The organism is Hominilimicola fabiformis, assembly GCF_020687385.1.
Taxonomy (GTDB): Bacteria; Bacillota; Clostridia; order UBA1381; family UBA1381; genus Hominilimicola; species Hominilimicola fabiformis.
Window position 1 is genome coordinate 1 of record NZ_JAJEQM010000007.1, and the last position, 57,671, is coordinate 57,671.

Consider the following 57,671-nt stretch of genomic DNA (forward strand, 5'->3'; position numbering starts at 1 on the left):
CTTGGCTGCATAAAAATAGCGTAGCAGTCGTTAAAACTACTACGCTATAAAAAGTCTAACTTTTGGGGGTCACATCAAATGGCACTGTTATTAATAAAGTACACTAAAAATAATTGTTGTACTATAGGTAAAAAACTGTATATTTAGGTAAGGAGTATCAGAAACTTTATGGGAAATAATAAAATAATATCAGATGAAGATGAAAAGAAAATCAGAGCAATGCGATTAGGAGATAAAAATGCGATACTATGGGGGTTAAAATGTACCGGATTACATTATAGAATAAATGCGATTGCTTGTGCGGTAATGTATAATATAACAGATGATGATATTATTGATTCAATAAAAGAATTAAAGTCCGAGACTTACACTTCTATTGGTACAAGTGCTTCGGGATGTGCGTATGCAGCTCTGGATATATTGGGAATTGAAAAATATGCAGGAGATTCTCGAGAGGTAAAAAGATATTTGAATTGTAAATTCGATTTTTATAAAGATTTTGTTGTTAAAGCACAAGAGATGAAAAATAAATCTTGATATTACACACTTTTATAATCAATATGGATATATATTATTGTAACAATAAAGTATATGTGATACAATAAAACCTATATGTAAATCAAAGGCAAAAACAATGGAGGGATACACAATGGGCAAAGAAAATTTACATATATTCAGAGGAGAATTGGCACTTGCGTTGGCGGTTATAATCAACAGTTTCGGCGTTGTGCTTATGTTATATTCAGGTGCGGGAATTTCGGCTATATCAAGTGTTCCGTATGCGTTTTCGGAGGTTATTCCGAAAGTATCGCTTGGAACATGGACATATATTTTTCAAGGATTGCTTGTTTTGAGTTTAATGATACTTAGGAAAAAGTTTGTTCCGCAATATTTGTTCAGCTTTGTGGTGGGTTTTATATTCAGTGAATTGCTTGACGTGCATAAAATGTGGATAGACGTTTTACCGACAGATTTGGGTTGGTGCGTGTTATACTTCGCCGTAAGTTATTTCTTGCTTTGTATAGGAATAGCTTTGTCGAACAGATGTAAATTACCGATAATACCGACAGACCTTTTCCCGAGAGAATTGTCAGAGATTATAAACGTTTCATATTCAAAAGTTAAAATAATTTTTGACGTAACGTGTTTGACTGTAACAGCCGGTATGACGCTTATATTTCTCGGACGTCTTGACGGATTGGGAATAGGAACTGTCCTTGCGGCGTTTACTATGGGTAAAACGGTCGGCATTATCGTCAATATGATGGATAAAAAGTTCAGATTTGTTTCGTTTTTATCTAAATAAATTATAAATAAGAACGCATATCAACGGTAAGTTCTTCTTCAATATTGATAAGCTTTTTAGCAATATCTTTTGACTTTTCGTCGGCGGCTTTGTACTTGTTAAGATATTTGTGCAATGTTTTAACACCCATATTACAGCCGTCGGTGATAAGGTCGGCAATCGTATTATCCGAAGAATCGGCAGAAATTTTTATATTCGTTTTAAACCACGACATACCTTTAGCCATAGGATTAGGATCTTTGCCGTCGTCGTGGTATTTGTCAAGAAGTATTTGAATTTCATCTTGAAGTTGTTGGTGGTCTGATTTTGCTTTTTCAAGCATTTGCTTGAAATTACCGTTGTTTACATCACCGAGAACTTCTTCTATTGAATACACGCCCATTTTTATACCGGCGTCACATTCTCTTAAAAGTTTTACAGTATCTTGTTCTATCATAATATCACTCCTTTTGGGTATAGTAATAACCTTAAAAATGTATTTTATTCGGTAAATTGAGATATGATACATATATATTTTGGTAATATATCAAAATAATTTTAACTATGATGTTGAAATCGGTATGTTTTTGATATATAATGTATTATTGGTAAAATATACGACTTGGAGGAAACATTCTATGAGGAAACATTCTATTATGAAAAAAATAATATCGTTAATATCGGCAGCAGTGATTTGTGCGACGGCATCTGCACCTGTTATGGCGGCAGGTTGGCAGAAACAGTATCCGTGGGCAAAGGAAAGCGTTGAATATTGCTTGGAAAACAATATAATTTCGGGTGACGAAACAGGTGACCTTATGCTCGGCGGAAATCTTACAAGAGAACAAATGGCGAAAATATTTACAGATACATTTAATTTACAATCGAATTCAGCAGTTCGATTTAATGATGTGGAAAAAAATAAGTGGTCATATAAATATGTACAGGCATTTCAAGATTATATGCCGAAAAAAGGCTCGTTATTTAACGGCGGTGAATATGTAACGCGTGAAGAATTTGCGGCGTCATTGGTAAAAGCAAGCGGTCAAAAGGCAGCTGACAGTTATACAATCACAAATTACAGCTTTAAAGACACTCAAAGCGTTGATGACGCATATAAAAATTTGCTTGAAACCGCGGTAACAAATTTGTATATGCTTGGTGACAGCGGTAATATACGTCCGAAAGATTTGCTTACAAGAGCGGAGGCTTGTACGTTCCTTTACAGAGTGGTAAATCCTGCGGCAGACAAAACTTCAATCACAGGTAACGCACAGGTGACGGTTGAACAGGCACAGGCTTGGGCAAAGGCAAAAGGGGCACACCAAAGATTTATTGATATAGCACCGATTTATTGGTATTACGGAGAAGTTTTCGGAATCAGACCGGAAGTGATGTATGCACAAGCCGGCAAAGAAACAGCATACGGAAATTACGGCGGCGCTGTATTGCCTGAAATGAATAACTGGGCAGGCATAAAAATTAAAAAACCGACAGGTGACAAAACAGAGGATCACGAAACTTTTGCAACACCTGAGGACGGTGTAAGAGCACATTATAATCATATGGCTGCGTATGTCGGTCTTGCACCCGTAGGAGAGCCACACGACAGATATTATGTTGTAAAGAGTATAGCTTGGGCAGGTACGGTAAAGTATGTCGAGCAACTTGGCGGACGTTGGTGTCCTGATATTAATTACGGATATGACATAATGACAATGGTTGAAAATATGTTGAAATACTAAAATACAAGGAGTAATTTATGATACTGCTTAATGGAAGTAATATAAAGAAAATGTTTCTTGATGAAACGCTTTTTGACAGTGTATCGTTTAATGTTGACAGTAACGATAAAATCGGTTTTATCGGTGTAAACGGTGCGGGAAAATCAACCCTTTTTAAGATAATCACAGGTGATATGGATTATGATGAGGGTGAAATTTTTAAGAATAAAGGCTTGCGTGTCGGTTACCTTGATCAGTATTCCGTAAACGGCAGTGAAAAGAGTATATGGGAAGAAACTCTTACGGTGTTTGCCGATGTAATCGAAATGGAAAATCAGCTTGATGAAATTCGTTTCGATATAGAAAATAATAACGGCAATATCGACGAGCTTGTAAAACGTCAAACTTCTTTGCAGGAAGCATTTGCCGAACGTGACGGATTTTATTATAAATCAAAAGTTAAAAGCACACTTACTGGACTGGGCTTTTCGGAAGATGAATTTGACTTGTGTGTAGACAAATTGTCGGGCGGTCAAAAAACTCGTGTCGCACTCGGTAAAATTCTTTTGTCCGATGCAAATTTGTTGCTTTTGGACGAGCCGACAAACCATCTTGATATAGAGTCGGTTGAATGGCTTGAGGATTTCCTAAGAAACTATAGCGGTGCATTTATTGTAATATCGCACGACAGATATTTTCTTGACAGAGTTACGAACAAGACTTTTGAACTTGAAAACGGTCGTTTCCGTTCGTATAACGGAAATTACAGTGCATATATGGCACAAAGGGAGATTGACAAAAAGACCGAACAGAGAAATTATGATAACACAATGCGTGAAATTCAGCGTCTTGAAAATGTTGTTGAACAGCAAAGACGTTGGGGCAGAGAGAAAAATATTAAAACCGCCGAAAGCAAAATGAAAGTTATCGAAAGACTTGAAAAAGATTTGAATGCACCTATGCAGTCGCCCGAAGAAATGGAGTTTACATTCAAGGCCTGTGCAGGCGGCGGACAAGATGTTGTTCAGACGGAAAGCTTGGGCATGGCATTTGATAATAACAGATTGTTTTCAAATGTTGATATGCTTATTAAAAAAGGTGAAAAGGTATTCCTTTTAGGCCCGAACGGCTGCGGTAAAACGACGTTGCTTAAAATTTTAATGGGCGATTATGAGCAGACGGAAGGCTCATATAAAATCGGTGCGAATATCCATATAGGATACTATGATCAAATTCAAGAAAATCTTAATATGGATAAAACAGTTATAGACGAGGTATGGGATGAATATCCTAACCTTACTCAAACTCAAATCAGAAATGCACTTGCAGTATTTTTGTTTAAAGGCGAAGATGTGTTTAAGGAAATACATAAGTTGTCCGGTGGCGAGAGAGCGAGAGTTGAACTTGTAAAACTTATGCTTAAGAGTGTTAATCTGCTTATAATGGACGAACCTACAAACCATCTTGACATTGAATCGAGAGAGGCTCTTGAAAATGCACTTTCCGATTATGACGGTACTATGATAATGGTATCGCACGACAGATATTTTATAAATAAACTTGCCGACAGAATTTTGTATTTGACACCGAACGGTGTTGAAAGTTACAGAGGTGATTACGACAGCTTTGTGGCTCGTGAAACGGTTAAGACAGAACAGAAAACAGAGTCGGCAGGTCATCTTGATTATAAGGAGCAAAAGCGTTTGGAGGCGGAAAAACGTAAAACGCTTAATCGCTTTGCAAAGGTTGAGGACGAAATATCAAATAAGGAATCGGAGGTTGAGGAACTTTCTAAAGAGCTTGAAAATTCCGATATTGCAACTGATTATGTCAAAGCAGGCGAGATAACCGATAAAATAACAGAATTGCAGGACAAAATCGAAAGCCTTATGGAAGAATGGGAACGCTTGCAGATGATAATAGAAGAAAGTGGGTATGACGTATGAGAGCGGTTGTACAGAGAGTAACGAATGCTGATGTTAAAATTGACGGCAGAGTGAACGGAAAAATAGATGACGGCTTGCTTGTTCTTCTCGGTGTCGGCAACGGTGATACAGAAGAAGATATGAAGTATATCGCAGACAAGATTATAAAGTTGCGTATTTTCAGTGACGAAAACGATAAAATGAATTTGAGTCTTGAAGATGTCGGCGGAAGCATGCTCGTTATATCGCAATTTACTTTATACGGCGATTGCTCGCATGGCAGACGACCGTATTTTGGCAACGCAATGGAGCCTGTCAGCGCAAATGAAATGTATGAAAAATTTGTTGCATATATCAGGGAACAAGGTATACATACCGAAACAGGCGAATTCGGTGCGGATATGAAAGTATCACTTACAAATGACGGTCCTGTTACAATAATTTTGGAGAGCAAGAACTGAGGTTGTAATGATGCGAAGAAAAGAACGTGAAGTTACGGATTACAATAAAATGATTGAAATGTTGAAATCGTGTGACTGCTGTCGTATAGGATTGGTGGACGATAAAGGTGCGTATATTGTTCCGATGAACTTCGGATATGAAGATAATAACGGCAAACTTACATTGTATTTTCACGGAGCGACAGAGGGGAAGAAGATTGATCTAATCAATAATCAACCCGAAATAAGTTTTGAAACAGATACGAAACATGAGCTTGTAACAAGTGATACTGCTTGCGGTCATTCGTATTTGTATCAAAGCATTATGGGTAGGGGACAGGTAAAAATAGTGGCAGACAGGGACACTAAAATTAAAGGACTTAATCAAATCATGCACCACTATACAGGTGAATCCGATTATGAATTTAACGAAAACGTGCTTGAACGCACGGCTGTCATAAAATTAGCTGTGACAGAATGGTCGTGCAAAGAACATTAAAACTTGTAAAAGCTATTGAAAACAGTGTCGATTAATGATATAATTAAAATAATATAATAAACGGAGGAAAGAAAATGCAGAATGAAACAGTAATTGTACTTGACTTCGGCGGTCAGTATAATCAGCTTATAGCCCGCAGAGTGCGTGAATGTAACGTATATTGCGAGGTTATGTCATACAAAAATTCTATCGAGAAGATTAAAGAAAAAAATCCGGTAGGTATCATTTTTACTGGCGGTCCGAACAGTGTGTATGACGAAAAATCACCACACTGCGATAAGGCAATTTTTGAACTTGGTATTCCTATTTTGGGTATTTGTTACGGCAGTCAGCTTATGGCATATACTCTTGGCGGTCACGTTGATACTGCTCCTGTAAGTGAGTACGGTAAGACGGAAATTACAACTTCTGAAAGTAAGTTGTTTGAAAATGTTGATAAAAATACAGTAGTTTGGATGAGCCATACGGATTATATCGATAAAATTCCGGAAGGTTTCAAGATTACTGCTTATTCTAACGATTGTCCGTGTGCGGCTTATGAAGATGAAGAAAAGAAATTGTATGCGGTACAGTATCACCCGGAAGTAAATCATTCTGTACAAGGTCAGCAGATGTTGAAGAATTTCTTGTTTAACGTTTGTGGTTGTAAGGGCGATTGGCTTATGTCCGATTTTGCCGAAAAATCAATTCAGGCTTTGCGTGAAAAGATTGGTGACGGTAAAGTTTTATGTGCTCTTTCAGGCGGTGTGGATTCATCTGTTGCGGCAGTTATGCTTCATAAAGCGGTAGGCAAGCAGCTTACTTGTGTGTTCGTTGATAACGGACTTCTTCGTAAAAATGAGGGCGATGAAGTTGAAAATCTTTTCAGAAATCAGTTTGATATTAACCTTATCAGAGCAAATGCACAGGATAGATTTTTAGGTAAGCTTGAGGGTGTAAAAGAACCCGAAAAGAAACGTAAGATTATAGGTGAGGAATTTATCCGTGTGTTCGAGGCGGAAGCTAAGAAAATCGGTAAGGTTGATTATCTTGTTCAAGGTACAATTTATCCGGACGTTATCGAAAGCGGTGCAGGTGATGCGGCTGTTATTAAGAGCCATCATAATGTAGGCGGACTTCCGGAACACGTTGATTTTAAAGAAATTGTTGAACCGCTTCGTGATTTGTTTAAGGATGAAGTGCGTCAGCTTGGTATCGAACTTGGTTTGCCTGAAAAATTCGTATGGCGTCAACCATTCCCGGGACCTGGACTGGCCGTAAGAGTTATAGGTGAAATTACAGAAGATAAACTTGAAATTTTGCGTGACGCAGACGCTATATTCAGAGAAGAAATCGCAAATGCAGGTCTTGAAAGAGATATAAACCAGTATTTTGCCGTTATTACAGATATGCGTAGCGTCGGTGTTATGGGTGACGGCAGAACATATGATTATACTCTTGCTTTAAGAGCCGTAACCACAACCGACTTTATGACAGCTGATTGGGCAAGAATACCTTTCGATGTCCTAGAAAAAGCATCAAATCGTATCGTAAACGAAGTAAAACACGTTAATAGACTTGTCTATGATATAACTTCAAAACCACCCGCAACTATTGAGTGGGAATAAAACGAAAAATCCCCGAAATCCTTGTAAATACAGGGTTTTCGGGGTTTCTTTTTGTCTTTTGAGTGCGTTTTGAGTACAAAAGTTAATTACTCTCCATGTTTTTGCTAGATTCGAAGTATTCTTTTGCATCACTTGGTTTTAAGTCCCAATACTTAATTAACAAGTCAATAATTTTTTTGTCATCTACATTTGCTTCCATCATTGCACAAATTGCTCTGTGGATTCCACAAAAAAATTCATCTTCAACTGCTTCATCAACATGTTGTTGATATTTGCGTCTGAAGTTGTCAATAATTTCAGGACCTAAGTCGGAAAACTCCTTTTTTAAAACATCAAGTGCATTTTTATCATTAATCTTCATAATAACCCTCCTTGTAGACTAAATATCTGATGAAATTTTAACGGTGATACCGTTTTTTGAACCGAGCATAACGTTTGAACGCTGCAGTTCTAATTCAATCGCTTCTTTTGTCTCTTTTAAGCTATCTAAGACATTTAATGTTTCTTTATCAGGTGTGTCGCTATATTTAGCGGCACATTTTTCATATCCGTAATTTATCTTTTCCCAACGAAGTATATCTTTCAAAAGGTTTTCTTGTTTTAATCTACATAAAACGTCATCTGCGTTATATTCTGTATCTCCGGCATTTGCTTTAAAAAATTTTGTTATAAGAGGATTTATCTTAAAAGAAACAGTTTCCGGTTTATATTCATCATCTTCTTCTCTTTCACCATCAATTAATACAATATTAGCCTTGATAAGCATAATCATCAATCCCATAAAATCGCCAATAGTTTCAAGTCTTATATTATTTTCAAATCCGGTTATCGCAAAAGAACTGACACCGAGGGCTTCAGCAATTTTATCGATCTGCTCTGTTTGAGGTGTCATTTTGTTTGTTTCATACTTTCGTATAGATACAGGGTGTATACCGGAAAGTTCTGCAAGTTTTGCCTGGGTAATGCCTATACGAGATCTAAAATATTTGATTTTTTCACCTATTGTCATATATTATCAATCCTTTTTATAGTTTTCTCGCTACAATTATAACATAAATATAATCAAAAGTCCATACCTTTTGAAAAAATGTAAATATAAATAAAATAAAAAAATTTAAAAAACCTCTTGACAAAACGTAGCGAATACGCTATAATGGTAAATGTAGCGAATAGGCTACAACGAATCTAACGAGGTGAGACTACGATGAATGAAAACAGAATCTACATTACAGCGCCTGAAATGGCAGAAATGCTTGGTATATCCATCGGACACGCTTATAAGATTATAAGAAGCCTGAATGATGAGCTGAAAAAAGATGGATATATTGTAATCGCAGGTAAAGTTCCAAAGGATTATTTTAAAAAGCGCTGGTTTGGATACAGCGCATAAGGAGGTATGAAATTATGAAAGCACAAAAAGATGCAAAAACAGGGAAGTGGCTCATTCAGTTCCGATATACAAATTGGCAGGGTGAGCGAAAAAAAACAACTAAGCGAGGCTTTAACACAAAAAGAGACGCAGAAGAATGGGTTAGAAATTTCTTGATGTCACAGCAAGCAGATTTTAATATGAATTTTGAGGAGTTCGTTAAAATTTACAGAAATGATATCAATAACAGAAATCGAAGCTCAACTACGGAAACAAAGGACAATATTATTGACACAAAAATTTTGCCGTATTTTGCAAAGAAAAGCATGAACAGCATAACAGCGGCTGATATTCGCAGTTGGCAAAATGAAGTAATTGCTCTTAGGAAAAAGGACGGAACGCCTTATGCTGAAACGTATCTTCATACGATTAACAATCAACTTAAAGCTATTTTCAATTATGCGGTAACTTATTATGATTTGCAGAACAATCCGTGTAAGAAGGTTAGCAGCATGGGTAAAAAGCAGGCTTCTGAAATGAGGTTTTTAACGGTTGATGAATTTTCAAAATTTCTTGACGGTATTATGGATAAACAAAAATCATATGTTACCTTTATGACTTTGTTTTGGACAGGTATGCGATTAGGCGAAATGCTTGCTCTGACACCGGCAGATATTGATTTTGAAGACAAGACAATAAGAATCAATAAGACTTATAACACCAAAGAAAAGAAAAACGGTCCTACAAAAACATATGCCAGCACAAGAACAATATCAGTTCCCGATTTTTTACTTGCTGATATTAAAGACTATATGAATTCTGTATACGGTCTGACTAAACATGACAGATTGTTCCAGGTTACAAAATATTATATGGAACATGAAAAAGAGCGAGCGTTGAAAAACAGTGGAATTGAGCATATTCGAATACACGATTTAAGGCATTCGCATTGCGCTTTGCTTTTTGAAATGGGCATAGCTCCGCTTGAGGTGAAAGAAAGGTTAGGACATAAAAATATTGAAACAACCTTAAATGTTTATGCTCATGTTTATCCGGATAAGCAAAGAAAACTTTCAGACAAACTTGATAAGGTGTATAAGGAGGGGTTGCACAATGGCGACGAAGAATAAAAACAGGGTTCGTAACAGGATAATCAATTTCCGCGTAACACCGTCAGAGTATGAAGAAATACAGGCAAGAATTAAAGTTTGCGGTATGCCTAAGGGTGAATATTTTATACAATCCCTGCTGCATCAGAACATTTGTATTTCGGTCGGAAAATATCAAAGCGATAGGTTAAGCCTTGAATTTAAAAAGCTCAGAGAAGTGCTTGAAACGGTATCTGATATTGATGAAATGGTTGATATAGCAAATGAATGTAAGGCTTTACTTAATCAGTTGATTATCATTACAAAGGATAATCAGAAACTATCACAAGATGATTTTATAACAAAGAAAAAGCCCTAACGTATCTGCAAATACATTAAGGCAAGGAATGTGGTAAGTACCACTCCAACAATGGCATTTTACCACATTCCTGTTAAAATTTCAAGAGGAACTGAGGTGAAAAATTTGAGTAAGTTAAAATTAATTAATATGCAAGACATTGAAGTTGAAGATATTGAATGGCTGATTTATCCTTTCATACCTTATGGAAAGATTACAATAATTCAAGGCGATCCCGGTGAGGGGAAAACAACACTTGTACTGCAAATTATAGCAAGACTGACGAAAGGTGAGGCTATTATAAATGAAAAAGCGAAACAGCCTATAAACGTTATTTATCAGACAGCAGAAGACGGACTGGGCGATACCATAAAGCCTCGCCTGTTATCCGCAGACGCAGACTGTTCAAAAGTGCTTGTAATTGATGATAAAGATACACCGCTTACAATGCGCGATGTAAGGCTTGAACAGGCTATTGTTGAAACAAAAGCTAAGCTTGTAGTTTTAGATCCGATTCAAGGATTTTTAGGGGCTGATGTCGATATGCACAGAGCAAATAAAATCAGGCCGGTTATGAAGCACATAGCAGAACTTGCCGATAAGTATAAATGTGCAATCATCTTAATAGGACACATGAACAAATGTAGCATGGGAAAATCAACATACAGAGGACTGGGATCGATTGATTTTCAGGCGGCAGCAAGAAGCGTTTTGATTGTAGGAAGAATTAAAGATGAACCGGAAATCAGAGTTGTATGTCAAACAAAAAGTTCACTTGCTCCAGAAGCGAAATCTATTGCTTTCAGATTAAGTAAAGAGAATGGATTTGAATGGATAGGTGAATATGATGTTACGGCTGATGACTTGTTATCAGGAACTGCTAAAGGAACAAAAAAGCAAGCTGCAATTGATTTTCTTGAGGAGTTTGTTTTAAATGGTGCGAAACCTCAAACTGAAATAATGAAGCTTGCAAAAGAAAAAGGCTTTTCGGAAAAGACAGTAAGAAACGCAAAAGATGAACTAAAAATAAAGTCAATGCGCAAAAACAACCAATGGTATTTGAGTTTAAATTAATTGCAAGATGGTAAGATGCCCTATTGTATAGAAAATGGCATCTTGCCACCTTAAAAGATAGGACGTGATAAGATGAAACAGCTGCAAATAAGCGAAGCTTTGTTTGTGAAAATGATTAAATATTTTTACAGCGAAGAAATCGGATTTGACAATGAGGAAATATTCGATCTGGAGCGTGAAATCAAAAAAGAACTTCAGATGAAGTTAGATAGAATTACCATGCGGAGTTATTACACAAAATACAAAACCGCAGAAACGGAGCAGGAGCGTGAGGAAGCACGCAAGAAATATCTCGATGAAAAAGGAGTGCCGAAAAGCTTCCGGTGGTGATTTTCCATAAGAGATATTTACAGGAATGTGGCACATTCCTGTTTCGGTAATAAGGAATGAAATGACGATTTACCGATAGGCAAAACATGAAATTTCCGGGCAGGAATTTTATTGGTTTGCCATCTATGACGCGATAAGCGGAATACATATCGGCGCAAGCCGATAAGCCCTCTGCAAGAGCGCAAACAGTCGCAGACTGCCGGCATTTTTGTTGGCTTGCTGACAAAAGTGCTTTTGCGTTACTCTTGACAAGAGTAACAGAACCGAAACAAGCCGAAAAGAGGTGAAATTTTATGAAAAGAACGATCAGTGCAATGGTCGGAAAAGGCTCTATTACCCATAACAATAGAGATTTTATTGCAGAAAATGTTGATGGTGAAAGAACGAAAAATAACATCACATACTGCAATGAAAAAATTCAAGACGTATATCATGAACTGTTTGATGAAGCTCTTCAAAAGTACAACGAAAAACAAACCCGAAGCGACAGAGTGATTGCCGATTACTATGAAAAAATCAGAACAGGCAAACAGGAAAAACCGTTCCATGAGATCATACTTCAGATAGGTGATAAAGATACCATGGGCGCTGAAACCGAAAACGGTGAACTGGCAAAAAAGATACTTGATAGGTATATGCACGATTTTGAAAAACGAAATCCGAATCTTCGGGTATTCTCTGCTCATCTTCACATGGATGAAGCAACGCCGCATCTGCATATTGATTTTATTCCGTTCACGACAAACAGCAAACGCGGACTTGAAACGAGAGTGTCTTTAAAGAAAGCGTTGGAAGCGCAAGGCTTCATCGGCGGCAGCCGTTCCGATACGGAATGGAATCAGTGGGTTGCTTCTGAAAAAGAAGTTTTATCACAAATTATGCTTGAGCATGGTATTGAATGGGATTAAAAAAACACACACGAAAAGCATAAAACTGTGAGTGAATTTAAAAAAGAAAAACTCGCCGAAGAAGTCGAGAAGTTGGAAAATAAAAAGGATGAGCTTAAGGATCAAATGAAAACTTACAAAAACGCTGAAGAATACGCACTGGTAACTGTCCGAAAGATAAAAGGCGATGAGGATTTTGTATTAAAAGATCCGTCACCTTTAATGTCTGCAAAAACATACAAAACCAAATATGTCGAGCCACTCATAAAAAAGCTTTTGGAGATTGTGAAAAACTTTGCACGAAGATGTTATCGGGCAGAAAGGGCTGAATCAAAATCGGCGGAAGTTATTGCGAACCTAACTAAAGAAAATGACAATTATAAATCAAGGCTGTGGCACTTGAATTTGGAAAACAGCAAATTAAAAACACAGCTAAGAGATTACGATAAGATAAAATCATTTCTCGGTGTGGATAGGATTAAAGAGATTTTAAAGATTGCAGGAAAATCAAAATCGCATAATCGTTCGGAATTTGTAAAATGAAACTTTCCCTTAATTGCCTATACAGGAATGTGCCACATTCCTGTTCAGGTAGTTAGGGGCAAAATGAAAAGGAGGATTTAACCATGAAAGAAAAAATTATTGAAAACGGAATTGAGTATGTAAGACGCGGAGATTATTACTATCCAAATGTGGAAGTACCAAAGAAGCACCGCCAGCTCGGAGCGTACGGCAGGCTTCATAAAGAATTTATAAAAAATCACCGCAAAGGATTCTATTCATCTTTGATTCTGCAAGGAAAACTGGATGAATATCTCTACGAACTTAATCGTGAAGCTTATAGGATGCTGAATGAACTGATAGATTACTTTGCAGAAAACGAAGGCGTAACAGAAGAACTGAAGAAAGAAAACCAAATGGAGTGGGTAAGGAGAATGAATAATATTAAAGCACGAGCAGAAGAAATTGTTTTAGACGAGATCGTATATACTACACGGTAAAAATAATGAACTTTGAAAACAGGCTTTTCTGATTTTAACAAAAGGGAAAAGTCTGTTTTCGTCATTTTATATCAATAAAGATAAAATCTTCATGAGAAAAGCAGAAAATTTTAAAATAGTATTGCTTTTATTCCAGATTTAGAATATAATATTATTTATAATAGACAAGGAGTGTAAAATTATGGAACTGATGTCTGCAAGAGAAGCGGCTGCTAAATGGGGTATATCACAAAGGCGGGTGGCGGTTCTTTGTTCTGAAAATAGAATTGCAAATGCTGAAATGATAGGTAATATGTGGTTAATTCCCATGAATGCAAAAAAGCCTATTGATGCAAGAAGCACACGGTATAATAAGAATGACGAAAATTCCGTAAAACCTTTTTTGAAATGGGCCGGTGGAAAAGGACAGCTCATAAAGGAAATTGAAAAATATTATCCTTTTGAAAATGTTAAAATCAACAAATATGCTGAACCTTTTGTTGGCGGTGGTGCAGTGCTTTTTGATATCCTCAGTAAGTTTGATTTAGATGAAATATACATCAGCGATATTAACGCAGAACTTATCAACACTTATATTATTGTAAGAGATTATATAGATAAGCTTATTCATCTGCTTATAAGCTATCAAGAAGACTATGTTCCTCTTGATACTGATAACAGGAAGAAATATTATATTGCAAAGAGAGAAAGATTTAATGATATTAAAGTGAATGGCAATGAAGCGGATAATATTGAAAAAGCAGCACTTATGATATTTCTTAACAAGACTTGTTTTAATGGTCTTTACAGAGTGAACAGAAAAGGACTTTTTAATGTGCCTATGGGCGCATACAAAAATCCTCTTATTTGTGATGAAAAAAAACTTAGAGCAGTGTCGGAAAAATTGCAAAATGTTAAAATTGTTTGCGAAGATTATAAAAAATCTGATGACTTCATAGATGAGAACACTTTTGTATACTTTGATCCTCCATACAGACCGCTTACAGAAACATCAAATTTCACGGCATATACCGAGAATTTATTTGATGATGAAAAACAAATAGAACTTGCGAATTTTGTTGAAAGAATAAGTAACAAAGGTGCAATGGTTGTTGTCAGCAACTCAGATCCTAAAAATACAAACAAGGAAGACGAGTTCTTTGACAAAATTTATGCTATTCATAAAATAAAAAGAGTTGAAGCTACTCGTATGATAAATTGTAACAGCGATGCAAGAGGTAGGATAAAAGAGCTTCTAATATCGAATTTTTAAGGAGAATGATATGCGAAAAAATACAGAAATATCTTCTGAACAGTTCAAAGAGATAATTAATAATTTTTATAACTATTTTGAAAATGGATATGTATTCGAAGATTTCTTAAAATCCTATCTTGAAAAAATAGGATTGGATGAAGTTTATGTCACAAAGCGTTCAGATGATGGAGGAATAGATTTAACGGCGATACGTAAAGGTATTGGCGAATTTAATCAAGCCGATTCGGATAAATATTATATACAAGCTAAACGGTACAAACCAACAGCAAACATATCTCCGGAGAAAATAAGAGCCTTGAGAGGTTCATTTTCAAATGGTAAAGGAATATTTATTACGACTGCCAAGGTTTCTGATAAAGCTAAAATAGAAGCAAATGAACTAGATCCTCAAAGGCCTATACTTGTAGTTGATGGGAAAGATTTAATTATTAGCTGTATTGAAAATGAAATTGGTTTTGTATTTAATCCTCAATTCAGCAAATCTGCTATGGATGAATTTTTAAATAAAAATAGAGTTGGTATTGAAAATGAGCAATCACCCAATCAAATACAAATAGAAAAGCAAATTTCAAACAATGATATACGTGCGCGCATACTTCCTATACCAAGAGCTATTTTGGAACAACTAGACGGCGATATTTATGAGTATGATGTATGTTTTAATAACAGCTATACAAATAAATTAAAAATTGATAAAGGAAGAAGATATTTTGCGAGAGTTACAGAAGCGTATAAAAGATTTGGTTTAATTGCTGATGATGGTTCTTTTAAACCTACGAATGCTGTTTGGACATATTCTGATGGGAATATAAAAATTAAAATAAATTGAAGAGGTACATATCATGAGAGATTTTAATGCATGGTTGTCAACTTTTAGAGCAAGTATTGCTGATTATGGATATTATGTTGATTTTCCGAAAATCTATAAAAATGTAGAAAAAATCAAAGTTGAATTAAATATATTAAATTCACTTATTGGTTCAAAAAACATAGAAGAGGAATTTATACAGTTAGTCGGAAAATATCCGGAAACATTAAAGTGCATTCCTTTATTGCTTGCAGTAAGAACGAATGAGATTTATGCCATTGACGGGGATGGTGAATTTACTTATTCCTTTAAAGAGGCAAATCAAACGATAGAGCAATATTGCGTATTTATGAGAAAAACAGGGCTGTTTGAATTACTTGAAAAACACATAATAAATAATTTATATGATTATGCAACTGGTGTGGAAACGGGGTTGGATTCAAATGGCCGCAAAAATCGTGGCGGACATCTAATGGAAAATGTGGTTGAAGATTACATAAAAAAAGCTGGATTTATAAAAGATGAAAATTATTTTAAAGAGATGTATATTCATCAGATAACAGAAAAATGGGACATTGATTTATCCGCAATTTCCAATACCGGAAAAACAGAAAAAAGATTTGATTATGTTATAAAGACGGATAATCAAATTTATGTTATAGAAACAAATTGTTATACAAGCGGTGGTTCCAAGCTCAATGAAACTGCAAGAAGTTATAAACAGATATCTCAGGAAGTCGATACTATTGATGGTGTGACTTTTGTATGGTTTACGGATGGGGCCGGATGGACAAGCGCAAGACATAATCTTGAAGAAACATTTGACATCATGCCACACATATATAATATTAACGATTTGGAAAATGGAATAATTAAAGAGGTTTTTAAATAAGGGGGATATTAAAAATGCAGGGAGGATTGTTTATCGCACTATATGATGAACAAACATTGAAATTATATTTAAATAAAGGCGTTTATGGATTCCTAATGAAGCCTGTATTTACAGAAACCCCTTCAAGTCGAAGTAAACATTATGCAGTTTTAGCTGATTATGCTTGTAGCAGAGAGGGCACCGATGTATTCTTCTTTTTAAAACGAAAAATAGTCTATGGAGGAAAAATATATGGTAATAAGGATGCAGGCTCTTTTTATCTGAATGGTGAAAATAGCCCACTTGGTAAGAAAGCAAAAGCTCCTCTTTTTTGGGATGAATCATCTAGATATATACCGTCAGATAAAAAGGGTGTTTTTAGGGTGAATGGCAGTGATAAGGCTCAACCTTTTATACTGCAGTTTATTCAAAATAAAGATACTGGTAAATATATCATATCGGATGATTTGTATTTTGAGTTAGGAAAATATCCTTATCCATTACCGTCTAATAGTATGCAAGGTATGGGCTTTTGTACATTAACTCCAGGTGAAGTGTCAACTCTCCTTAAATTAATCAAAAATTCTTCTTTTTGCATTGATTATTCAACATGTGAAAATATTGAAAAAGGTACAGACGAAACATTATTTGATGAAAAATTAATCGACATTAAGGACAACTTTATAAATGAGGCACAATTAGAATTTACAATTCTTGCTTCCTTAAAGCCGTTTTATGATTTTTTGTCAGATGATTATATTTTATGTAGGCAAGTACCAATTTCCCCATTTAAGCCAATGGATATGGATAGGGCTGATATTTGCTTATATAGCATGGAAAATCCTATTAAAGATGGGACAATTCCTAATGTAGTAATAGAATTGAAAAGAGGCTGTGCTAATTTTCATGCTTATGAACAAGCTGTAAGGTATTTGAAATGGATTGATAGAATTACTACAGACGAAGAGTTTAGTAACGTACAAACATTTGTTATTGCAAATTCATTTAACAAAATTAGAAAAGAAAAAGTTGACACATGTTATGAAGATAAAATAAAAATTTTCTCTTTAGATAAATTTAAATTTGAACATCTTGTTTGATATTAACATTAACCGGAGACAGTAATATGGAAAATAAAAAAATTAAAAAATGGGAACCGGAAGACTTTGAACTTGAAATGACTACACATTGGTCGTTCCCTAAACGCGGTGATTGGGCAACACACGATGCAAAATGGCGCGGGAATTGGTCGCCGTACATTCCAAGGAATATCATACTCAGGTATTCCCAAGAAGGAGATCTGGTGTTGGATCAATTTGCAGGCGGCGGTACTACTCTTGTTGAAGCAAAACTTTTAAATAGAGATATAATCGGTGTTGATGTAAATGATGCAGCTCTCGACAGATGCAGAGAAAAAACAGATTTTGATTATGAGCCTGCAAAAGGTAAGGTATATATAAAAAAAGGAGATGCAAGAAACCTTGATTTTGTTCCTGATGAAAGCATAGATTTAATATGTACACATCCACCTTATGCTGATATTATTAAATATAGCGATGGCTTAAAAAATGATTTATCTCAGTTAAAAGTCAAGGATTTTTTTGAAGAAATGAAAAAGGTTGCATCAGAAAGCTACCGTGTGCTAAAAAAGGACAAGTTCTGTGCCATTCTAATGGGCGATACTCGGCAAAAAGGCTGTATGATTCCAATGTCATTTGATGTGATGAAAATATTTCAAGACGCAGGGTTTAAGCTGAAAGAGCTGATTATAAAAGAACAACATAACTGTAAAGCAACGGGATATTGGAAAACTAATAGTGTGAAATATAATTTTTTGTTGATAGCACATGAGTATTTGTTTGTGTTTAGAAAGTGAGATTATGTATGTTAAAAATAGCAGATTTAGAAATTAGTTGTTTTCGTTCTATATTAAACCTAAAGCTATGTATAGAAAGCGAACCTAATTTAATATCGATATGTGGGGAAAATAATGTTGGAAAAACAAATACATTAAGGGCAATTAATCTATTTTTTAATCCTGAAGATTATGAAATTTCAATGGATAGACCAACATTAAAACAGGCTCAAGGAGGAGCTAGAATAGATCCTAAAATCACAGTAACACTTTGTGATGATGAAAATGATGAATATTTTCAAATTACCCGTGATTTCAAATATTATAATATTCAAAATGAAAAGTTTCTATCGGGAGTTTCGTTTACCAAAAGAGGTACTTTGATTAACAAAAAAAGCAAAAAAACAATGACTTTTGCTGAAATAAAAAGCAAATTGGAATTAATAGAATTTAGATATATAGAATCCATAAATATAGACATACCTGACTTAATAGAGAAGTTAACAAATGATGCAATCGATGTAGAATATGAACAAAGTAGAATGACTAAAAGCAAGCAAGAATTAAAAAATGCTTATGTAAAGTATATAACTGGATTACAAGAAATTTTGGATGTTTTTTCAAATGATATATCTCGGATTTTTAATGAATTTAAAAGTAATTGGAATGTAACTTTTAAAGTCCCAAGCTCAGCTGATACATTTAGAGATTTGATTTCGGATGATGTTGAATTATTAATAGATGATAAAGGCTGTAGAGGGATAGAACAAAAAGGTTCTGGACTACAACGACTAGCGGTAATACTATTAAATTTTGAAATACTTAAAAGAATCAAGCATAAGAAGAGTTATATTCTATGTGTTGATGAACCAGATATTTTTCTACATGATGGATTGCAAAAAAAACTTATGGAATTTTTCAAAGAAAGTTCTGATAAAATGCAAATTTTTTACACTACTCATTCGAAGAATTTTATAAATCAGTATTCGATGAAAAATATAATACTATTAGGCTCTAAACATTATCCACAACATAGTGCACGTAAAAAAAGATACATAGATGTTGTCGAAACAATTTTTATAGATATAAGCACGAATGATGGGTATGATCAAATATGTGAGCATTTAGGAATAGAACAAAATACTTATAATGTGCTTAAAAAGAATAATATTTTGGTAGAAGGAGGATGTGATAAAAAGTATCTTGAACAACTTGGTGATTATTTTGGATTTAAGAAACCTAACATTATATCGGCAGATGGTGTGACTAATGTTGAAAAATATTTGGATTTTTATAATTCATATTATAAAGACAATACAACTGCCTACAAGCCGTGTGTTAAGGTATTATTTGACAATGATTTGGCAGGGCGTGATGTTTATTGCAAAATAAAAAAAGATAAATACACTTATATTAATGTCTGTCCAGTATTACTTTGTAACTTTAATAATACGAGCAATATGAATTTAACAAATAACACATGCAATCACGAAATTGAAGATTATGTATATCCTGAAATTATATGTTACTTAGTCAATAAACTTCTTCAAAAAAAATCATTTAACACTATTGATATTGGCAAAGTAACTGAAAAAATTATAAAGCCAGCTTATCAAAATAACGGTATTCTTTACACGATTGAATATGAAAAAAATGAACAAAATCAGGAGGAAGGGCATAAAATATCATTTGTATCAGCGAAAAAAGCAACAAACGATATTAAAAATGGTCTTGCTGGTATGTTTAATATACCGGGTGACAGAGCTATAATAGAACTCCTTGAACAATGTGATAGAAAATATCCATATGTAAAAAATTTTCTAAAAGAGATATTTACATTTGAATAAGCATTATTTCTGAGTACAATTTGAGTACAAAAACTTACGTAAACAAAATTACCACAAGAAAAACTGTGAAATGTGCGAAATAAAATCACAGTAAATAAATGAAAAACACCTTGAATAAAAAAGAGGAAGTCGAGTGGGAGTAGTTCCCTTTGGTTTAGATGTGCCGAAAAACCCAGTATTTATGTGCCTTTCGGGACTTGGCACTTTTTGAACAACCGCTTTTGCAACACTTTTGCAACACTTTTTTTCAAAAACGTGTTTTCGGGCAGATGAAATAGTCCCCATTGGCTTACAACTAAACCTAAAAATCGCATAATTTTTAAGGCTTTTGCCCTGTTTTGGGCAGAAGCCTTTTTTGCATATTTGATAAAATTTTCTCTTTAATATATCATCAAATCAGATAAAAACAGCGAGGTGGTTGCTTTGAAAGAACAGAAATATCATTTATATCTTTCCGATGATGAATACAGACAGACTATTCAGTCCCTTGTTCGCTTGAAGAACAACCTAATTTCACAAGGCAGATACACCGACGCAGTTGATGATGTTTTGTTCAAAGTCTTAAAAACAAAAAGAGCCTGCACCCGGAACAATCATATTCTTTGATTGGGAAAGCGACGGCATAACCGACCATACAGGTATCGTTGAAAAGTGCGAAAACGGAAATGTTTACACCATAGAGGGCAATTCGTCAGACACGTGCAGAACCAAAACATATCCGGTTGGAAGTTCAGTTATCTACGGATATGGCATTCCGGCATATTAAAAAAGATGGCTGCTCGTTTGAGTAGCCATCAAGTACATTATAGTTGAGAGATTCTATACCGGAATGTATCTGTTTGCCGTTATACTGCACCGCCGTTATCTTGCGTGCTTTCTTTGTAAATGAAAGGATTATGTACCGATTCTTGGCTTTGAATATTTGTTCAGAATATTGTTTATATAATATTTTGCCGTATCATCAAGATTTGCTGACAGTTTTTTAAGGAGTTTTTCCTCATCGTCTGATAAGTATAGCAATAGATTTTTACGACTTTCATCATTTATGAAAATTCCTCCAAACATTCCTCGCTTGGTATATATAGGTGCATATCGGTTTAGAAAATCGACATCTCTGAATATGGTATCTTTACTTACTGCAAAATAGTAGGCTAATTCTACCGCTGTTGTTTCTTTGCATTTATTAAGTAAAAACAGTATTTCAAGTCTGCGTTCAAATGCTGACAACTTGTCTTTCATTACCGACTGCACCTCCTTTCGCTTTCCATTGTACAGGAGTAACTATGCAGTTTTTTCTGGTTTTCAAAAAATATTTTCATAAAATCGCCCTTTCGTGTAAATTTCGTTAAAATTGCACAAAAGAGCGTGGCGGCGCACGGCTATGTTTACTAATAAATTTCAAACAAAAACAGCCAAACTTGCCCGTTCTAAAAATACGGGTAAATTTGGCTGTACGGTATGAGTGTGTTTTTGCTCCACCATCTGAGTCCGAATTATTATTCTTTCTGCTGCTTGCCTTGTGTTGATGAGAGCGATTTCTTCTAATATATACAAATATAATTGGTGTTGGACAACGACACATTATATATCACTCCTAACCGCACGGCAACTCACTTTATAAAAGCGGATACCATATATGCGTGCAAGATTGCCACGCCAAATGTATTTAGTTATATTGAATTTATTTCATTGTTGCAAAAAGTCAAAAAAGACCATAGAATTACTGTAAATTCTACGGCCTTAATATTGGTTTTTGCTTGTTATTTACTTTTTTATATCTTTTTTTCATAATCAACACCTGCGGATATGTCAGCACAGATTATAGTTTTAGCAAGGCTTTCTTTTTGATCTCAAATACATTATTTTGTTCCAAATGCCATAATAGCCGTTCCTGATCCTATCTCGATAGTTTTGATAAATGATATGTAATTTGAGAAATATAATCCGGCTCGACATATGATGAAGCATCCAATAACAGTTTATCAACCGAAGTTCCTAATGCATCAGCTATATTAACCAATGTATCAATTTTTATATTGATTTTTCCTCTTTCAATTTTTGAAAGATGTTTCTCCGATATGTTAGATAATTCGGCTAATTTTTCTTGGGTAAAACCTCGCTGTTCTCTATAATTACGAATGTTATCACCCAATTTTTCGTAATCCATATTTGTAGTATCACTCCTAACATAATTATACTAGTGCTTTGCTGTTTTTTTTTACTGCTCCAATGCTTAATTTAGTAATCACGCAGGATAATACTACCCACATAAATAAAAATAGAGCTACACACATTTATATGGTGTAGCCCTAATAAACTTTTGATTATTATGGAATGTATGGATTTGGATTAAATAAAAGTATAATCAAATCTATCAATATTTTAGCTTAAAAAGTTCATAGTAATAAAAACAAGCTTTTCAATATCTATTGTATAAAAGTTATATATTGTTTACATTACTTTCAATATAATAATTAAATCTTCTATGTCAATCAAGCCGTTACCATCTAAATCGCAATGTTTAAAATCGTTCCAATCAATAGATTTTTCACCCATTCGATAAAATTTTTGGCAATATGTAATATCAAGAAGATCAACTACTCCGTCAGCGTTTACATCACAGCTTGACTTTTTAGTGACATTTGTATTTGCGCTTTCGGCGGTAATCTTAGTTGTAAAGTAAACTGCTTTTCCGTTTTTATCATATCCTGCTGCCGAAACATCAACAAGCCTTATTCCGACCGTCATATCGTTAAGAATTTCTTTGAATTGAACCTCAGCTGCATCGAAAAGCTCATTTTTGGTTAAGCTTCCGCCCGCACCGTTTTGCAGATAGGACAGTGCTATTGTTGCGGTGTTATCATTATTCCACTTAATTCCAAGGGGAGTAAAACCGTTCTTACCGATTAGGCTTTCAAATTGCAAAGCATCATCTTTTTGAAATGTAAATGATACGGTAGCCACCTTTTTAATATTTCCAAGCTGAAATCTAAAAGGAATTATATTCCCTGTAAGAGTATTTTTCTTTACGCTAACCGCCGCTGCGATCGGAAGTGTTTCAGCTTGCTTTTCATTGACGGTAATATCACAGCTTGCTTTTATTCCGTTTACTGTTTGAGCTGTAATCACCGCATTTCCTGTCTTTTTTGCCGTGACTTTTCCGCTTGCTGATATTTGTGCAACATCGGTGTCGGATATGCTCCAAGTGACAGTTTTGTTTGATGCATTTTGGGGCATAATCTCAGCGTTCAGCATTGCACTTTCGCCCTCGGTTAAAACAAGTGCGGACTTGTCAAGTGTTACCGATTGCGGATATATCACCTCGGCTGCGGAAAGCGAATAATAATCAGAAATATAAGTATTTCCGGCATAATCAATCAGTGCAATTTTCGCCTGTGTCAGTCCTTTAAATCCGGAGGTAGATAAATCAAAAGTGATTTCCGATGTTGCATCTGACGATACGGCATCGGGTTCTATCCATTTGGTAATCGGCTCATTTCCCGTTGCGGTTGCACACACTCCTTGAATAAAGTGATTGTCATGGACGGTTACAATCCACTTTGCCCCCTCTATACGGCTTGAAATTACCTCCGGTGGTACACTGTCAATCACAATCGGAAAAGCTTTTGTTTCTTCGTGTTGTCCAAGTGTTGCCGTTATTTTATAAACATAATTTCCGTCATCGAGAGGAGTGTTCCATACATCAAACGGTGCCCAGCCCTTTGCTGCCATTGGTGTGTAATAGCCTTCAGAGGAATGATAGCTTTTTGAAACATTTGTCGAGCTTTCGCTGTAAACGGTATTTCCGTCAGAGTCATCTACCGAAAAAGTCAGTTTATCGGCATTTCTGAGGAGTGAAACGGCGGCGGTCACATTTTTGCCGGTTTCGCTGCCCTTTATCGCAATTTTATTTGCGTTATATTCTGTCGCTCCGTCGACATAGTAATTATGACCGAGAATATATCCGCCGCCATCACTGTTTCTGAACTGTCCGATTTGTGTTTCGCAGATTGAAGCAGGTTCATCATCATAAATATCAGAATCAAATATGTTAAGCGCTTGCCAATCTCCAAAAAAGCCCATAAACGGATAAGAAAGTGATACTTCATCATTTTGTATCGGAGTCATCGTCACAAATCCCTCAATATAAATTCCGTTTGGAAATTGAGCTTTGAGATTTGCCTTTCCTTTTTCCGTCAATTCAATTTTGACATTGACCGGAGTTTCTCCGTTTGGAACAACTGTGATTTTTTTCGGAATTGTTACGGAAACCTCATCGTCCGAAAGCTTTCTTGCCTTTTGCGCCATATAAACGACACCGTTTTCCGAAACCGTATCTTCCGTCAAAACGGTTATTGTTGGCTCATATTGAAGCGTATCATCGCCAATAGATACTGCTTTAAAATCAAAGCTGAAATTTCCGTTTTCATTATATCCGATTTCTGCTTTCGGTCTTGAATTATCCGAATTTAAAAGAAAAACATCTGATTTCATCGCATTTTGCAGTTGAACCAGACCCGCACCTTGTTTTCTCGGTGAGTACGGAATACCGTTTTCGTCCTGAACGGGAACTGCAGTACTCATCATCAGAGCATTAAAAAGACTCGTTCTTTGCTCGGCTGTCATATTTATTCCGTCACGATTTTCCGAAATGTATTGTTGCATAACAGCTGCCGCACCTGCCATATGCGGTGACGCCATTGATGTACCGCTCATATTCCCGTAAAGTCCGTTCGGAAGCGTTGAGTAAATATCTCCGCCGGGGGCAGTGATTTCGGGTTTCAATTTTAAGTCGGAAGTAACACCCCAAGAAGAAAAATCACTCATTTTTCCGCTATAAGTATCTTTGAATGTGTCAACATAATCTTTGCTTACGGAAAGTTTTTTATCGGGCTGTCCGCAAAGATATTCACCGTCGGTTTTGCTGATAAAGACACAGGGGATTTTGTTATCGGTGGACATATTTATAAGCGCACCGTCAACATTATCATAAATGATTGCGGCAAGCGCACCGGCATTTTTTGCGTTGCTTTCCTTTTGAGCAAACGTCAGAACTTCCCCGTTTTCCTCACCGGCACGCTGAATCAGAGCAATTTTTTCTTTGAGGTTTTTGCCTGAAAAATCTGTTGCAGCACCGACGCCGCAATCGACATATTCAAGTGTGCCTGAAAGAGATATAAGCCGGTCGCTTTCTTTTTCTGCCGGATCATTATAACGAATTTTTCTGCCGTTTGCAAGCAGATAAATTGATGTCGTTTCGATATTGTTCATACTCGCAATCGAAAGAGCGACTTCATAGGTTGATGGTGAGGCGACCACACCGTTATCGGGTTCTGTCGCTTTCGACAAATCGTTTCCGGCTGCATTCTCATATGTTGAGCTGTATTCGTTTCCGGCTGCACAGTATAAAGCTATTCCTGAATTTTTTACACGATTATAAACTTCACGCATAGATTTATATGCACTTTCGGAAAAGCCTGCCGTTGAGCCAAGGCTCATATTAATGGCATCCACGCCGAATTTAACCGAATCGTCAAGCGCTGCCAGAATATCGTCATCATATGCACCGCCGGATGAATCACCGAACACCTTCATAATAAACAGCTGTGCATCAGGTGCGACACCCTCGACCACACCGCCACTGTTTGCACCGACAATTCCGGCAACGTGCGTTCCGTGCGATTCACCACCGGAAACATTGGTGTCAACATCGGCATAATCATATGCGTATGGGATTTTATCGTTGATATAGACCTTTGAAACATTCAACTTTCCAATCGTCATTTTATTGTTTTTTATAACGCTTTCAATATCCTCTTTGGAATATTTCGGACTGTTCACCGATGAAAATGCCGGGTGCGATAAGTCAAGTCCGGTATCGAGAATTGCTACGGCACTGTTTTTGCCCGTAAAACCCAAATCACCGGCAATATCGCCGCCTATCGCGGATACTCCGCCGCTTGAATAGGTATCTATCGGTTCAGGCAAAGAGTAAAATTCTGCAACAAAAGCTTCTTTTACACCGTCGGTTTGTTTGATAGCTTCCAAGTCCGCAATATTCGCTTCAACAGCCAAACCGTTCATAATTGTAGAATACTCACGCTTAACGGTAAAATCCATACCGCTTTGAACAAGGCTTTTTTTGACAGACTTGCGATTCTGCTCAAGCCTTTGCTCTATCTCTTTTGCTTCTTTTGATGAAAGAAAATCCGAAACATTAGAATATGTATTGATTTTTTCACTGTAAGAAAGCAAAGGCGAGTCTTCAAGTTCAATAATAATACGAGTGTCTTTATTCTCATCACTTTTGCTGATACAATCTGACAGCGAAACAAAAATGTCATTAGTTTCGGCAAATACAGCTGAATTTGAAATTATAAGAAACGCCGAAATAAATGCTGAAATCATGCGTTTGAAAAATTTATTATTCATTTTATTTTCTTAAAACCCTTTCGTAAATAATTTGGCGTTATTTACGGTTAGTGACGACTAACTATAAATAATATATCATAAATGTTTTGATTTGTAAAGTATCTACAAATATTTTTTTCAGTATTGACAAATTAAATTTGTTGTGATACATTTTATTTTGTTAATTATGGTGTGACGACCGAACAAAAGAGCCGAGAACAGGGCTCTTTTAAAAAATACTACGGTTAGTTAAGACAAACCACAAATGAGGAGTGATGTACGAAATATTTATTTTTTTTACAGGTAAGTTAGTTAAAACTAATCTAATAATCAACTAAAGCAGCGAGGTGATCAAGTGAACTTACGCAAAAAAATAATCGGAGCAATTGTAACTGTGTTGATTGTAATAACAAACATTGTTGTCTTTGCACAGACAGAGAAAAAACCGCAAACCACATTAGCGGTTGAACCAAAACGCACCGAAGCAGGGATAGAGTATAATTTATACTTAGAAAACACGAACTGTTTAAGTACGCTTTTCTTTGAGATGAATTTTGACGGTAAAAATGTCGGAAAAGCAACTCTTGAAAAGAACGAATGCTTTGACATATTGCATACAACTTGGAATACCGACAACAGGATTTCTGTAAAAGGATACCTCGGAAGAACCGGTAATAAAATGGGGTTTTCGTCAAACGAAAGAATTAAGGTTGCGAAAATCGTCATTCCGATTGATGTTTCCTCAGCCGGGGAGTTTATTGCGGATATATCAAATGTGATATGTGCCGGAATTACCGAAACAGACGGTACTGCGGTAAAAGGAGAAGTAAAAGTTTACGAAACAAGTATAAAGTATTCCGCAAAAGAGTGCAGCATTTTAGATTTCAGTCAAGATGCGGTTGATATTCTTTCTTCCAAAGCTCAAAATGTCGATGTGATTTTTGCGGCATATGACGAAAACGGCAAATTGGTAAGCGCTCACAAAGAAAATGTTACATTACAGCAAGGCAAAAATAAACTTGATGTCAGCGGAATTGATTTCACTAATTCCGAGTCTATATCAGTTATGATATGGGATAGTATGGCATCAATGCGTCCATTTGCGGATAAAGCAACGATAAATAAATAGAATGGAGATTATGCGATGAAAAATTTATTCAAAAAAACAATGATAACGATGTGTTCGGCAGTGATGCTGATGGGAATCGGCGCGGTCAGCGCCAATGCTGCCACTACAACGGTCGGAGATTTTACGGTTGACCGCTCAAAATCCGGCTACTCCTCGCCGTATGTGGTAAGCATTTCGGCATATAACGGCGAAGGCGGCAAAATCACTTTGCCGACAACCGCAGAAATCAACGGGAAGGAATATCAGATAACCTCTGTCGGCAATGCATTTGAGGAAAACGAAAGTATTACCGGCGTCACGATTCCGGACGGATATACGGAAATAGGACTCAGTGCGTTCAAGGATTGTACGGGACTGCAAAGCGTTGAAATCCCCGGATCTGTGGATATGATTTCAACAAACGCATTTTCCGGCTGCACAGCACTTAATACCGTAAATTTTGACGATGATACGGCAGCGTCGCTTACGATCAATTTAGGTGCATTTGCAAATTGTACCGCACTCACCTTTATTGAGCTTCCGGCAAGACTCAGCTCGACAAGATACAATTTTCTGTACGGCTGCGATGCATTGACATCAATCACAATGAAAGACGGTGCGCAAAAGTTTGCCACTGTTGATAATGTACTTTACAATGTCAGCGATGATGAGGCGGTAATGGTTGTATATCCCGGCGGAAAACCGGAAACGGAATACACCATTCCGACAGAAGTGAACGGAAAAGCAGTAACTTCCACTGCAATGCACCTTTTCAGAAACAACTCTGTTTTGAAAAAAGTTACCGTTCCGGCAAGCATTACAAGCTTGGGTGGCTACACATTTAACGGAATGAAAGCCATTGAGGAAATTGTCCTTGAGCATGAAACAGCTCCGTCAATCGGCTCGGAAATTTGCACCGAGATGAATACCGGCAGCAAGGTCATTGTGAAAAACGAAGAAGTTGCAAAGATTTTTGAATCCACATCTGCATATACCAAATATTATACACCCGAAAAAACAACTATAACTGTTGCGGGGCAAACTCCTGAAGTCAAGACAGTTTCCACAAGCTTTTCTGTTTCGGCAGAGCCGGAAATAAAGGACGGAAAAGCGGTTTACAGCATTTATTTTGATAACGCCGAAAATGTGAATACGGTTCTTTTAAAGGTGTCATTCGATACGGCACAGGTTAGTGAAGGTACGGTTACGGTTGCAAATGACAAATTCACAAGCGGAACATCAAACTGGACAGAAGAAAACGGAAAACTTATCTTAAAGGCATATGTCGGAATTACCGGAAATGTTTCGGGATTTTCTTCAGCAGAAAAAACAAAGCTTGCAGAAATTGCCGTTCCTTTAAAAGCTGATGCAAAGGGAAATATCACTGCAAAAATAACCGATGCGAAAGCGGCAGGCGTTGTCGGTGAAGATGAGTCGGCAATGAACGGTACAGTCACAATGGGCACATCATCGGCAAACGTATTTGTTCCGAATTATGATGTAAATAGCAACGGTACGGTCGATATTATTGATATTACCGAGGCGCAAAGATACTATCAGGTAGCATCATCGGATGAAACTTGGGCAAAAGCGAAAGCAATGGATGTAAACGGCGACAACAAGGTTGACATTCAGGACTACATAGACATATTCAATCATTTAAGCGATTTCTAAAAAGGAGTATATATGAAGAATAAAATTTTTAACAGATTATCTTCTCTTGTAGTGATTGCGGCTATGCTGATGGGATTTACCGTCAGCGTATCTGCCGGCAATGACGGACTGATTGGTGCAAATATCAAAGACGGTCAGCTCCTCGGTTATTTCGGAGACGGCGGAGATATAAAAATTCCCGATACCGTCACCATTATTGCGGGAGAGGCATTTTTAAATAACGATAATATCACAAGCGTAACAATTCCAGGCAGCGTACAGGTAATCGGCTACCATGCATTTGACGGCTGTACCGAATTGGAACGGGTTATATTTGAAGACCCGACAGACGGAGCCGATTTGATTATCCGATTGGATGCTTTTGCAAATTGCCCGAAACTTACGGAATGTGAAATTCCCGCAGTGGCAAGCTATGTGACGGCGAATGTATTCAAAGGTTGCAGCAGTATGGAAAAAATAAAGGTACATCCGCAAAACCCGTATTATTTTACGGACGATAATGGCGTTATGTTCGGACCGCGGGTCAATGAGGGTGAGCCGCAGTATGACGATCCGAATTTGACATTGACGGCTTATCCGAGCGGTAGAGAGGGATTATACAGTATCCCCGAAAGCGTTCAAGGAAGAACCGTTGACCGCATCTGGTCAGGGGCATTCAAAAATGCCGAAAAGCTGACGGATATAGAGATTCCCGAAAACGTAAAAATCATCGGAGGCAACGCTTTTGAGCATTCGGGATTAACCGATGTAACAGTACCCGATACGGTAGAGTCGCTGGGTTCCGGGGCGTTTGAAGATTGCACAAAGCTTACGCATATTCAGTTACCGAAAAATCTGACAAGCATACCGCACAGCATTTTCAAAGGCTGTACAAGCCTTTCGTCAATCGAGTTCCCACAAGCGGCGACCAATATTGAAATGTATGCATTTGCCGATTGCAAATCGCTTACAAATCTAATTCTTCCGGACGGACTTGTGAATATTACACTGGCGGCATTTGAGGGCTGCACCAATCTGCAAAGAGTGGTGATTCCGGCAAGTGTCACGGGATTTCCGAATGATGATACGCTCGGAGCTTATGATATGTTCCCCGACAGTCCGAAAAGCCTTGTTGTATATGTAGAGAAAGGCTCAAACGGAGAGCGATGGGCGGTGAATAATGTTGCCGACTGGGGTTATCAATACAAAATTCTTGACAGTGTATCCAATCTTGACGGTGTTGATTTCGGAAGCTTTTACTTAATCAATCTCGACAAAAAAGTCAGGGTTGAGGGAAAGTTTTCAATCAATTCGCAGCTTGTTGTGAATGAGATAAATTCGGGCAACGAATATGATGCATTTCAGGCAAAATCGGAAAACGGAATTTTGAAAGTATATGAAGTATCCGCAACCCACGAAAGCGATACCTATACAATCAGTGTCGGACTTTCGGACGGCTGCTCCAAAAATGCAAAGCTGTATTACTATGAAAACGGCGAGGCGGTGGAAATTTCATCATCGCAAGTAAGCAAGACCTTTACCGTACAGACGGACAGTTTGGGATATTTTGCAGTAATTGATTCTTCAATATCCGGCGGAGAAGATCACGAAGTAACGAAAGTAACGCTGAACAAAACCACCGCAGCTATGAAAAAGGGCGACAAACTACAATTATCGGCAACGGTACTGCCACAAACGGCAACGAATAAATCAATTCGTTGGGAAAGCTCAGACAACACGGTAGCGACCGTTGACAGCAAGGGCGTTATAACTGCCGTTTCGGCAGGTAGTGCAAAAATCACGGCAACGGCAGTGAACGGTGTAAATGCTACTTGCACAATCTCCGTTACGGATTCCGAAACCCCAAAACCGGCAGAGGAAAAAATCGAAACCAAAGTATCGCTTAAAGCGGATAAAGCGGTTTCCGAAAAAGGAAAATCGTATTTCACGCTTGCACTTTCCGAATCGTCAAGGATTGCAAATATTCAAATTACTTTTGAAACATCAACCAATGATGTAACAGTCAGCGGAATTAACGGATTTACCGTCATTGGCGACGCAGAGGACGGCAAAGTGGTTTTGGGTTATCTCAATGCAAACGGCGAACTGTTTTCCTCGGCTCAGTCCGCAGATATTGCAAAAATTACGGTCAACGCCGAAAATGCAACACTGAAAATCACCGATGTCAAGGTATCGGGTTGGGACACCGATAAAACCGTAAAATACGGCAAAGTGAACGGAATCGACCCATCCGAGGCAACCTTTACGGATGCACTTTCCTATGACGTAAATCAAGACGGAACGATTGATCTTTTGGATATTACCGAAGCACAGCGTTACTATCGTGCAGATAAGAACAGTTCAAACTGGAATGATGCATCAAAATGCGATTTCAACGATGACGGCAGAATCGACATCGAGGATTATATGGAAATTTGGCTGAATTTTACAAAATAATGACGCATGATACAGGGCTGTATTCTACTATAGCCCTGTCATTTAAGTAGGAGGATATTATGAACAAAATAGCAAAAAAACTGTTTTCGGCTGCTGTGATTGTTTGTTTGAGTATTTCGTCTGTTGCTGCCTATGCGGCACAAATCACGCCCTCAAGCACAAGCATCACGCTCGGTAAAAACGATAAAGAAATTTCGTTTGATATTTTTTTAGAAGCTGACAGTGCATATGCAGGGGCGGAATTTGGTATTAAACCATCACAAAGCGATGTAGAATTTAAATCACTTGTCTTGTCAGATGAATTGCAGAATGAGTCAAAGGTACAGACTATAAAAGACGGATGTCTGTATTTCGGATTTTTTTCAAACACCAACAAATACAGCACCGAAAAAAAGAAAATAGCTACATTAAACTATACTTACAGTGGCAGCGGAATAAGGACAATTTCCTTAGTTGAATCAAAAATTGTAATAGTTGATAAAACAGGTAAAACAAACGGAGATACCTCATCAAGCCCGTTTACCGTTTCAATAACCCGACAAGGAACATCCGGCGGCGGTGGTGGCAGTTCTTCAAGCGGAGGAAGTATAAAGGAACCGGATATAATCATACCCATTCCTGACACGTCAAAAACCTATTCAGACAAAAAATTTGCGGATATAAACGGTCATTGGGCGAAAAACGATATTTACAGCGGCGTAAAGAACGGTTTGTTCGCAGGCATATCGGATACGATTTTCGATCCCGACGGAACTGTTACAAGAGCAATGGCGGTTACCGTTCTCGGTAGGTTTTCAAAAGATAATACAGAGAGTGCAGTATCGGCTTTTACCGATGTTACGGCAGATAAATACTATGCAAACTATGTTTCATGGGGTGCGGAAAACGGTGTTGTAAAAGGTATTTCCGAAACAGAATTTGCCCCCGAAAGTGCAGTTACTCGTGAACAGATGTCGGCAATGATTGTACGCTATCTGAATTACGAAGAGATCCCTTTACCGACCGGCAGCGAGAAAATAAAAGAACATAGCGATTATGAGCAAATTTCGGATTACGCAAAAGAAGATATGGCAATCTGTTATGAAATGGGACTGATAAAGGGGCATGACAGCGGACTTATCGAACCAAACGGAAATTTAACCCGTGCGCAGCTTGCTTCGATTATGGCAAGAATTTCAACTTATTTTAAAAATACAAAATAAAATTTAATAAAACTCTTGACAAAAAGATATAACACTGTTATTATGAATATAACAGTGTTATATTTTGCTTTGCGGAGGACTGAAAATGAATAGAAACGAAAATAATACGCTTGATGATATTCTGTCGGCTGCAAAAGCTGAATTTTCCGAAAAAGGCTTTCAATCGGCATCACTGCGCAGAATCGTAAAAAATGCCGACGTGACAACGGGTGCATTTTACGGTTATTTTAAGAGCAAAGAAGAATTGTTTGACGCACTTGTCGGCGAGCAATATGACACGCTTATGGGTATGTTTTGTGAAACGCAAAATGCTTTTACAAGGCTTTCACCGAAGGAACAGGCACAGCAAATGGGCGAGCTTTCCGGCGAGGGAATGATAAAAATGATGAATTATTGCTATGCCAATAAAGATGAATTTAAACTTATTCTCTGCTCCTCTGACGGCACAAAATATGAAAATATAATTCACGATATGGCGGAAATCGAAGTTGACGCCACGCATAAGTTTGCAAAAACAATGGAACAGCTCGGCTATCCGAAATACAATGTTGACAAAACACTTGAGCATATATTGGCAAGCGGATTGTTTTCGGCATTTTTTGAAGTGATTATTCACGATATTCCGCACGAAAATGCGGCAGAATATCTTGAGGAGCTCAAAGCGTTCTATACTGCCGGCTGGAAAAAAATTATGGGATTTTAATCCCTATATTTTTTGAATATATGTTAGGTTAAACTAACTATAAGACAACATAAAACAAATCAATGCAAGGAGGAATTGTTTTGAAAAAACAATCAAATTTATCACGGCTTTTATCTTATGCCGGCGGACACAAGTATTTTACTTATGTTTCGTGGATTTTATCTGCCGTATGCGCACTGACTGCACTTGTGCCATTTTGGTACATTTGGAAAATTATCAACGAGGTATTGAAAGCCTCGCCGAATTTCGGCAGTGCGCAAAATCTTACGCATTACGGCATAATGGCAATGGCTTATGCGATTATATCGTATTTAATCTATATCGGCGCACTGCTCTGCTCGCACCTTGCGGCATTTCGCATTGCGGCAAATATGCGTATTGACATAACCGAGCATATTGCAAAGCTGCCCATCGGCTTTACCGACAGTTTCGGCAGCGGAAAGCTGCGCAAAATTATAAACGACTCCACTGCGGCGACCGAAACCTATCTTGCACATCAGCTGCCGGATAAATATGCGGCAATGGCGACACCTGTCGGACTGCTTGCACTGTTGCTTGTTTTTGATTGGCGGCTCGGACTTTTGAGCTTGGTGCCTGTTGCCGTTGGATTTGCTGTTATGTCCGCAATGACGGGAAAGCGAATGGAAGAAAAAATGCGGCAGTACGGCAATGCGCTTGCGGCAATGTCTAATGAGGCGGTTGAATATGTGCGAGGTATTCCTGTTGTGAAAACATTTGGTCAATCGGTGTTTTCCTTCAAAAAATTCAAAGCCACGATTGACGAATACAAGAAGTGGGTTCTTGCTTACACAAAGGATATGCGGCTGCCGATGATGCTCTACACTGCGGCGATAAACGGTGTGTTTGCGTTTTTAATACTCGGTGCGTTTTGGTTTACAAACGGCACTGTTACAAGCGAATTTTTCGTAAATCTATTGTTCTACATAATCATAACGCCTGTTATATCGGTCACGCTCACTAAAATTATGTATATGAGCGAGGAGGGTATGGTTATCAGCGACGCTATCGAAAGAATTGACAGCGTGCTTAATGCCGAGCCTATGAGCGTCGGAAACAATTCGCATAAACCTAAAAGCGCATCTGTTGAACTTGAAAGCGTTCATTTCAGCTATGATGGTAAAAAAGAGGTTATTTCGGATATATCGCTGAAAATAAAATGCGGACAGACGGTTGCATTTGTCGGTCCGTCCGGCGGCGGAAAATCAACGCTTGCAAGCCTTATTTCAAGATTTTTTGATGTAAATTCGGGAAGTATCAAAATAGGCGGTGTTGATGTTCGTGATATTCCCAAGGACGAACTTATGAACACGGTTTCATTTGTGTTCCAAAACAGCAAGCTCATCAAAGCGTCCATTCTCGATAATGTTAAAATGGGCAAATCCAATGCCACGGATGAAGAAGTTTTAAATGCGCTTAGGGCTGCGCAGTGTATGGATATTATCGAAAAATTCCCCGACGGTGTCAATACCGTTATCGGAAGTCGAGGAGTTTATCTTTCCGGCGGTGAAATGCAGAGAATTGCCATTGCCCGTGCAGTGCTGAAAAACGCTCCGATTATAATTTTGGACGAGGCGACCGCCTTTGCGGATCCCGATAATGAGGTAAAAGTACAGAAAGCTTTTGCAAAGCTTTCCGAGGGTAAAACGGTTATTATGATTGCACACAGGCTTTCAACTGTTCGGAATGTGGATTGCATTTATGTAATTTCGGACGGAAAGATTGTGGAATACGGAAACAGAGCGGAACTCATAGAAAAGAAAGGCATGTTCTATAAAATGCAAAATGACTATCAATCATCCGTTGGCTGGAAAGTATCAAACGAAACGGAGGAATCGAGAAATGATTAAGCTTATACAAAAAGCCACGGCATCGTCAAAAGACGGTGCGGTAGGGTTAATAAAAGGCATTATCGCCTGCGCCTTTCAGAATATGGCATTTATGCTGCCGACAGGACTTTTATATTATTTGGTCAAAGATTTACTCGGCGGCGATATGGGCGGAAAAACAGTTTTTTACACAGTCGGCTGCGTTATATGCTTTGCGCTTATATTAATTACAACTTGGTTTCAGTATAACAATACATTTTTTACGACATACGAGGAAAGCGGAAAACGTAGATTAAGCTTAGCCGAAAGGCTCAGAAAGCTACCTCTTTCGTTTTTCGGCAAAAAAGACCTTGCCGACCTCACAAGTACGATTATGGCGGACTGCGAAGTTTTAGAAAAGGACTGCTCGCACTACATACCGGCGCTGTTCGGCTCGGTGATTTCCACGATAGTCATTGCACTCGGTTTGTTTGCGTTTGACAAGGCAATGGCGCTTGCGGCACTGTGGGTAATTCCCGTATCGGTGCTGATTATTGTGCTAAGTTACAAGGTTCAAGACAGAGCGCAACAAAGGAATATGTCGGTCAAAATGGCTTGTGCAGACGGAATACAGGAATACATAGAAACATTGCGTGACCTCAAGGCAAACAATGCGGAAAGCAGTTACCTTAAAGGTTTAAGAAGTAAAATTCGTTCCGTTGAAAAAGGGGCTTTCAAAACGGAAATAACCACCGCCGTTTTCGTAACCTCTGCCGGAATGGTGTTAAAGTTCGGCATCGCAACCGTTGCACTTGTCGGTGTGTCACGGCTTGTAACCGGGAAAATAGATGTTTTAACGCTTTTTATGTTTTTGCTCGTTGCATCCCGTCTTTACGACCCGATGCAGGCGGCACTTCAAAACCTTGCGGCGGTTATTGCAATGCGGACAAATGTTGCACGAATGAACGAAATCTTAGACCACGAAATTCAGCAGGGCGGCGATACTCTCACAAACAAAGGCTGCGACATTACCTTCGACCATGTGGGCTTTGCCTACAAGAGCGGCGAAACGGTGCTTAGTGATGTGTCGTTCACCGCAAAACAGGGCGAGGTTACGGCGCTTGTTGGTCCGTCCGGCGGCGGAAAGACAACAGTGTCACGGCTTGCGGTCAGATTTTGGGATAATCAAAAGGGCAAAATTACTGTCGGCGGTATGGATATTTCAAAAATCGATCCCGAAAAGCTGATGACGCTTTATTCTATCGTTTTTCAAGATGTAACGCTTTTTAATAACACCATTATGGAAAATATCCGACTCGGCAGAAAAGGCGCAACCGATGAGGAGGTTTTGGCAGCGGCACACCTTGCAAACTGTGATGAATTTGCCGAAAAACTCCCCGATAAATGGAATACTGATATCGGCGAAAACGGGTGCGAATTGTCGGGCGGCGAAAGACAGCGAATTTCAATCGCCAGAGCATTTTTGAAAGACGCACCGATTATACTTTTGGACGAGGCAACGGCAAGTCTTGACGTAGAAAACGAAACCGCTATACAGACGGCTCTTTCAAGACTTATCAGGAATAAAACGGTTCTTGTCATTGCGCACAGAATGAGAACAGTTGCCGGAGCCGATAAAATAGTTGTATTATCGGACGGTGTTGTTGCCGAGCAAGGCACACCGGAGAAACTTTTAAATAAAAACGGAATATTTAAGAGAATGGCTGATTTACAGCTTCAAGGACAGAATTGGACGGTGAGATAATGTCATTTTTTGAAAACACTCGTAAACCTGTGGGATTCGGCGGGAAAGTTATGACCGCAATGATGAATATAGGGCACAAACCTGTGGCACATTGGGGACTTCAATTTTTGAAAGTTTCGTCAAATGCCAAGATATTGGACTGTGGCTGCGGTGGTGGAGCGAACATTAAAAAGCTTCTTAAGAAATATCCGCATAGCATTGTAAATGGTATTGACTATTCTATTGTCAGTGTGGAAAAATCTAAAAAAGTCAATAATAAGGCTGTTGCAGAAGGACGCTGCACGGTTCTGAAAGGTAATGTGATGAATATGCCGTATTCGGCAACTTGTTTCGATGCTGTTACGGCTTTTGAAACCATCTATTTTTGGCAGGATTTGCCGAAATGCTTTTGTGAGATCTATCGGGTACTGAAACCCGGCGGAACATTTCTAATATGTAATGAGGTTAGCGGTGATGAGGCTAAAGATGAGAAATGGACAAAAATCATTGAGGAAATGACCATATATAAAGATACAGAATTGAAAATATATCTCGGACAGGCAATGTTTCGCAATATTCAGATTCGGAAAAAGAATAATTGGTTGTGCGTTACGGCGGAAAAGTGAGGGATATTATGTCAAAAAAAGCAACGGAATTTCAGCGTGTGGCAATGAGCCGGATTTACCGCGGAAAAGAAATATTTAAGCCGCTTAACACCGGGTGGATTGATGAAAATGTCGCTTGCGTAAGAGAGTGGGTTGCAAATATATTTTTCTATCGCAGGGGTGAAACAACAATTATGATTGACGCAGGCTACAACTATGACAGGCTTGCGGAGAAAATGGGCTGGCTTGAGATTGACGCAAAATCAATACGGCATATTCTTATAACGCATCAGGACACCGACCACGTTGGGGCGGTTGAGGCAGACGGCTTGGGATTGTTCAAAAAGGCAAAACTTTATATCGGAGAAATCGAAAATCGTTATCTTACGGGCGAGGTTCGCCGAAGGGTTATGCACCGCCTATATAAGTTGCCGCAGGTGACGATAAATAACAAAAAGCAACTGTTAAAGGACGGCGAAACCTTTAAAATAGGCAATATTAAAATCCACGCATTTCTTGTTCCGGGTCATACATGGGGACATATGGTATATTTGATTGATGATAAGTATCTGTTTACCGGAGATACGATTTGGTTTGGTGCAGACGGCGGTTACAGCTTTATTTCAGCACTTGCGGAAAGCAATAAGCTGGCGGTGAGATCGCTCGGGATTCTTGAGCAAAAACTGAAGAAAATGTGTGTTAAGCCGCTGTTTATTACGGGACATACAGGTTTTACCGACAACTTTGAATTTGCATTTGCACATAAGGAAAAGCTGTGTTCACCGTTTAAAAAGAAAGTTCATGATCCGTCGGCACTGTACGATGCCTATGATGAGTCTGATGATACGGAGAGAAATGCAAAAAACGGATTTTTAAAGGTAGCAGGGAAATAGGAGAACTGAAATAACGGAGGCAAGCTATGTTTTGGGATAATGTTGCGTGTGTATATGACGTTTTTGCAAATGTTATCAACCGAAAAACAAATGAGGAGCTTTGCTCTGTGGTGAAAAATCTGATTCTGCCCGAATATGAGGTTTTGGAATGTGCCTGCGGCACCGGATTACTCACAAAAGAAACAGCACAGCGGTGCAAAAGCCTTGTTGCAACGGATTTTTCCGAAAAAATGTTGGAGCGAGCAAAGAAAAATTGCCGTAAATATGCCAACGTACATTTTGAAAAAGCGGACATCATGCACCTTGATTATCCCGATCATAGTTTTGATGCAGTAGTTGCTGCAAATGTGATTCACTTGCTGGACGAACCGTACAAGGCTCTGCACGAGCTTGAACGGGTATGCCGCCCGGGCGGAAAAATCATTATTCCGACATATATGAACCGTACTGAAAATGGCAAGATCAATGGTGCTTCAAAGGCAATCGAAAAAGCCGGAGCTGACTTTAAGAGAAAATTCACTCCGGAGACATACAGAGATTTTTTTGCTGCTGCGGGATATGCAGAAGCAAGCTATACTTTATGTGAAGGACGGATTCCTTGTGCGGTGGCGGTGTTGATAAAAAAAGGAGCGTTACTATGAAATATAAAATTGAAAAGAACACTGTACAGGAAACGCTTATTATTCCGCTTTATGCACGGAAAATGTGTTCCGAACTGTATCCCACATTGTATTATGATGAAACAGCGTCCGAACTGATTGATAAAATTGATTATGACTTTTCGGATGTTGCGGAAAAATCAAAGAGCCTTATGCAAAGATTTGGATTTTTAGAGGTTGCGATGCGCCAAAACGACCTTGCGTGGGAGATTCGGTATTATTTAAACGCACACCCGAACGCTGCGGTTGTAAACTTAGGCTGCGGACTTGATAATACAGGGCACTTTTGCAATAACGGAAAATGCAAAATCTACAACCTTGATTTCCCTGATGTTATAACGGTGCGAAATAAGCTGCTGACTGCCGGCGAGCGTGAGAAGAATATAGCGTGTGACATAAACGATATAAGCTGGTTTGAAGAAATAGACGCATCGGACGGAGTTGTATTTTTTGCCTCGGGCGTATTTTATTATTTTCGCACCGAACAGGTTAAAAGGCTTGTTCGGGCTATGTCAAATATGTTTGGCGGCGGCAGAATGGTGTTTGACGCCGCCGGGAAAACTGCTGTAAAGATGATTGCAAAGACCTGGCTTAAGGAATCAAAGATAAAAGACGTCGGCGCTTACTTTTCCGTTTCGAACGCAAAGAAAGAGCTTTCCTTATGGAGCAGAGATATGAGCATTTCAAGCAGAGGGTATATGCTCGGTTACGGCGACCTTAAAAATGCGCCTGTCGGCAGATTTTTTAAGTTTTTAGCAAGCGTAGGCGATAATATTATGAAAATGCAGATTGTGCGTCTTGATTTTGGAGGTGCAAAATGAAATATATAGGAATACCGCTTGGAATGTGGGTGCTGTTTGAAAAATCGTTCAGAAAAAATCTTGTTTCCGAATTCGGATATAATAAAATCACAGCCAAACAAATATCGAAAAACGCAAAAAGCAGATACAAAAGCATTATCCGTAATCTGCCCGAATTTGAAAAGGGAGATCAGTTTAAAACAAACATTGTCGGCTGTGCAATGCTGGGTGCTTTTGTACTCTCTATGCCCAAAAGACCGAGCGTTGACGAACTTACCGAATACTATTCAAAAGCGATGATGACAAGGTTTATGAGGTGGCTCTGCCGCCAAAGCGGAAAGAAAAAATTCACCGCAAAAGACATTGCAGAAATGAAAAAAACTGCCGAATTAAAAGCTGCCGACCGCAATCCGTACTCGTGGAATATGGATTTTTATGAATATTCGGACGGCAGCGGATATGAGGGACGATTTACAAAGTGCGGAATTTGCGTGTTGATGAAAGAGCTGGGGCTGTTCGACTTGACACCGGCAATGTGCCGCTTGGATTATACGATGAGCGAGGCAGGCGGAGCCACGAATTTTGTGCGCCGATATACCATTGCGTCCGGCGGCTCGTATTGCGACTGTGGTTATAAAAAGAAGATTTAACGGTTGTTCGTAAATCGAATTTAAAAGGAACTGTAAATAATGCCGTTTTTATTGCATTGTTGTATCTAAAACATTAACAACTTTAACATCCTTGCGATCGGCATAATCTATTGTGTTCTTTGTCCCACTTGGCTGACCGTTCCAAACGGCAATTACAAGGCTTGAACGGTCAACCATCCATTCATTGCGTTTTTGATAGCAAGCTCTATAATAGTGATCGCTGATTATGGTTACATAATCGGCATTTTTTAATATGCGGTTATACCGCCGTTCTTCAAAGAATCCACGCCGTTTCTCAAAGTCGGGGTGCGGTATGGCACAGATGAGGCGCAGAGCGTCATTCCGCTTTTTCTTTTCAAGCACAATTTCAGCCGCCCATATATCCGTACCTTTTGCCATACCCGTTATAAAAGTTACATATCCGTCCGCTATTACATTGTCAATAGCCTTTTCCAAAAGATGTTTTACCTCATTTTCGGAAAGGCTTAATTTTTCCGGGCGATGTCCCGTAAAGCAGCACCTGTGTAATCGTTTTTCATTTTCCATAATAAATATTCCTTCTTCCGTTGAAAATTCAATGCAATTAAACTATTTTTCAAATTCTTTATTTAATATCTCATACAACTTTTCGGGGCTTTGTATAAGTTCACTGCTATGATAGTATGAATGTTCTACATCATCCCAGTAAAAAATAATATAACCGTGTTTAAGCCGAATAATCTCAATATCGGGATTATTACGAATATCATTTTTGAAACACTCTAAAACCTCGCTATATTCCATAGAAAACTCCTTTCTCCGTCAAATGTTTAATTACAACGATTTTTAGACAAAATAAAAAATCGTAAAACTGATAGTTAAACGATTTACACTTCATATTATTTGAATTTTCAAGCATTTTATGAATATTTGACGGCTTATCAAGACGGATTATACATTTTTCCGAGCCGATCCATTTCTTTTGCCTTATGTTCCGGCAGAGAGTGAGCATATATATTCAGCGTTACTGTCGGCGAGGCGTGCCCGAGTATTTCGGACAGAGTTTTTATATCCATTCCGATTTCCAAAGCTCTTGTGGCAAAAGTATGCCGAGTTGTATGAAACTTTACATCACGGACACCGATTTCCTTTAATATTGCCTTGTATCTTCGTGCGTAAACAGTCGGCTCAATGAATTTTCCCTTGCGGTTAATTAAAAAACCACTTCCGTGTTCAATCGCTTTCAGCTTTGCGGTTAAGATAATCCATTATTACCTCCGTATAAAGGCAGAGAGTCACGCAAGAAAGGGCTTGCGTGACTCTCACACTCATTAAAATTTTCCGTTTTGATTCTGCCAAGTTGATTTATCGGCAATAGTTTCCATTACATCCCAATGTTCTGCAATTTTGCCGTTTTCAATTCTCCACAAATCATAATAAGATGTAGGTGCTCCGCCGAAAGTTCCCTCGCTGACTGCAAGCACATAATTGCCCTGTGCAAGCACCTGATGAACAGTAGTATAAATCATCTGGATGCCCTGTTTGCCGAGTGCTTCAAGTGCTGCACCAAGTCCTGAAAGTCCGTCTGCAATACCTGTGTTATGCTGAATGTAAGTATCACCATCAAAGTAATCAGGCGTTTTTTCGGGACGATTGCCTTGCATTACATCATAAAGGAAGTTTTTTATGAGTCCACGGTTTGTCTCTGTCTTATCAAGGTCGTTGATTTCCATAGTGCCGTCTGTTTGCGTGTGACCTGACGGGTTCGGCTCTGCCTTGCTTGCAATGTTGTCCCAGTGTTCTGCAATCTTGCCGTTTTCGTCGAAGCGGAAAATGTCAAAAGCAACCTGCTCGCCCACACCTGCAAAGTTATAAACTGTCTGCAAGAACACCTTGTCGCCGTCCTCGAAAGCACGAATGTTGTTTACAGTTGTTTTTACGGGAGCTGAAGCAAGATAGGAAACAGAGCCTACAAAAGCATCCCTGCCTGTGCCGTATGCGAGATTGTGCTGAATGTAATTTTCTGCAAGAAGCTCGGAAGCTTTTTCTGTATCGCCTGTGGCAAAAGTATTAATAAGTCTAATAGCTTTTTCTGTATTTGTCATTGTGATTACCTCTTTCTTGTCGTTTTGATTATTACCAAAGATTTTCTTAAAAATATTCATTTTGGATTTCTCTTTGTCTGTGCTTTGAGTTACGAAACGGCCGTTCTTCGTAGCTCTTGACACTATTATATCTGTGTCGGTATCACTTGTAAAGTAAGCACAATATTGTGCCGTAGTTACCTGAAAGATACTATTGGGCGGTTACCGAACGGAAACTAATGCGTAAACACAAGGGCTTTCGGAGTTTTAAACGCTGAAAATTTTTTAAGATTTTTTTGATTTATGATGTACTTGACGGCCAATAGGGGGGGATGGTACAATTAAATTGTAAATAACAATTAGATATTATGGCGGAGGTAGCATATGAACGAGAAAACAAAAGAACTTCCGGCTTGTCCTGTGGAAACCACCTTGACATTGATTGGCGACAAATGGAAGGTTTTGATATTAAGGGATTTAATGTCCGGAACAAAGCGTTTTGGCGAGTTGAAAAAATCCATCGGCACGGTATCGCAAAAGGTGTTGACTGCACAGCTTCGTGATATGGAAGCGAACGGACTTGTGCACAGAGATGTATATGCCGAAGTTCCGCCAAGAGTGGAATATTCTTTGACGGAATTGGGTCAAAGTCTCAAACCGATACTTGACGCTATGTGGAACTGGGGAGAGGACTACAAAAACAGCGTAACAGGAAATTAAAATTTTTGTGTGACAACAGGAATTATGATATACGGTAATTCTTGAATAATCCTTATAACTTGTGCCAAACGGTATATATAAAATCGTTTAAGTCACAGTTGTCAGGAGCGAGTTGGAGTAAGGTATTGTAACTAAACAATCTATTCTCAATATTGAATTAATTTACAAAAAACAGGAGCTAACTGATTTGACTTTCAGTTAGCTCTTTGGATTATATACCGAGAATTGATTTCAATTCAGGCTTATTTCCTATTCGCCACATAAGAACAAGATCAAAGCAAGCTAATTGATCTAGCTCAGAAGGACCATCAAGCATATATCTATGTTTTTCAAAAATGGGAGCATACTCAATAACGATTTTCTTCAAAGCTACATTGTTGAGCATTGTAATTCTGTTGGGTTCGATAATAAAAGATAATAGCATTTTTGAAACAGATAAACCTGTTGTATCTTTTATATACTTAAATAAATTTTGTTTTTTATTATTTTTCATATAACAATACCTATATTATTTGCAATCGTATTTTACGTATAATCATATATAAAATTCTTTTTTGAATTTCAACATTTCTATTCTTACGGACAATTTTATTCCATATGCGAAACATATTGTATGTGGAAAAATAAGACGGATTATCTCTGTTAAGTGTAAGACAAAAACTCATCATTAAGTACATTTATTGTATCATATTGCGTTGAAATAATCAAGCGTAGTGTATAAAGTCATCTTGAATTTGCAATATAAGTTCAACGAGCAAAAATAACTCAAAGGAAAAATTCGGTATAATAGAATTGCAACGATTATTAGTGAAAGGATAAGCTCTATGAATCACTATACACAGGTTGGTACAAAAGAACGAGAAAAGATACTATTTTTCTCTAAAATGTATTTAAAACATATTGAAAAAAATGTTGTTATATGTTAAAATAAATTGTTAAAAGAAATGGAGGGAGAACATGAAAAAAGTTTTATATATTTTAATCGCAGCGATCTCGGTAATGGCATTTTCGGGGTGCGGGATGAAAAACACAGTACAGATTGGTACGGGTGATGTGAATGGTACATATTATGCTTACGGCACGGAGTTAGCGGAAATATTAAACAATAACAGTGATGTTTATTTTAAAGTACGAAAAACAGCCGGTTCGGCGGCGAATTTACGTTTAATATCTCAAGAATATGTTGACATTGCATTTGTACAAAGTGATGTTATGAAAGACGCATACAACGGAACAGGATATTTTGACAAGGAATACAAAGGTTATTCGGCTATTGCCGGGTTATATACAGAGGCGATACAAGTTGCAGTACCGAAAGATTCGGATATAAATTCAATAAGCGATTTATACGGAAAAAGTGTATCGCTTGGAGAAAAAGAATCGGGTGTATTACAAAATTCAAAACAAATATTATCGGCATACGGTTTAAACGAAAGTATGGTTGACGCTAAGTATTTATCATACACTGACGCAGCAAAAGCGATGAAAAACGGAAATCTTGACGCATTTTTCTGTACAGCCGGAACACCGACTCGTGCAATAACAGAAATTTCAGACGATATAAAGCTTATCCCTATTGACGGAACTGTTGCGGACAGACTTACAGAGCAATACAACGGATATGTAAAACATACAATAAAAGCAAACACATATGACGGACAAACAGAAGATATTAAGACACTCGGTGTGAAAATGGTACTGATTGCGAGTGACAAGATGTCAGACGACAGAGTAAAGTCAATTACAAAAAACATCTTCGACAACAGCAACAAGTTTGGTTTTGCCAAAGATGATACATTCGATATGAACTTTGCAACAGAAAATATTACTATACCGTTCCACAAAGGTGCAAGCGAATATTATGCGGAAAACGGAGTAAATGTTGCAACAAAATAAATAAAAAGGGGAAATGCAAAACATGAATCAGATTTCTTTAGATATGTACCAAACGCTTGGTATGGCGGTTGCGGTATTGTTTTTGGGAGCGTTTTTGAAAAAACGTATAAAATTCCTTGAAACATTTTGTATTCCGTCACCGGTTGTCGGAGGATTGATATTTGCAATTGTTTCGTGTATACTGTATGCGACAGGAATTTTGGAAATATCATTTGACGAAACACTTAAAAATGTATGTATGGTAATATTTTTCACATCGGTAGGATTTCAAGCAAACTTGAAAGTATTAAAAAGCGGCGGACTAAGCCTTGTGGTATTTTTAGTTTGCGTAATAGTGCTTATTATAAGCCAAAACCTTGTTTCGGTAGGATTGGCAAAGTTGGTCGGGGTAAGTCCGCTTATAGGACTTAGCACAGGCTCAATACCTATGGTCGGCGGACACGGTACAGCCGGAGCATTCGGACCTGTACTTGAGGACTTAGGAATCTCGGGTGCGTCAACACTTTGTACAGCGGCGGCAACATTCGGATTGGTAGCCGGCTCACTTATGGGCGGCCCTATTGGCAGACGACTTATATTAAAGCACGACCTTTTAAAAACTGCCGTTATGGAAGATGACGCAACACTTGTTGAGGATGAAAAGAAACACAAGAGAAGTGTAAGTATGTATGCACCTGCAACATATCAAATTGCCATAGCAATGGGACTGGGAACGATTGTTTCGTGGGCACTGAGCAAAACAGGAATGACCTTTCCAATATACATAGGTGCAATGATAGTTGCGGCGGCAATGCGAAACATAAGCGAACACACAAACCTCTTCACCGTAAATATGGGTGAAATAAATGATATAGGTGGTATATGTCTTTCATTGTTCTTGGGCATAGCAATGATTACATTGAAATTATGGCAACTTGCATCATTGGCACTTCCGCTATTGATACTTCTTGCAGGACAAGTTGCGTTGATGTTTGTATTTACGTATTTCGTTCTATTTAACGTAATGGGCAGAAATTATGACGCGGCAGTGCTTGCGGCAGGTACTTGCGGTTTCGGAATGGGTGCAACACCTAATGCAATGGCAAATATGCAGGCACTTACAGAAAAATATGTGCCGTCAGTAAAGGCATACTTGCTTGTACCGATTATAGGCAGTATGTTTGCAGACTTTTTAAATAGTTTAACAATAACTTTCTTTATAAATTTGTTCTAAGAGTGATATGGAGGGATTTATTATGAAAAAGAAACCATTTATAACAGTTGAAACAGAAAATCTTGCAGTACCGGAAGTTCACATCGACAAAGAAGATGTAGAAGAAACAACCGATACGGACGATACAGAAACCATTACATATGACAACGTGGCAGTGCCGGAAATACATATAAAGCGTAAAAATAAATAGTAGATTTTCACATTTTACTTATAAAATGAATAGAAAACCATAAAAAGCATATTATAAATTCATACAGAAAAAAACTTTACGGAGGATATAAGTATGAAGAAAGTAATATGCTTTTTTATTTGCGTATGTTTTATGATGCAGAGTGTTGTTGTATTTGCCGAAGGCAATACCGATTTAGGACTTAATGCAAAATCAGCAATACTTATGGAGGAATCGACAGGTAATATACTTTACGAAAGCAATCCCGACGAGAGATTACCTATTGCAAGCGTTACAAAAGTTATGACTATGCTCCTTATAATGGAGGCTGTTGACAGTGGAAAGATAAGCCTTGACGATATGGTCACTGTAAGTGAAAATGCAATGAGTTACGGCGGAAGTACAATGTTTTTGGAAACAGGAGAACAACTTACTGTAAATGATATGCTGAAAGGTATTGCGGTTGCAAGTGCGAATGACGGTTGTGTGGCAATGGCAGAACATCTTGCAGGCAGTGAAAGTGCGTTTGTGGATATGATGAATGAAAAGGCGAAGGAACTTGGTATGGAAAATACTCATTTTATGAACACAAACGGACTTGATGAAGATGACCATTATTCAAGTGCAAGAGATGTTGCGATAATGTCAAGGGAATTGATGAAACATGAAACGATTTTCAATTACACGTCAATATGGATGGACACACTTCGCGGCGGAAAGTTCCAGCTTGCGAACACAAATAAATTGATACGTTTTTATGACGGTGCAAACGGACTGAAAACTGGCTCAACATCAAAGGCACTATGTTGTTTGAGTGCAGCGGCAAAAAGAAATGATATGCAGCTTATAGCCGTTGTACTCGGTGCACCGACTTCGGCAGAAAGATTTGCGTCAGCAAAATCACTTCTTGATTACGGATTTGCAAATTATGCGGTAAACACACAAATAACCGCCGGAGATGAAGTGCAGAAAATAGCGGTTGAAAAGGGCGTAGACAAAGAAGTGGGCGTTGTTGCAGGTGACAGTTGCTCAACGCTTGTGAAAAAAGGACAAGAGGACAATATTACCAAGGAAATAAAAATAGACGAAACGATTACCGCACCGATAGAGGCAGGACAAAAAATAGGAACTATGACAATAAGCCGTGATGGTGAAGTTATAGCGGATATTGATTTGAATGCGTCGTCGACAGTTGAGAAAAAGGGAATAGGACTTATAATAAAAGACTTTTTCGCAACTATTTTCTTCGGAAGCAATAACGATACAGAAGAAAACAGCGAGATTTAAAAAAATATAATAAAATTGTTGACAAAATAATTTATGTATGGTAGTATATATATATGGTTAGTAAAAACTAACCATATATTTTTAATCTGTCGTTAGTTTATACTAACTAAGAATAAGAGGTGTGTTAAGTGAGTATTGTAATAGTAGGCGGTCACGACAGAATGCACTGCCGATATAAAGAAATATGCAAAAAATTCGGATGCAAATGTAAAGTGTTTACGCAATGTCCTGCGGATTTTAAAAATCAGATAGGCAATCCGGATATAGTTATTGTGTTCACAGGAACGGTAGCACATAAAATGGTAAGAGTTGCGTCAGGTCAGGCTGAAAAGTCGGGTGCAATTATAAAGCATTGTAATTCATCAAGTGCTTGTGCATTGAATGATGCACTTACAGAATGTTTCTGCAAAGCAGTATAAATATTTTTAATATTAGGTTAGTCTAAACTAATCATAAAGGAGAAAATTTATGCCGACAGAATATATTTTAGCATATCATTGTGCACCGGCATTTGCGGGGATAAAACCGTCTAATATAGCCTCGTGCAGTAAGCGTGAAAATCCGAATATAACCGTTCAGATAAAAATGCTTAACGAAAAGCTTAATAAAAACGATATTTACATAGATGTTTTGTGCGAATGCGGTGAACGTGTGCTTTTAATGGTGTATCGAAAACAGAAATTGTGCGAATACTTGCAAAGAGATGATATAAAATCATTTTTGTGCGATAACGGTTATCCAAAAGAGTTTTCATTAGCAAAATATTTGGCAATATTAAAGTCAAGGATATATGCACAAAGATTGATGAATAAGGAATTTCCGCACGAAATCGGAGCATTTCTCGGTTATCCTTTGCATGACATATACGGTTTTATAAATCATAAACACCAAGGCTGTCTTTTGACAGGTGAATGGAAAGTTTATGAAAACACAGAGCAAGCAAAAAAATTATTCTGTCGTTATAATAAATGCCGTAAGGCAGTAATTAAAAGAATTAATGAGGGAAGAACTCTAACAGATTTATTTTGTATAGCATAACTGCAAGGGCAGTTTGTTAATAATTATTTTTTGAGGAGGTTCATACAAATGAGCAAAACAGCAATTATTTATTGGAGTGGAACAGGTAATACCGAGGCAATGGCAAATGCAATATTTGACGGTGCAAAAGAGGTTAATGCAGATACAAAACTATTTTCAGTTGACCAGATAACAGCTGATGAGGCAAAGGATTATAATAATTTGATTTTTGGTTGCCCTGCAATGGGTGCAGAGGAACTTGAAGAAGGTGAATTTGAACCGTTTTTCGCAGAACTTGAGGGTAATCTTTCGGGTAAAAATGTAGCATTGTTCGGCTCATACGGTTGGGGCGACGGTGAATGGATGCGTGAATGGGAAAAGAGAGTTACTGACGCAGGCGCAAAGCTTGCCAATGAAAGCGTAATCGCAAATGATTCGCCTGATGAGGACGCTGTCACAGCGTGCAACGGTTTAGGTAAAATTGTAGCAGCGCTATGATTAAATAGACTTCCCTAAGAGAAAAAATCTGAGTAGGTCATATTGGCTTGCTCAGATTTTTTTTGTAAATAAATGCTTGTCTTTTTATAGCATTTAGAATATAATATAATAAAAAGTGCAGGTGAAGAAAATGAAATATTACATAGGAATAGATTTGGGCGGTACAAATATTGCCGGCGGATTGGTTGATGAAAACGGCAAAATATTGAAAAAATTATCAGTACCGACAGAAGTTGAACGTGGGGAAAATGCGATAATAGATAATATCTCCGATTTGTGCGGAAAAATTTGTGATGAAAACAATATCAAGCTGTCGCAAGTTGAAAAAATAGGAATAGGAGTACCGGGAACGGTCGATTCCGAAAACGGAATGATTATGTTTGCGTGCAATCTTAATTTTAATAAAGTAAGTATAAAGCCGATTGAAGAAAAGTGCGGTGTATCGGTTAAAATATTGAATGACGCGGATGCAGCGGCATACGGTGAATATGTTGCGTCGGGAAGTAAGGCGGATAGCTTTATTTGTATAACTCTCGGAACGGGAATAGGCTCGGGAATTATAATAAACGGCAAGATATATAACGGTTTTAACGGTGCCGGCGGTGAAATCGGCCATACTACGTTGATAAAGGACGGCGTGCAATGCTCGTGCGGTCGGAAAGGGTGTTGGGAAAAATATGCGTCCGCTACCGCACTTGTTGCACAGACAAAAGCGGCGATAAAAAATAATCCCGAAAGCATAATGTCAAAAGAAACAGTTATAAACGGACAAACGGCTTTTCGTGCGGCTGATAAAGGCGATGAAACCGCATTAAAGGTTGTAGAAAAATATATTGAATACGTTGCAGAGGGATTGGTGAATGTAATTAATATATTTCAACCTAAAAAGGTCGTAATCGGCGGCGGTATCAGCCGAGAGGGTGAGCCGTTTATAAGCAGAGTAAGAGAATTTGTTTATAAGTATGATTATAATAAATACCTTGACAAAACCGAAATAACCGCGGCAGAATTGTTTAACGACGCAGGTATCGTCGGTGCGGCATTATATTAATTAAATATAAGGAGAAGAAAATGAAAAAAATATTTACACTACTAACAACGGCAGCTATGCTATGCAATATGTTTGCGGTTACCTCTTTTGCGGAAGAAAGTGACAAACCGACAAGCAACACAGCAATAACCGCAGCCAAAACGGCACAATGGCGAGCGACTGAAAGCGACAGTGCAACGTATGATTTGCGTATTCACGGTTGGTCAGGATGGGAAACGGCGGCATATATGGGCTTTGAATTGCCTGAAAATTTCAATGCGGAAAATGTAGGCAAGGCAGAACTTGTATTCGATACAACTTCTGTCGCAAATTCGGGAACGGCATACTTATATGAGGCTGATTATTCGGCTTTTGAAAACAGTATGCAATACACTGTTGCACCGACATATACCGAAAAAGAAATTATGTCGTTCACATCACCGTCAAATACAGGTGAATTTAAAATTGATGTGACAGACTACATAAAATCAATCAAGGATAAGGAAAATGTTGCGTTTAGAATAGACGTTAAGTCGCAGAACAACAACACAAACTGGAACATCGGTTCATGTACAAACAGCGGTAATGCACCGAAGATTGTAATAGGTGATGATGATAATGCAATAAAAAATGCGTCATTTTCTGACGGTGATGCAAATTGGACTATTACAAACAGTGAAAATATGACAGTATCTGACGGTAAGTTAAACGCAAGCGGTACAGATTACGAGGCACAAATCAGTCAAACGGTCGGAAATATGGAAAACGGAACATATACACTAAATGCGTATTTGACTAACGACACAACGGACGGTATTTGCTATTTGTATGCCAAAACAAACGGTCACACAATGGCGTCAACGTCAATACCGATAAGTGACAATGAAAGCAAGGTTACAGTGCCGGGAATTATCGTCGAGGACGGAAAATGTGATATAGGACTTTATATAAAAGGCTCGCAAAATCTTACTCTTGACAAATTGTCTTTTGCAAAGTCGGAGGAGAGCAGAATACCTTTCTTAAAAGGCGGAGAAATTTCAAAGCTTACATATGTAGAAGACAGGGGCGGCAAATTCTATGACGAAAACGGTCAAGAGGGTGACGCACTTCAAATTATGGCTGAAAACGGCTTTAATTTTGCAAGAATCAGAGTTTTAAACAATCCGGGAAAAGGTCACGGAAACGAGTATTATTTGCCTGAAGGCTATCAAGATCCCGACGACTGTCTGGCAATGGCAAGACGTGCAAAGGATAAAGGTATGCAGATAGAATTTACATTTGCATATTCTGATACTTGGTCGGACGGTGAAAATCAGCTTATTCCATATGATTGGCGTCCGTATATTGAGGAGAATAATCTAACGGGTGATGAGCTTGCAACATATCTTGAGGGTAAAATATACGAATTTACAAAGGATATGATGCTTAAATTAATCGAACAGGGAACTTGTCCTGAATATGTTTCGATAGGCAACGAAATGCAGTACGGATTGCTTTACAACAACCATAAGAACAATAACGGGTTCTATAACAAAAGTGATTATCTTACCCGTTTTGTAAATGCAGGTGCAAGGGCTGTTCGCGAAACGTCACCGGAAAGTAAAATCGTTCTTCACAGTGACCACGGCGGTGAACTTTTGAGCAGAAGAAAGACCTTTATTAATGCGCTTGCAAATATTGATTTTGACGTAATCGGTGTTTCGTATTATCCGTATTACACTAAGTCGATTTCGATTGATGATGTTGTGAATGAATTCAATACACTTATAAATCGTTATGATAAAGATGTTATAATAATGGAAACTGGTTACAACTGGAATGAAACAAAGCCTGACGGTTGGGACGGTCAACTTCAGGACAGTGGATATTATCAAAATATTTACGGTGAAACTCAATCGGGACAAAGAGCGTTTTTGACGGAATTGTATGCAAAGCTGAAACAGGTGCTTGGCGGCAGATGTATAGGTGATTTGTATTGGGATCCGGTAATGGTATATGACGGCGGAACGGGTAAAATCGGTTGGGCGATAGATGAGGCAACCGATACAACTCAAGGCAATGTTGTGCCGAATTCGACTATATTTGATTTTGACGGAAAAGCAGTTGACGGACAAAAAGCAATGAAATACAACACGAATGCAAGCGACAAAATTAATATAACAGGTACAGTCAGCAATGATAAAGGCATTGTTAAAAATACAGAAATAACATTTACGGTAAACGGTGAAAAATATAACGTTTCCACTGACAGATTCGGCAAATATATTGTGTCTGTGCCATACCCAAAAGAGAATAAATTTAATATTTCGGCTAAAGGCTGTACGGAAAAATATACGCCGGACGCACCGTATTACGGCGTATTTGTAGAGAATATTAATTTTGAAACATATGCTGACGGAACAGAAGCCGACAGTAAGAACTATATCTCAAAAGTAGACGGTACGATAGAAAATTCAATGTTAAAGTATGATGTTGAATACAGAACAGATATTGCAAATGCAAAGTTTATGTTGCCGTATATGATGACAGAGGTAATGTGGTTGCGATAAGCGACAAAAACAGAGATAATATAAATATCAAAAACGAAAGCAAGAGTTACACGATAAAGGCGATGTTGTGGAACAGAAATTTAAAACCGTTGTGTAATGTAGAAAGTAAGACTGTTGAAAGATAAAAAGAGCCTGTCAACAAAATGTCGACAGGTTTTAGCGACACTTGTATTAATAAGTGTCGCTTTTTTATATAATAGCATAGAATGGTATGATTGCTGTTTTATGCTATCTTTTTTTATTGTAAATATTGACAATGAAATAAAAACAAGGTATAATTTACTTATCAATCAGTAACTGATTAATATTTTTTAGGGGAAAAATTTAATATGAGAACACAAGAATACAAAGAAGAAAAGAAAAAGGAAATTATGGAAAAGTGTTTTGAGTGTTATTGTGACAACGGACTCAGAAACACAGGGATTAAGGAACTTGGTAAGTATTGTGGTATGACGTCGGCTAATTTGTACAGCTATTTCAATAATGTTGATGAACTTATAATTCAGTCAACTGCGTATTGTATGACAAAAGTTGAGGACGATTTTATGGAACTGTCACCGAAAAATCCGCAGGATATAATGCGGTTCATAAGTGAAATTCCAAAATGGTCGGCTCAAAAACACGGCAAAAAATATCGCCTTATGTATCAAGTATACACACATCCCAAATATGTTGAGTATGGGAAAAATTTTTTTAAGGGCGTTAGTATGCGATATACCGAATACGCCAAACAATTATCTCCCAAACTCGGAATACCTGTTGACATACTTACAGGTTTCATATTTATTTTTGTTCGGGCAACAGTGCATTATGCAATGTTTGAAGACGAATACTACTTGAAAGCGGAAATGGAGGCGTTAAAATTATCGGTGATTTCGGTATTGTCTAAAAAATAAAATTGAAAGGCGGGGAATTTTATGAAAATCAAAAGATGGTTAAGTACAATTATGGCAATGTGCATATTTATGTCTTTGATAACGTGTATGCCTGTATCGGCGGCTGCTCAAGAATGGACATATTGCCTTAAAGTACAAATAAGTGACGCAAAAGATTCAAAAAGTAAGGATGGAAATATTAAAGGATATTTGTATTTCAATGGGGAAGATGAAGAAGTTTTTACTTTGCAGAATACAAAAACATCTGGCGAAATGTCAGAAACTACACACACATCTTCAAGAGCTCCTTGGACTCTTGATAAAGTGACTATTGAAAACGTTACAACGGACGCATTTAAAATATTATATGTGAGTCTGGGAGTGGCTAAAAAGGGAAGCGACTCATATAGATGGATTATAGATGAGATTTATCCGGACGGAACCGGTACAAAAGACGGTCTTTGGATTGAAAAAAATAAAAAGAGAAGTACCACATACAGTATTAATGTTAATACAAAAAGACGCCTGAAAACTGTCGGAAACTTCGATGATTTCGGAAGTACAATGTATCTTAATCCGACAGGTGAAAAAGACAGCGTTGCATATGAATATAACGGATATGTAGGTGACCAATACAATGATATCTTAAACGATAATAAAGAATATTACTGTATGGATATGAGTGACGCACCTACGTTTACATTTGACGTTTCGGGAAAAGGCGAGAATATAACAGTTAATAAAAAAGCACTGATCAGTAATGGTTGCATTACGGAAAAAAGCAGCAATCGTGGTTTTGATATAAACAAATCAAAACTTATGTCGTATATGAATAACAATAATATAAACAAAATCACTATTAAATCAACATTGAAATTCCCGGAAGATACCACATGCAACAAGGAAAGAACAGTTAAAAACATTCCATGGCTTAAATATTACAGCTATGAAGATTATGTCAAAACTTTAACGATTGTCAGAAATGCGTTTTCAATCGGCAGTGTTGAATTTAGCGGTAACTATCAAATACCTAATACAGCTGATAAAAATTATAATGCAGATAATCTGTTTTATAATAATGTAAAAAAGAATTCTGAAGGAAAGCAGACAATTACCGTTACTGCGTCAATTAAGACAGGCGGTCATAATAACAATTTATCGTCAGTCAGTCTTACAGGTGCAAGTATCACATTTGACAAAGCAACTCTAACGCTTGGTAATACAGGTAAAAAGATAGAGTCAACAGCAAAGAAAGTAAGGATAAGTAACGGTAAGTTTAAATTGACGTTCCCATATACAAGCGGTATGGATTCGGCTAACGGCGGATTAAAACTTGAATTAAGTAATGCAAAATTAAAAACTATAAGCGATTCACAATTTATGTTGTGGGATGAGGCTAATAAAAAGGTGGAATACAGCTATTTGTCATCAAAGCATAAGATTGACGCGGTAGATCCGACAGTGAAATTATCGGCTTTAAACAATGATAAGGTAGGAGATTGGCACAAGACTGTAACATTCAGTTCAACTCCGTCAGAAACATTAAACACAACATCATCAGACGGTAAAGCGACTGATGGAAGTTATTCAATGGAATTGCGTGACAGTAAAGGCAATACCGTAAAGATTTGTGATTATAAAGGCAAGAGTAATGTGTCAACCAAGCAGGAGGTCCCTGCAACAGAATCAAGCACAGGAAACGTAACATTGGCATTAGGTGAAAAGATAGAGGGAATATTTAATCTTAAACTTACAGGTCGGGATAATGCGGGTAACGAACTGTCTACAGTCGTAGAAAACATTCACCTTGACAACAAAGCCCCTGAAATTACAATTACAGAAAAAGGAGGTTTGCAGAATTCGGACGGAAGTAAGGGCAATACCTATGATGTAACAATTACCGATATGTCGGGAACGGGTAAGCTGTATTATTGCTTTACAAAAGACCGTATAAATGCACCTGCTTTTGATAAGAGCAAAGCCGAACAACAAACGAGCGGTACAATAAGCAGTTTACTTGATAAGTGGGCATTTATAAATCAGAGTGACACCGAAAACGGCAAAACTGCATCAGCGTATATTGAGGTTGAAGAAGGCAGTAACTTTGAAGGTACATTAATTTATTTTGCCGAAGATGATTTCGGTAATAAAACGGAAATGTCCTACAAAGATATAAATATCACAAATGAAACGACTAAATGCAGTATTGATACCACAAGCGATACATCAATTCCGCATTCAAATTATAATATAGTCCTTACAACAAAATCTCAAAATACTGTTTATTACAAATGGCAGGACAGTAAAGGTGAGTTTATTACGAATGACACGAAGTATAACGGCAAAAGTATAGATACATCAGCCGATATTCAAACGTCAAATTTAGACGGAACATATAAATTGATATGTACAGTTATACCTCCGTCTGGTAAGGCTAATAAGGTGGAAGTAGAACGATATTTTGCGTTTGACAATTCAGCACCTAAAATCAGTATTAAGCCGTTGAATGTCGGTACATACAGTGAAAATCAAACGATTTCCGTTATAGGAAGTGACTTGTCGGGAATTAAAGACGGATATGCGAAAGTGGTGAACCCGGACGGTTCTGCGATAGAAGGTTTAGAGGAATTTATGCTTGATGTGACAGGTGACGCTATTTCGCAAAATATCCATATCAGCGATATTCCGAGCGGCGCATATGCACTTTCTGTAAGAATGACGGATAAAAACGGTTTAGAGGCTACGGCAAAATCAGATACATTCTATATCAGAAATTCAATGCCGACAACAGACGTAAGTTTGATTACCGATTTGACGTATAGAGATAAGCCTTTAATTTCGTCGGAAGATTATAAATTAAAGATTGATGTAAGCGAAGATTTCAAAAATGCAGACAATACAGAAAATCAGAATTTATATTACAGAGTAAGCAATACGGTTGATACGTATGGTGAATGGATAAAGGCAGGGGCGGTTAATAAAACCGATACCGGTTTAACTGCAAGCATTGAATCTGATTCACCGATTATAGCGTTGGCAGACGGTGAAAATACTTTCTATGTACAGACTGCAATTTGTGCGGATAATATCGACACAGCCAAGATTAATATAAACACTGTACAGACAAGTGAATTTACATTCTTCTTTGATGAAACACCGCCACAAACAAGAACGGTTATAAACAACGAACATATCTCCGAAAGTATAAAAGGCAAAGTTTATCTTACAGATAATATTGATTCCGATTTGAAACTTGTAAGCAACAGCAGTGACGTTGAAGTAAGCAATTCGGAAGAAGATAACGTTTTCGATATAACCGTAAACAAAAATGTTGATACAACTCTTACAGCGATTGATTTAGCAGGTAACAAAACGGATATACCGCTTGTTATAAACGGTATTGATACCGATGCACCGACC

General features: G+C 37.8%; 58 protein-coding genes and 2 pseudogenes (1 of these 60 running past the window's edge). 49 read left to right on the top strand and 11 right to left on the bottom strand.

Going from position 1 to position 57,671, the window contains the following annotated elements:
- Positions 1-168 precede the first annotated feature (168 nt).
- Both LKE05_RS06145 and LKE05_RS06150 read left to right on the top strand, forming a co-directional pair.
- Positions 169-537: a hypothetical protein gene (locus tag LKE05_RS06145; protein ID WP_022229140.1), complete on the top strand. Its 369-nt coding sequence runs from the start codon at positions 169-171 to the stop codon at positions 535-537.
- Between the two features lie 112 nt (positions 538-649).
- Positions 650-1,306: a DUF6198 family protein gene (locus LKE05_RS06150; RefSeq protein WP_022229139.1), complete on the top strand. Its 657-nt coding sequence runs from the start codon at positions 650-652 to the stop codon at positions 1,304-1,306.
- A 1-nt stretch (position 1,307) separates the two neighbouring features.
- On the opposite strand, the gene LKE05_RS06155 is transcribed toward LKE05_RS06150, so the two are convergent.
- On the bottom strand, positions 1,308-1,742 hold the full coding sequence (locus LKE05_RS06155) for a hypothetical protein (RefSeq protein ID WP_022229138.1): 435 nt from the start codon (positions 1,740-1,742) through the stop codon (positions 1,308-1,310).
- 199 nt (positions 1,743-1,941) lie between these two features.
- Here LKE05_RS06155 and LKE05_RS06160 point away from each other — a divergent pair, with 199 nt between their 5' ends.
- The 6 genes and pseudogenes from LKE05_RS06160 (at position 1,942) to guaA (ending at position 7,480) form a co-directional block, all read left to right on the top strand.
- Complete coding sequence (locus tag LKE05_RS06160) at positions 1,942-3,030, top strand: glucosaminidase domain-containing protein (protein ID WP_308456276.1); 1,089 nt, start codon at positions 1,942-1,944, stop codon at positions 3,028-3,030.
- Positions 3,031-3,080: 50 nt separating this feature from the next.
- Positions 3,081-4,499 (top strand): annotated as a pseudogene (gene abc-f / locus LKE05_RS06165) (ribosomal protection-like ABC-F family protein); the annotation flags it as partial.
- Between the two features lie 36 nt (positions 4,500-4,535).
- Entirely contained in the window at positions 4,536-4,955 is a 420-nt protein-coding gene (locus LKE05_RS14125) for an ABC transporter C-terminal domain-containing protein (RefSeq protein ID WP_412957222.1), read from the top strand.
- Positions 4,952-5,395, top strand: coding sequence for a D-aminoacyl-tRNA deacylase (dtd, locus tag LKE05_RS06170; protein ID WP_022229135.1), 444 nt, complete (start codon positions 4,952-4,954; stop codon positions 5,393-5,395). The genes LKE05_RS14125 and dtd overlap by 4 nt, the downstream gene beginning before the upstream one ends.
- Positions 5,396-5,402: 7 nt before the next feature.
- Positions 5,403-5,873, top strand: a complete 471-nt coding sequence (locus LKE05_RS06175) for a pyridoxamine 5'-phosphate oxidase family protein (protein ID WP_308456277.1) — start codon at positions 5,403-5,405, stop codon at positions 5,871-5,873.
- Between the two features lie 74 nt (positions 5,874-5,947).
- Positions 5,948-7,480, top strand: a complete 1,533-nt coding sequence (gene guaA, locus LKE05_RS06180) for a glutamine-hydrolyzing GMP synthase (protein ID WP_147515135.1) — start codon at positions 5,948-5,950, stop codon at positions 7,478-7,480.
- An 82-nt stretch (positions 7,481-7,562) separates the two neighbouring features.
- Here guaA and LKE05_RS06185 read toward each other — a convergent pair whose 3' ends face one another.
- Together LKE05_RS06185 and LKE05_RS06190 are read right to left on the bottom strand one after the other, a co-directional pair.
- Positions 7,563-7,841: a hypothetical protein gene (locus LKE05_RS06185; protein WP_022229132.1), complete on the bottom strand. Its 279-nt coding sequence runs from the start codon at positions 7,839-7,841 to the stop codon at positions 7,563-7,565.
- Positions 7,842-7,859: 18 nt separating this feature from the next.
- Positions 7,860-8,489 (bottom strand): helix-turn-helix domain-containing protein, encoded by a 630-nt coding sequence (locus tag LKE05_RS06190; RefSeq protein WP_022229131.1) that lies wholly within the window; start codon positions 8,487-8,489, stop codon positions 7,860-7,862.
- Positions 8,490-8,684: 195 nt separating this feature from the next.
- On the opposite strand from LKE05_RS06190, the gene LKE05_RS06195 reads away from it, so the two are divergent.
- The 16 genes and pseudogenes from LKE05_RS06195 to LKE05_RS06270 form a co-directional block, all read left to right on the top strand.
- A complete protein-coding gene (locus tag LKE05_RS06195) occupies positions 8,685-8,870 on the top strand; it encodes a hypothetical protein (RefSeq protein ID WP_022229130.1) in 186 nt (61 codons plus the stop codon).
- Between the two features lie 14 nt (positions 8,871-8,884).
- Entirely contained in the window at positions 8,885-9,979 is a 1,095-nt protein-coding gene (locus LKE05_RS06200) for a site-specific integrase (protein ID WP_022229129.1), read from the top strand.
- Positions 9,963-10,316 carry a plasmid mobilization protein gene (locus LKE05_RS06205; protein ID WP_022229128.1) on the top strand — a complete coding sequence of 118 codons (354 nt, stop codon included), beginning with the start codon at positions 9,963-9,965 and terminating at the stop codon, positions 10,314-10,316. Before LKE05_RS06200 ends, LKE05_RS06205 begins: the two co-directional genes overlap by 17 nt.
- A 51-nt stretch (positions 10,317-10,367) precedes the next feature.
- The gene (locus LKE05_RS06210) at positions 10,368-11,369 is read left to right on the top strand and encodes an AAA family ATPase (RefSeq protein ID WP_117965671.1); all 1,002 of its coding nucleotides are present in this window, start codon (positions 10,368-10,370) and stop codon (positions 11,367-11,369) included.
- Between the two features lie 72 nt (positions 11,370-11,441).
- Positions 11,442-11,699 carry a hypothetical protein gene (locus LKE05_RS06215; protein WP_022229126.1) on the top strand — a complete coding sequence of 86 codons (258 nt, stop codon included), beginning with the start codon at positions 11,442-11,444 and terminating at the stop codon, positions 11,697-11,699.
- A gap of 293 nt (positions 11,700-11,992) precedes the next feature.
- Positions 11,993-12,607 carry a plasmid recombination protein gene (locus LKE05_RS06220; protein WP_022229125.1) on the top strand — a complete coding sequence of 205 codons (615 nt, stop codon included), beginning with the start codon at positions 11,993-11,995 and terminating at the stop codon, positions 12,605-12,607.
- Positions 12,608-12,634: 27 nt separating this feature from the next.
- Entirely contained in the window at positions 12,635-13,129 is a 495-nt protein-coding gene (locus LKE05_RS06225) for a hypothetical protein (RefSeq protein ID WP_022229124.1), read from the top strand.
- Between the two features lie 83 nt (positions 13,130-13,212).
- Positions 13,213-13,587, top strand: coding sequence for a TnpV protein (locus LKE05_RS06230; protein WP_022229123.1), 375 nt, complete (start codon positions 13,213-13,215; stop codon positions 13,585-13,587).
- Positions 13,588-13,768: 181 nt separating this feature from the next.
- Positions 13,769-14,839: a DNA adenine methylase gene (locus LKE05_RS06235; protein WP_022229122.1), complete on the top strand. Its 1,071-nt coding sequence runs from the start codon at positions 13,769-13,771 to the stop codon at positions 14,837-14,839.
- Between the two features lie 10 nt (positions 14,840-14,849).
- Positions 14,850-15,671 carry a restriction endonuclease gene (locus tag LKE05_RS06240; protein WP_022229121.1) on the top strand — a complete coding sequence of 274 codons (822 nt, stop codon included), beginning with the start codon at positions 14,850-14,852 and terminating at the stop codon, positions 15,669-15,671.
- 13 nt (positions 15,672-15,684) lie between these two features.
- Complete coding sequence (locus LKE05_RS06245; protein ID WP_022229120.1) at positions 15,685-16,542, top strand: type II restriction endonuclease; 858 nt, start codon at positions 15,685-15,687, stop codon at positions 16,540-16,542.
- A 14-nt stretch (positions 16,543-16,556) separates the two neighbouring features.
- Positions 16,557-17,621 carry a PDDEXK family nuclease gene (locus tag LKE05_RS06250; RefSeq protein ID WP_022229119.1) on the top strand — a complete coding sequence of 355 codons (1,065 nt, stop codon included), beginning with the start codon at positions 16,557-16,559 and terminating at the stop codon, positions 17,619-17,621.
- Positions 17,622-17,647: 26 nt separating this feature from the next.
- Positions 17,648-18,397 carry a TRM11 family SAM-dependent methyltransferase gene (locus tag LKE05_RS06255; protein WP_022229118.1) on the top strand — a complete coding sequence of 250 codons (750 nt, stop codon included), beginning with the start codon at positions 17,648-17,650 and terminating at the stop codon, positions 18,395-18,397.
- An 8-nt stretch (positions 18,398-18,405) separates the two neighbouring features.
- The gene (locus LKE05_RS06260) at positions 18,406-20,223 is read left to right on the top strand and encodes an ATP-dependent nuclease (protein ID WP_022229117.1); all 1,818 of its coding nucleotides are present in this window, start codon (positions 18,406-18,408) and stop codon (positions 20,221-20,223) included.
- Positions 20,224-20,646: 423 nt separating this feature from the next.
- A complete protein-coding gene (locus LKE05_RS06265) occupies positions 20,647-20,829 on the top strand; it encodes a hypothetical protein (RefSeq protein WP_117965680.1) in 183 nt (60 codons plus the stop codon).
- Positions 20,798-20,989: pseudogene (locus LKE05_RS06270) on the top strand (CHAP domain-containing protein); the annotation flags it as partial. The gene LKE05_RS06265 and the pseudogene LKE05_RS06270, both read left to right, overlap by 32 nt.
- A 128-nt stretch (positions 20,990-21,117) precedes the next feature.
- On the opposite strand, the gene LKE05_RS06275 reads toward LKE05_RS06270, so the two are convergent.
- The 3 genes from LKE05_RS06275 to LKE05_RS06285 all read right to left on the bottom strand — a co-directional run bounded on the left by LKE05_RS06275 (position 21,118) and on the right by LKE05_RS06285 (position 26,655).
- Positions 21,118-21,462 carry an HTH domain-containing protein gene (locus LKE05_RS06275; protein ID WP_022229116.1) on the bottom strand — a complete coding sequence of 115 codons (345 nt, stop codon included), beginning with the start codon at positions 21,460-21,462 and terminating at the stop codon, positions 21,118-21,120.
- Between the two features lie 658 nt (positions 21,463-22,120).
- Positions 22,121-22,390 (bottom strand): helix-turn-helix domain-containing protein, encoded by a 270-nt coding sequence (locus LKE05_RS06280; protein ID WP_022229115.1) that lies wholly within the window; start codon positions 22,388-22,390, stop codon positions 22,121-22,123.
- A 284-nt stretch (positions 22,391-22,674) separates the two neighbouring features.
- Positions 22,675-26,655, bottom strand: a complete 3,981-nt coding sequence (locus LKE05_RS06285; protein ID WP_308456278.1) for a S8 family serine peptidase — start codon at positions 26,653-26,655, stop codon at positions 22,675-22,677.
- Positions 26,656-26,989: 334 nt separating this feature from the next.
- Here LKE05_RS06285 and LKE05_RS06290 point away from each other — a divergent pair, with 334 nt between their 5' ends.
- The 12 genes from LKE05_RS06290 (at position 26,990) to LKE05_RS06345 (ending at position 40,934) form a co-directional block, all read left to right on the top strand.
- The gene (locus tag LKE05_RS06290; RefSeq protein WP_022229113.1) at positions 26,990-27,763 is read left to right on the top strand and encodes a hypothetical protein; all 774 of its coding nucleotides are present in this window, start codon (positions 26,990-26,992) and stop codon (positions 27,761-27,763) included.
- A 15-nt stretch (positions 27,764-27,778) separates the two neighbouring features.
- Positions 27,779-29,416 (top strand): leucine-rich repeat protein, encoded by a 1,638-nt coding sequence (locus LKE05_RS06295; RefSeq protein WP_308456279.1) that lies wholly within the window; start codon positions 27,779-27,781, stop codon positions 29,414-29,416.
- Positions 29,417-29,428: 12 nt separating this feature from the next.
- Positions 29,429-31,852, top strand: coding sequence for a leucine-rich repeat protein (locus LKE05_RS06300; RefSeq protein ID WP_308456280.1), 2,424 nt, complete (start codon positions 29,429-29,431; stop codon positions 31,850-31,852).
- Positions 31,853-31,911: 59 nt separating this feature from the next.
- The gene (locus LKE05_RS06305) at positions 31,912-33,054 is read left to right on the top strand and encodes an S-layer homology domain-containing protein (protein ID WP_308456281.1); all 1,143 of its coding nucleotides are present in this window, start codon (positions 31,912-31,914) and stop codon (positions 33,052-33,054) included.
- An 85-nt stretch (positions 33,055-33,139) separates the two neighbouring features.
- Positions 33,140-33,757 carry a TetR/AcrR family transcriptional regulator gene (locus tag LKE05_RS06310; RefSeq protein WP_308456282.1) on the top strand — a complete coding sequence of 206 codons (618 nt, stop codon included), beginning with the start codon at positions 33,140-33,142 and terminating at the stop codon, positions 33,755-33,757.
- A gap of 80 nt (positions 33,758-33,837) precedes the next feature.
- On the top strand, positions 33,838-35,625 hold the full coding sequence (locus LKE05_RS06315) for an ABC transporter ATP-binding protein (protein WP_308456283.1): 1,788 nt from the start codon (positions 33,838-33,840) through the stop codon (positions 35,623-35,625).
- Positions 35,618-37,348, top strand: a complete 1,731-nt coding sequence (locus tag LKE05_RS06320; RefSeq protein ID WP_308456284.1) for an ABC transporter ATP-binding protein — start codon at positions 35,618-35,620, stop codon at positions 37,346-37,348. Before LKE05_RS06315 ends, LKE05_RS06320 begins: the two co-directional genes overlap by 8 nt.
- Complete coding sequence (locus tag LKE05_RS06325; protein ID WP_118446410.1) at positions 37,348-37,953, top strand: class I SAM-dependent methyltransferase; 606 nt, start codon at positions 37,348-37,350, stop codon at positions 37,951-37,953. The genes LKE05_RS06320 and LKE05_RS06325 overlap by 1 nt, the downstream gene beginning before the upstream one ends.
- A gap of 8 nt (positions 37,954-37,961) precedes the next feature.
- On the top strand, positions 37,962-38,825 hold the full coding sequence (locus tag LKE05_RS06330) for an MBL fold metallo-hydrolase (protein ID WP_308456285.1): 864 nt from the start codon (positions 37,962-37,964) through the stop codon (positions 38,823-38,825).
- Between the two features lie 26 nt (positions 38,826-38,851).
- A complete protein-coding gene (locus LKE05_RS06335) occupies positions 38,852-39,466 on the top strand; it encodes a class I SAM-dependent methyltransferase (protein WP_308456286.1) in 615 nt (204 codons plus the stop codon).
- Complete coding sequence (locus LKE05_RS06340; RefSeq protein ID WP_308456287.1) at positions 39,463-40,305, top strand: class I SAM-dependent methyltransferase; 843 nt, start codon at positions 39,463-39,465, stop codon at positions 40,303-40,305. Before LKE05_RS06335 ends, LKE05_RS06340 begins: the two co-directional genes overlap by 4 nt.
- Positions 40,302-40,934 (top strand): L-2-amino-thiazoline-4-carboxylic acid hydrolase, encoded by a 633-nt coding sequence (locus LKE05_RS06345; protein WP_262432319.1) that lies wholly within the window; start codon positions 40,302-40,304, stop codon positions 40,932-40,934. The genes LKE05_RS06340 and LKE05_RS06345 overlap by 4 nt, the downstream gene beginning before the upstream one ends.
- A 48-nt stretch (positions 40,935-40,982) precedes the next feature.
- Here the strand turns inward: LKE05_RS06345 and LKE05_RS06350 are convergent, their stop codons facing one another.
- The 4 genes from LKE05_RS06350 to LKE05_RS06365 all read right to left on the bottom strand — a co-directional run bounded on the left by LKE05_RS06350 (position 40,983) and on the right by LKE05_RS06365 (position 43,078).
- Entirely contained in the window at positions 40,983-41,480 is a 498-nt protein-coding gene (locus tag LKE05_RS06350; protein ID WP_118446408.1) for an SLOG family protein, read from the bottom strand.
- A 42-nt stretch (positions 41,481-41,522) separates the two neighbouring features.
- Complete coding sequence (locus tag LKE05_RS06355) at positions 41,523-41,717, bottom strand: hypothetical protein (protein ID WP_118446407.1); 195 nt, start codon at positions 41,715-41,717, stop codon at positions 41,523-41,525.
- Between the two features lie 137 nt (positions 41,718-41,854).
- Positions 41,855-42,178 carry a tyrosine-type recombinase/integrase gene (locus tag LKE05_RS06360; RefSeq protein WP_118446406.1) on the bottom strand — a complete coding sequence of 108 codons (324 nt, stop codon included), beginning with the start codon at positions 42,176-42,178 and terminating at the stop codon, positions 41,855-41,857.
- A 66-nt stretch (positions 42,179-42,244) separates the two neighbouring features.
- Positions 42,245-43,078, bottom strand: a complete 834-nt coding sequence (locus LKE05_RS06365; protein WP_308456288.1) for a nuclear transport factor 2 family protein — start codon at positions 43,076-43,078, stop codon at positions 42,245-42,247.
- A gap of 303 nt (positions 43,079-43,381) precedes the next feature.
- On the opposite strand from LKE05_RS06365, the gene LKE05_RS06370 reads away from it, so the two are divergent.
- On the top strand, positions 43,382-43,717 hold the full coding sequence (locus LKE05_RS06370) for a winged helix-turn-helix transcriptional regulator (RefSeq protein WP_308456289.1): 336 nt from the start codon (positions 43,382-43,384) through the stop codon (positions 43,715-43,717).
- Positions 43,718-43,928: 211 nt separating this feature from the next.
- Here the strand turns inward: LKE05_RS06370 and LKE05_RS06375 are convergent, their stop codons facing one another.
- On the bottom strand, positions 43,929-44,210 hold the full coding sequence (locus tag LKE05_RS06375; protein ID WP_308456290.1) for a hypothetical protein: 282 nt from the start codon (positions 44,208-44,210) through the stop codon (positions 43,929-43,931).
- Positions 44,211-44,674: 464 nt separating this feature from the next.
- On the opposite strand from LKE05_RS06375, the gene LKE05_RS06380 reads away from it, so the two are divergent.
- The 12 genes from LKE05_RS06380 to LKE05_RS06435 form a co-directional block, all read left to right on the top strand.
- Positions 44,675-45,613, top strand: a complete 939-nt coding sequence (locus tag LKE05_RS06380) for a TAXI family TRAP transporter solute-binding subunit (protein ID WP_308456291.1) — start codon at positions 44,675-44,677, stop codon at positions 45,611-45,613.
- A 22-nt stretch (positions 45,614-45,635) separates the two neighbouring features.
- Positions 45,636-46,826, top strand: a complete 1,191-nt coding sequence (gene gltS, locus LKE05_RS06385) for a sodium/glutamate symporter (protein WP_117966351.1) — start codon at positions 45,636-45,638, stop codon at positions 46,824-46,826.
- A gap of 22 nt (positions 46,827-46,848) precedes the next feature.
- Positions 46,849-47,016 (top strand): hypothetical protein, encoded by a 168-nt coding sequence (locus LKE05_RS06390; RefSeq protein WP_308456292.1) that lies wholly within the window; start codon positions 46,849-46,851, stop codon positions 47,014-47,016.
- Between the two features lie 93 nt (positions 47,017-47,109).
- Positions 47,110-48,282 (top strand): D-alanyl-D-alanine carboxypeptidase family protein, encoded by a 1,173-nt coding sequence (locus LKE05_RS06395; protein WP_308456293.1) that lies wholly within the window; start codon positions 47,110-47,112, stop codon positions 48,280-48,282.
- A gap of 128 nt (positions 48,283-48,410) precedes the next feature.
- Complete coding sequence (locus LKE05_RS06400) at positions 48,411-48,701, top strand: DUF2325 domain-containing protein (RefSeq protein ID WP_022229091.1); 291 nt, start codon at positions 48,411-48,413, stop codon at positions 48,699-48,701.
- Positions 48,702-48,750: 49 nt separating this feature from the next.
- Positions 48,751-49,320 (top strand): DUF3793 family protein, encoded by a 570-nt coding sequence (locus LKE05_RS06405; protein WP_308456294.1) that lies wholly within the window; start codon positions 48,751-48,753, stop codon positions 49,318-49,320.
- A 48-nt stretch (positions 49,321-49,368) separates the two neighbouring features.
- Positions 49,369-49,797, top strand: a complete 429-nt coding sequence (locus LKE05_RS06410) for a flavodoxin (protein ID WP_308456295.1) — start codon at positions 49,369-49,371, stop codon at positions 49,795-49,797.
- 130 nt (positions 49,798-49,927) lie between these two features.
- Complete coding sequence (locus LKE05_RS06415) at positions 49,928-50,848, top strand: ROK family protein (RefSeq protein ID WP_022229088.1); 921 nt, start codon at positions 49,928-49,930, stop codon at positions 50,846-50,848.
- Between the two features lie 20 nt (positions 50,849-50,868).
- Entirely contained in the window at positions 50,869-53,376 is a 2,508-nt protein-coding gene (locus tag LKE05_RS06420; RefSeq protein ID WP_308456296.1) for a glycosyl hydrolase 53 family protein, read from the top strand.
- A complete protein-coding gene (locus tag LKE05_RS06425) occupies positions 53,364-53,501 on the top strand; it encodes a hypothetical protein (protein WP_308456297.1) in 138 nt (45 codons plus the stop codon). Before LKE05_RS06420 ends, LKE05_RS06425 begins: the two co-directional genes overlap by 13 nt.
- A gap of 204 nt (positions 53,502-53,705) precedes the next feature.
- The gene (locus LKE05_RS06430) at positions 53,706-54,272 is read left to right on the top strand and encodes a TetR/AcrR family transcriptional regulator (RefSeq protein ID WP_308456298.1); all 567 of its coding nucleotides are present in this window, start codon (positions 53,706-53,708) and stop codon (positions 54,270-54,272) included.
- 21 nt (positions 54,273-54,293) lie between these two features.
- A protein-coding gene (locus LKE05_RS06435; RefSeq protein ID WP_308456299.1) for a hypothetical protein crosses the window boundary here: on the top strand, positions 54,294-57,671 show its 5' portion. The gene runs 3,519 nt beyond the window's last position; the window shows 3,378 of its 6,897 coding nt (coding positions 1-3,378); the start codon lies at positions 54,294-54,296; its stop codon lies beyond the right edge, outside the window.

Coding starts and splice junctions, on each gene's coding strand:
- LKE05_RS06145 (WP_022229140.1), top strand. CDS start 169: ATGGGAAATAATAAAATAATATCAGATGAAGATGAAAAGAAAATCAGA.
- LKE05_RS06150 (WP_022229139.1), top strand. CDS start 650: ATGGGCAAAGAAAATTTACATATATTCAGAGGAGAATTGGCACTTGCG.
- LKE05_RS06155 (WP_022229138.1), bottom strand. CDS start 1,742: ATGATAGAACAAGATACTGTAAAACTTTTAAGAGAATGTGACGCCGGT.
- LKE05_RS06160 (WP_308456276.1), top strand. CDS start 1,942: ATGAAAAAAATAATATCGTTAATATCGGCAGCAGTGATTTGTGCGACG.
- LKE05_RS14125 (WP_412957222.1), top strand. CDS start 4,536: ATGGTATCGCACGACAGATATTTTATAAATAAACTTGCCGACAGAATT.
- dtd (WP_022229135.1), top strand. CDS start 4,952: ATGAGAGCGGTTGTACAGAGAGTAACGAATGCTGATGTTAAAATTGAC.
- LKE05_RS06175 (WP_308456277.1), top strand. CDS start 5,403: ATGATGCGAAGAAAAGAACGTGAAGTTACGGATTACAATAAAATGATT.
- guaA (WP_147515135.1), top strand. CDS start 5,948: ATGCAGAATGAAACAGTAATTGTACTTGACTTCGGCGGTCAGTATAAT.
- LKE05_RS06185 (WP_022229132.1), bottom strand. CDS start 7,841: ATGAAGATTAATGATAAAAATGCACTTGATGTTTTAAAAAAGGAGTTT.
- LKE05_RS06190 (WP_022229131.1), bottom strand. CDS start 8,489: ATGACAATAGGTGAAAAAATCAAATATTTTAGATCTCGTATAGGCATT.
- LKE05_RS06195 (WP_022229130.1), top strand. CDS start 8,685: ATGAATGAAAACAGAATCTACATTACAGCGCCTGAAATGGCAGAAATG.
- LKE05_RS06200 (WP_022229129.1), top strand. CDS start 8,885: ATGAAAGCACAAAAAGATGCAAAAACAGGGAAGTGGCTCATTCAGTTC.
- LKE05_RS06205 (WP_022229128.1), top strand. CDS start 9,963: ATGGCGACGAAGAATAAAAACAGGGTTCGTAACAGGATAATCAATTTC.
- LKE05_RS06210 (WP_117965671.1), top strand. CDS start 10,368: ATGGCATTTTACCACATTCCTGTTAAAATTTCAAGAGGAACTGAGGTG.
- LKE05_RS06215 (WP_022229126.1), top strand. CDS start 11,442: ATGAAACAGCTGCAAATAAGCGAAGCTTTGTTTGTGAAAATGATTAAA.
- LKE05_RS06220 (WP_022229125.1), top strand. CDS start 11,993: ATGAAAAGAACGATCAGTGCAATGGTCGGAAAAGGCTCTATTACCCAT.
- LKE05_RS06230 (WP_022229123.1), top strand. CDS start 13,213: ATGAAAGAAAAAATTATTGAAAACGGAATTGAGTATGTAAGACGCGGA.
- LKE05_RS06235 (WP_022229122.1), top strand. CDS start 13,769: ATGGAACTGATGTCTGCAAGAGAAGCGGCTGCTAAATGGGGTATATCA.
- LKE05_RS06240 (WP_022229121.1), top strand. CDS start 14,850: ATGCGAAAAAATACAGAAATATCTTCTGAACAGTTCAAAGAGATAATT.
- LKE05_RS06245 (WP_022229120.1), top strand. CDS start 15,685: ATGAGAGATTTTAATGCATGGTTGTCAACTTTTAGAGCAAGTATTGCT.
- LKE05_RS06250 (WP_022229119.1), top strand. CDS start 16,557: ATGCAGGGAGGATTGTTTATCGCACTATATGATGAACAAACATTGAAA.
- LKE05_RS06255 (WP_022229118.1), top strand. CDS start 17,648: ATGGAAAATAAAAAAATTAAAAAATGGGAACCGGAAGACTTTGAACTT.
- LKE05_RS06260 (WP_022229117.1), top strand. CDS start 18,406: ATGTTAAAAATAGCAGATTTAGAAATTAGTTGTTTTCGTTCTATATTA.
- LKE05_RS06275 (WP_022229116.1), bottom strand. CDS start 21,462: ATGAAAGACAAGTTGTCAGCATTTGAACGCAGACTTGAAATACTGTTT.
- LKE05_RS06280 (WP_022229115.1), bottom strand. CDS start 22,390: ATGGATTACGAAAAATTGGGTGATAACATTCGTAATTATAGAGAACAG.
- LKE05_RS06285 (WP_308456278.1), bottom strand. CDS start 26,655: ATGAATAATAAATTTTTCAAACGCATGATTTCAGCATTTATTTCGGCG.
- LKE05_RS06295 (WP_308456279.1), top strand. CDS start 27,779: ATGAAAAATTTATTCAAAAAAACAATGATAACGATGTGTTCGGCAGTG.
- LKE05_RS06300 (WP_308456280.1), top strand. CDS start 29,429: ATGAAGAATAAAATTTTTAACAGATTATCTTCTCTTGTAGTGATTGCG.
- LKE05_RS06305 (WP_308456281.1), top strand. CDS start 31,912: ATGAACAAAATAGCAAAAAAACTGTTTTCGGCTGCTGTGATTGTTTGT.
- LKE05_RS06310 (WP_308456282.1), top strand. CDS start 33,140: ATGAATAGAAACGAAAATAATACGCTTGATGATATTCTGTCGGCTGCA.
- LKE05_RS06320 (WP_308456284.1), top strand. CDS start 35,618: ATGATTAAGCTTATACAAAAAGCCACGGCATCGTCAAAAGACGGTGCG.
- LKE05_RS06325 (WP_118446410.1), top strand. CDS start 37,348: ATGTCATTTTTTGAAAACACTCGTAAACCTGTGGGATTCGGCGGGAAA.
- LKE05_RS06330 (WP_308456285.1), top strand. CDS start 37,962: ATGTCAAAAAAAGCAACGGAATTTCAGCGTGTGGCAATGAGCCGGATT.
- LKE05_RS06335 (WP_308456286.1), top strand. CDS start 38,852: ATGTTTTGGGATAATGTTGCGTGTGTATATGACGTTTTTGCAAATGTT.
- LKE05_RS06340 (WP_308456287.1), top strand. CDS start 39,463: ATGAAATATAAAATTGAAAAGAACACTGTACAGGAAACGCTTATTATT.
- LKE05_RS06345 (WP_262432319.1), top strand. CDS start 40,302: ATGAAATATATAGGAATACCGCTTGGAATGTGGGTGCTGTTTGAAAAA.
- LKE05_RS06350 (WP_118446408.1), bottom strand. CDS start 41,480: ATGGAAAATGAAAAACGATTACACAGGTGCTGCTTTACGGGACATCGC.
- LKE05_RS06355 (WP_118446407.1), bottom strand. CDS start 41,717: ATGGAATATAGCGAGGTTTTAGAGTGTTTCAAAAATGATATTCGTAAT.
- LKE05_RS06365 (WP_308456288.1), bottom strand. CDS start 43,078: ATGAATATTTTTAAGAAAATCTTTGGTAATAATCAAAACGACAAGAAA.
- LKE05_RS06370 (WP_308456289.1), top strand. CDS start 43,382: ATGAACGAGAAAACAAAAGAACTTCCGGCTTGTCCTGTGGAAACCACC.
- LKE05_RS06375 (WP_308456290.1), bottom strand. CDS start 44,210: ATGAAAAATAATAAAAAACAAAATTTATTTAAGTATATAAAAGATACA.
- LKE05_RS06380 (WP_308456291.1), top strand. CDS start 44,675: ATGAAAAAAGTTTTATATATTTTAATCGCAGCGATCTCGGTAATGGCA.
- gltS (WP_117966351.1), top strand. CDS start 45,636: ATGAATCAGATTTCTTTAGATATGTACCAAACGCTTGGTATGGCGGTT.
- LKE05_RS06390 (WP_308456292.1), top strand. CDS start 46,849: ATGAAAAAGAAACCATTTATAACAGTTGAAACAGAAAATCTTGCAGTA.
- LKE05_RS06395 (WP_308456293.1), top strand. CDS start 47,110: ATGAAGAAAGTAATATGCTTTTTTATTTGCGTATGTTTTATGATGCAG.
- LKE05_RS06405 (WP_308456294.1), top strand. CDS start 48,751: ATGCCGACAGAATATATTTTAGCATATCATTGTGCACCGGCATTTGCG.
- LKE05_RS06410 (WP_308456295.1), top strand. CDS start 49,369: ATGAGCAAAACAGCAATTATTTATTGGAGTGGAACAGGTAATACCGAG.
- LKE05_RS06415 (WP_022229088.1), top strand. CDS start 49,928: ATGAAATATTACATAGGAATAGATTTGGGCGGTACAAATATTGCCGGC.
- LKE05_RS06420 (WP_308456296.1), top strand. CDS start 50,869: ATGAAAAAAATATTTACACTACTAACAACGGCAGCTATGCTATGCAAT.
- LKE05_RS06430 (WP_308456298.1), top strand. CDS start 53,706: ATGAGAACACAAGAATACAAAGAAGAAAAGAAAAAGGAAATTATGGAA.